This is a genomic window from Kushneria indalinina DSM 14324, from assembly GCF_003385845.1.
Taxonomy (GTDB): domain Bacteria; phylum Pseudomonadota; class Gammaproteobacteria; order Pseudomonadales; family Halomonadaceae; genus Kushneria; species Kushneria indalinina.
Genome location: NZ_QRDJ01000010.1, coordinates 1 through 56,289 on the forward strand (window position 1 = coordinate 1; position 56,289 = coordinate 56,289).

Below are 56,289 nucleotides of genomic sequence, written 5' to 3' on the forward strand. Positions count from 1 at the left end.
CATTGACGATATTGTCGCCGGCGATGGTGTCGAGCTGGATAACCAGTTCCGGCGAAGTGATATCTACGCCGTAGTCACGACTGGTCTCGGCACTGTCGGTATTACCCGCGGCATCGGTATGGGTCACGGATGCCGACACGCTATTGGCACCGGCAGCAGCGAGAATCGAGCCCGGCACCGCCACGCTGAACGCGCCGTTCTGCTCCACAACCGTTGAATAGTTCTGCCCACCGATCGAGACGGTAACGGTATCACCGGGTGCGGCGTCGCCACCGGCACGACCGGTGATGGTCACAGCCTGCGCGGCTTCCGCGGCGTTGATGACGTCATCACCCGCAATGGTATCCAGCGAGATCGTGACAACAGGCAGATCGGTGCTGACCGAATAATTGACGGCGGTATTGGCCGAGCCGGTATTGCCCGCCGCGTCGGTATGACTAACGTCGACACGAATTGAATCACTCTGTGCCAGCTGGCTGCCCGGCACGTTAATCGAGAAGGTGCCGTCACCGTTTACCGCGCCGGTGTACGTCTGCTCGCCGACCGTCAGGGTGACGATGTCGCCTGCGGCAAACTCGCCGCTGACCGAACCCGTCACCGGAATGGTCTGACCGGCCTCATTGGCGTTGACGATGTTGTCGCCAGCAATGGTATAGAGCTGGATGGTGAGTTCCGGCGGCGTGGTGTCGACGCCATAGTCGCGAGCGGTATCGGCGCTGCCGGTATTACCGGCCGCATCCGTGTGACTGACCGACGCCGAGACGCTGTTGGCACCGGCAGCAGCGAGAATCGAGCCTGGCACGGCGACGCTGAACGCGCCGTTCTGACCCACAACCGTGGTGTAGTTCTGACCACCGGCCGAGACGGTGACGGCATCACCGGGTGCGGCATCGCCACCGGCGCGACCGGTGATGGTCACATCCTGCGCGGTTTCCGCCGCATTGATCACATCGTCACCCGCGATCGACTCCAGCGAGATCGACACCACGGGCAGATCAGTGCTGACCGAATAGCTGACTGCGGTATTGGCCGAGCCGGTATTGCCCGCCGCGTCGGTATGGCTGACGGCGGCACGAATTGAATCACCCGAGGCCAGCTGGCTGCCAGGCACGTTGATCGAGAAGGTGCCGTCACCGTTTACCGAACCGGTGTACGTCTGCTCGCCGACCGTCAGGGTGACGATGTCACCCGCGGCGAACTCGCCGCTGACCGAACCGGTGACCGGAATGGTCTGACCGGTCTCATTGGCGTTGACGATGTTGTCGCCGGCAATGGTATCGAGCTGGATGGTGAGTTCCGGCGGCGTGGTATCGACCGCATAGTCACGACTGGTCTCGGCGCTGCCGATGTTGCCGGCGGCGTCGGTATGGGTCACGGATGCCGACACGCCATTGGCGCCAGCCTCAGTCAGTACCGAGCCCGGCACGGCCACGCTGAACGCGCCGTTCTGGCCGACGGTCGTTGAGTAGCTCTGCCCACCGATTGAGACGTTAACGGTATCACCGGGCGCGGCGTCACCACCGGCACGACCGGTGATGATTACATCCTGCGCGGCTTCCGCAGCGTTGATGACGTCATTGCCCGCAATGGTATCCAGCGAGATCGTGACGACGGGAATGGTTGTATCAACTGAATAGCTGACTGCAGTGTTGGCCGAGCCCGTATTGCCCGCGGCATCGGTGTGGCTGACGTCGGCACGAATCGCGCCACTCTGCGCCAGCTGACTGCCGGGCACGTTGATCGAGAAGGTGCCATCAGCATTCACCGCACCGGTATAGCTCTGATCACCGACCGTCAGCGTAACGATATCGCCGGCCGCAAACTCGCCGCCGACCGAACCGGTCACCGGAATATCGCGACCCGCTTCCTCGGCGTTAACGATATTGTCGCCGGCAATGGTGTCGAGCTGGATGGCCAGTTCCGGCGGCACGGTATCGACCGCGTAGTCACGGCTGCTGGTGGCACTGCCAACGTTACCTGCATCATCGCGATGGGAGACAGCCGCCGTCACCGCACCTGACTGCGACAGCACTGACCCGGGTACGGTAATCGAAAAGGTGCCGTCCGTGCCGACTGCTGTTGTGTAGCTCTGCGATCCGATCGAAATCGTTACGGGGTCGCCGGCAAGGACGTCCCCGCCTGCGCGACCGGTAATATCCACATCGCGTGCAGTTTCGGCTGCATTGATGACGTCGTCACCCGCGATGGTATCCAGCGAAATTGAAACGAGCGGTGCTTCAAGACGCGTCGTATAAGCATGGGTCGTTGTTGCCGTGCTGACCCCGTTGGCATGGGCATGACTGATGGTGGCAATAATTGTGTCACTGCCGACCAGAATGCCTCCCGGTACAGCAATGCCAAAGGACAGGGCGTCATCCACAAGCGTCATGTAGGCATGATCACCGAGGGTGATGGTCACCATGTCACCTGCAGCCGCGTCACCGCCGGCAATACCACCGATGATAATGCTGCTGCGCATCTCATCGGCGTTGATGATGTCGTCTTCTGCAACGGTATTCAGGGTAATCGTGACGAGAGGCGTGGCCGTGCTGACATTATCGACCGGAACTACCGGCGCAGCGGTGATGTCTTCGTTATCTGAATCAGCTGGTACGGTCGTGCCATCGCCTGCATTCGGATTGGTCGGCGTGGTGGTACCGGGACTGCTCGGTATGGTCGTACTGCCGCCGTCGGTCGGATCAGCCGGGGGGGGCGTGCCGCCACCGCTGGGTGGCGTCGTCGGTGTGGCTATGCTGCCGCCGGTGTTTGGATCGGTCGGTGCAGTCGTGCCGTTACCGGTGTTCGGATCGATCGGCGCCAACGCGTCGGTATTGTCCGCAAAGCCTGAAAATGTGGAGGTGGTCAGCGTGTCAGGATTCGAGAACCCGGCGCTATAGCGATATTCGGTCTGTTGCTCTCGACCACTGCGATTGACATCAAAGGGCTGAGAAAAACCACCATCCCCGGCAGGACTACCGCCACCGGCATCCTGCCCGGCACCGGCTGCCGGTGCCTGCTGTATCTCTGTAGGGTCCTGCCCTGCAGCAATGGCGGCCTGTAACGCAGCGATATCGGGATCAACGTCTGCCGGCGGCTGGACGACCACAAGTTCCGGAACGTCATCCGTATTGATAAAGGTGACCGGCTGGCCGGCACTCAGGCTTAAAACGGTGCCATCAGCCAGAATGATACGGCCGCCGTCGGCTGCCATCAGCACTGCATTTTCCGGTAATGCCATCCCCTGAACTACCGGTTTACGTGGATCCAGCAGCAGCACAACACCATCAACACGCGCAACCGTATAAGCAGCCATAACGTCCGTCCCCTATCCCGCCGTAATGCTGAAATGGTTCAGCCCAAGCGAATATACAGTGCCTGCCACTTGCTTCTAATCATCTAGGAGTAATCATTTTTTATGTCAATTCTGGCAATTAACTAAACCTTGCTCATCCAAAGCAGCTTGAAATTAACACTGGTTAGTTTTCATCAAAGAAAACCGCTTTTCAGCCTGACCATGGCCAGAATTGTTTTACAAAAAAAGGCAGCCCGAGAGGGCTGCCTTTTAAGCAAGACACTTTTAAGCGAAAAAAGAAGAGCAATCAGTCGCTCGCTTCCATGCCATCGATAAAGCGATTGGAGCGTTCGATGGAAGCCTGCATTTCGCGCCTGAGCGTGGCAATCTGCGTTTCAAGCTGGCTGACTTCGCCCTTGAGCGCACCGATCGCTCGCGCGTTGAGGTTATGTTTGAGAAACAATACGTTGTCATGCATGGCCGTCAGCACCGGTGGCATGGTGTCTTCGGCGCGGTGCATGGCATCGAGCATCTCGCTGTAGCGCTGACGCGTCTGCTCAAGCTCGCGCTCGCTCTGACGCCGGTAGGACTCGTTCTGATATTGATCCAGCTCGCCTTCCCATTCCCGGAAAAGCGCCTGTGCCACACTTTCGATGGCATCGATGCGCTGACTAACCCGTTCGGCAGCCGCCTGGCTGCGTGAATAGTCGGACTCAAGCGCCGCATGGGCACGGGACAGCTCGCTTTCAGGCACCGTCACCACGCTTTGATAGCGCTCGAGCGCCGAGGAGAACTGCTCATCGGCGTCCTGCTGGGCATCACGCGCGGCAATGACGCGGTCCGACAGGATATCGCGCTTGTGGACGCCCGCCTGCTCCATGACGTCATAGTAGGCACTCTGGCAGCCAGACAGCATCAGCGATGCCAGCAGCACGGCGCCGGGCGCCCATGCCGTACAACGTAGGTGTCGCAATCGCGCCATGATGGTCCTCAGAGCTGTACCACGTCGAAATCGACCTTCGGGTTCACATCGGCGTCATAGTCGACATCGTCTCGGTCAAAGCCGAACAGTTTGAGAAACTCGTGCTTGTAGCCGGCATAGTCGGTCAGCTCAAAGACGTTATCGCTGGTCACCTGCGGCCACAGTGCCTTGCACTCATCCTGCACGTCATCGCGCAATTCACGATCGTCCAGACGCATGCGACCAGCGTCGTCCAGTGCCGGCGGCTGGCTGACCGTCAGATGTTCGTGGAACAGACGGTTGAGCTGATCGATCGTGCCCTCATGCAGGTTTTTCTCCTTCATGATGCGATAGGCCATCGAGATATACAGAGGCATGACCGGAATGGCGGCACTGGCCTGGGTGACCACGGACTTGAGCACGGCCACGTTGGCATGTCCGCCCTTCTCGCTCAGACGCGTGTCGAGTGCCTGGGCGGCGCGGTCCAGATCTTCCTTGGCCTTGCCCAGCGAGCCGTGCCAGTAGATCGGCCAGGTAATCTCGGTGCCGATGTAGCTGAATGCCACCGTGCTGGCGCCTTCGCCCAGCACGCCGGCCTGATCGAGCGCCTCGATCCAGAGTTCCCAGTCTTCACCGCCCATGACGCGAATGGTGTTGTCGATCTCTTCCTGGGAGGCAGGCTCGACCGAAGCTTCGATGATCTGGTCCTTGTTGGTATCCAGCGCCGTGGCCCGGTAGGTCTCACCGATCGGCTTGAGGGCCGATTTAACCACGTCGCCGCTGTCGGGCAGCTTGCGTACCGGCGAGGCCAGCGAGTACACGACCAGATCGATCTGTCCGCCCATCTCGTTTTTGATCATGTCGATGGCCTGATCGCGCGTTGCATGCGCGAAGGCGTCACCGTTGATCGACCGGCTGTAGAGGCCCTCAGCGCTTGCCAGCTTGTCGAAGGCAGCTGCGTTGTACCAGCCTGCCGAGCCCGGACGGGTTTCGGTCCCCGGCTTTTCATAAAACACGCCCAGCGTATCGGCCCCACACCCAAAGGCAGCAGTGATCCGCGCCGACAGGCCATAACCAGTGGAAGCGCCAATGACCAGTACCCTTTTGGGGCCATTGTCGATGGTGCCACGCGAGCGCGTGATGTCGATCTGTTCGCGCACGTTCTGCTCGCAGCCGACCGGGTGGGTTGTCGTACAGATAAAACCACGGACCTTGGGATGGATAACCACACTCACCTCTCTTGCCAGAAATATAAACGGATGGCAGTTCAACCGATGAAATGCCACCTGGAAAACGCTGCGCCAATGATGGCCGGCTGTCGGATGCCCGGCGATACTCAAAATTGAGTCATGGCGGCCTGGCGCGTATTTTACCGGGTACGGGCGCAGGTGTCCGCACAAGCCGGGGGCAATGTCTCTCAACCGCTTCAATATTGCAGGGTGAAAACGGTGTCATCTTCTCATGACAACATGAATGACCCCCAACGTCTGCTCGATCATCGTCGTGATCTCTGGATGGCGCTGGCCCCGCTGTGGCTGGATCGCGAACCCGGCGAGCGTGACTACGCGCACATGGCGGATGTCATCGAACAATATGATTTCACCACGGCCGAGCTCGAGCGCATCTACCGTGTCGAGATGTCGCCGGTGCTGGCGCGCCATCAGGTTTCGCTGGCCGGTGAGTGGCGAGCGTTTGATGAAGATCGCCTGCTTCGCCAGCTGACCTTTCATGTCTGGAAACTGACCCGGTGGCGGCGCGGATTCTGGATGCTGTTCTCCGGGCTGACCACCATGATGACCCGCCACCGCTACAACATGCTCATGGATGTCGTTCTCACCCGACGCAGCACGCCCCCCGACAAGTAATCTGCGCCTATAAGGATCGACACTCATAAAAAAGGGGCATCCACTGGATGCCCCTTTCATTGATGGCAATGACGACAGGTTAACGATCCACGTCGTTGCCGCCGTCGCCTTCGTCGTTATCCTCATCGGGCAGCTTTTCGTTCTCCTGCAGGCGATTGCGCTCTGCCTGCCCGGTCGACATGGCCTTGGCCCCGGCGCCCTTTGTGGGCGTCTGACCTGCGGCACCGGCCTGACCTTCCTCCACCACATACTCGTCGAGGACATGAACGTTGGCCGGTGGTGCCCCGCCGTTCTTGTCCTGACCGAAGTAGAGCGTGGTATGCGGATACGGGATCTCGATACCGGCCGCATCGAAGTGCTTTTTGACCAGACGATTGAACTCACGCCCGATGCCCCACTGCGTACCGGGCTTGGTCTTGATCATGATGCGGATATTGACCGAACTGTCGCCCAGCGACACCACGCCCGGCACGGCCATGTCATCGATGATGTTAATCGCCTGATCCGGGTTATCGCGCAGCTCGGCAAAGGCCTGATGGAGGTGATGGATGGCATCGTCCACATTTTCGCGATAGGCGATACCGTACTCACCCACGTGGTAGGCAAAGTCACGCATGTAGTTGGAGACCGTATCCACCGAGGAGAAGGGAATCACATGGTAGGTCCCATCCAGTGCCCGCAACCCTACCGAGCGAATGGTGATTTTCTCGGCCGTACCGGTCAGACCGGCCACGCCCACGACATCGCCGGTATTCATGGCATTTTCAAGCTGAATGAACACGCCGGTAATGATGTCCTGCACCAGCTTCTGGGCACCAAAACCGATGGCCAGACCGAGGACACCGGCACCGGCAATCAACGGCCCGATATTGATACCGATCTGTGACAGCACGATCAGTAGCGTCATGGTCACGATCAGGATCAGGATCGCATTGCGAAACAGCGACAGCAGCGTCTGCTCGCGGGGGCTTGGCGCGGATGCTGCACTCAGACGATGCTCAATGAAGCTGGCGACCACCGTCCAGATCAGCGTCGCGATAAAGAGAATGATGGCGACATGCACAATCATGCCGATGGTTTCAGCGCCGCTTTCAGACGCCAACCAGCCCGGCAGATCAAAGGCGTGCCAGGCATCCAGCACCGTCAGCACCACAAAGATGCCCAGCAGAATGCGCAGGCCTCTCAGCGCCTTGGGCACGTAGGAATTGACGCGCTCTTCCAGCATCGGCAGACGTTCGCGCAGGCCATCGGAGAGATGAATGCGGCGTGCCAGGGCAATGGTGAGCAGCGAGGAAAGCAGAATACCGACACCAACAGCCAGCAGGGTCTGCACGGTGGCGCGCGCCATGAACGGCAACGCCTGGGCCGGCTGCAGCTGACTTACCACCAGCAGCACGGTGAAATAGGCCAGCGCAAACAGGTGCCAGGTGCGCCCCAGAATGCGCAGCAGCGTGCTGAAAAACGCAAAGCTGGTTTCTTCTGCCCGCCCATTAAGATTGTCACGCAGTATCGTGCGATTTTTCAGCACGACCCGTACGGCATAGATATAGACGCCGATCATGATGATCAGGCTGACCATCTGCCCGGCGGCCGGCGACAGCATGACGTTGATCATGGGGACTGCCACCATCAGTCCGTAGCCGGTAATGCCGACCACACGCGCCAGCCAGCGATTCCAGTACGAGGCGGTCTCGCTGGACATCGCAAAAAGACGCAGCGAATCGTAGCGCGTGGAAAAGACCATCCGGATCAGTGCCTTGACGATCTCGACGATGACAAAGGCGTTGATGAACAGCGATTCGGCGCGGCCGACTTCCCCGGTTTCACCGGCAAAGAAGAGGCTGACCACGTAGCCCACGGCACCGGCGAGCAGAATCACGACGACATCAATCAAAAGCGCCCCGAGAACAGCACTCCAGCGTCTGAGCAGGGCGCCTGCGGCCTGCTTTTGTTCCCTTTCGTCGAGCGCCTGCTGAACGTCTTCGCCTTCACTGACCTCTATCGGCGGCGCCGAGGAAGGTGCCGGCTGACTGGCGACCCAGGTATCGATGCGGCGGTAAACGCGTGCCACCAGCGCCCGGAAGGCATAAAAGGCAACCACCGTCGAAACAACGGCAATACCAAAGGCCAGCAGAATACCGCCCCAGAGCGACCAGGGCAGTCCAAGCCCTTCACCATCCCCGGCACTGCGGAAGGCCGCGATGGCATCGGTCACGTCCTCGGCAACGCCCTGAGCGAAATTTTGCGTCATTTCTGCAATGCGCCCACCCAGGGACTGCTCCTGAACCGGCGTACCGGCCGCTGTTCCTACGCCCTCGGACGCTTCGGACGCGGCCAGATCGCCCTGCGCAATACCGCGCAGCTGCGAGATCATTTCGTTACGCGTCTGCTCGTTCTCAAGCAGATCTGCCAGCGCCGCATAAGAGGTTTGCTCGGAAGATTGCGAAGATTCCGCCCCACTCTGGGGCTCTGCAATTGCGGCTACCGATATCGTGCTTAGCAAGAGCACCATCAGGGGTAGCCGAAGCCAGTAAAACAGCCTCTGTGAAGCCACGTGTATTCTCCATGGTCAGATCAGATAGGTACCGTCGGGCTCGAAAACCCCTTCGCGGCGCACAAGCTTTCATAACCTGGTACAAAAGGCCAGTGCTTTCAAAACGCTGACGAGAGTCTATCGTCCTGACATGTCGGCGACCAGTACTGCCTGGCGTCTTCCCGACAGGGGCATTCTCCTGGCCCGGTAGACCGGCGGCGTAATGCACGAGCGCCTGACAGCGGGCATCATGGACGACTCCGTTGCCACCATGGCCTCATCATGAAACTGCGCCACATCGAAGTCTTTCATGCGCTGATCCGCTGCGGCAGCGTCAGCGCGGCTGCCCGCCGGCTCAACGTCTCCCAGCCCAATGTGACGCGAACGCTCGCCCATGCCGAGACGACGCTGGGCGTTCGCTTGTTCGAACGTCATCCGCGCGGACTGACCCCGACGCCGGAAGCGCTCAGGCTGTGGCCGGCCATCGAGGCGGCCGTCAAACAGCTTGATGTCCTGGACCAACTGGGCCGCCAGCTGCGTCATGGCGTCGACCAGCATCTGCGTCTGGGGGCATCCCACGCGCCCGGGCATCTGGTCATGCCGGGGGCATTGATCGCCCTTCAGCAAATGCTGCCGGCGCTGGAGATCGAGCTGGTCACCTCGCACTTTTCCACCCTGTGCGAGGAGCTTTTGGCCCACCGGCTGGATATGGCGCTGGCGTTTGAGCAGCCGGCACCCGAAGGCATCGAATGCGAGCACCTGATGCGCGCGCCCATGCAGGCACTGCTGCCGGCGCAAATGCCGGCACCCGCCTGTGTGACGCTTGAGTGGCTCAACGCCCACGGCCTGATCCTGATGCCGGAAGAGGACCCGCTGGGCGCCCTGCTGAATCAGGCGCTCGAGGCCGAAGGGCTGATGCCAACGGCGCGTCTGCGGGTCAAGACCTATAGCGTGATTGCCGAACTGGTCATCGCCGGCGGCGGAACAGGCATCGTCGACCCCTTTACCGCCGAGCGCTACCGAGACCGGCTACAGGTCCTGCCCCTTGCCCCGGCGCTTGACATGAACGTGGCGCTTTTGAAGGCGCGACACGTTCCTCAGCCCCACTGCGCGCATCAACTGCGCACCCTGCTGATCGAGCAGCTCGCCATCCATGCACGACGCTGGCAAAGTGCCTGAAAGGCTGTGACATACGTTTTTGTTATACCGAGGCGACAAAACAGCATTCGAAGCTATGGCGTTTTTCGTCGACACTGCATGAATGTCCAAGCATTCGTTCGGAGTCCCTGATGACGACCCAGCCTTACCGCCCTGCCGAGATCGTTTCACCCTATCTGCTGTTTCTGGGAGATATCGAAGACAGTGTCTCGGCCAAGATGGCCCGCGCAGTGGTCATCTGGCGCCCCGAAAAGGCCGTGGGCCAGCTGCGTATGACCGAAAGTACGGTCAGCGTCGGCATCGAGGATTTAAGCATTGAAGACGCGATGGCCCGCGGTGCGCGCACCCTGGTGATCGGCGTGGCCAATTCCGGCGGCAAGCTGCCGGCGCACTGGCGCGATGTCATCTGTCAGGCCATTGAACACGGCATGGATGTCGCCAGCGGCATGCATCAGCGCCTTGACGCCATCGAGGGGGTGGCCGAGCTGGCGCGCGAACACGGTGTCACGCTCCATGATATTCGCCACAGCCATCCGCCGCTGGAGGTAGGCTCGGGCGAACCCCGCAGCGGCAAGCGGGTATTGACCGTGGGCACGGACTGCTCGCTGGGCAAGATGTTCAGCTCACTGGCCCTGCAGCGCGGGCTTGAGGAAGCCGGATTCAAGACGCGCTTTCGCGCGACCGGACAGTGCGGGGTACTGGTGGCCGGTGAAGGTGTGGCCATCGATGCCGTCATTGCCGATTTCATCTCGGGTGCGGTGGAGTGGCTGAGCCCGGCCGGTGCAGACGATCAGTGGGATATCATTGAAGGCCAGGGCTCGCTGTTTCACCCCGCCTACGCCGGCGTCAGCCTTGGCCTTTTACATGGCGCCCAGCCGGACTATCTGGTGATGTGCCATGAACTGGGCCGACCGCACATGCGCCATCTGCCCAACCGACCAATGCCGGAGATGGCAGCCTGCATCGAGGCCAATCTGGCGGCGGCCCGCATTACCAATCCCGATGTGCAGCTGGCCGGGTTTTCCGTCAATACTTCCCGGGTCGATGAAGCGACCGCCCGACGTGACCTCGAGGCCCTGAGTCAGCAGTTCGGTGTGCCCGCCACCGACCCCATCCGCTTCGGCATCGAACCGCTGGTTGAAGCCTTCAAGAAAGGAGCCGCATGATGCGTACCCTCAAGCGCTATGCCCAGACCTGGCCGCTGAATCGTCCCTTCGTGATCGCCCGCGGCGCCAGCACCTCGATCGACGTTATCCGTGTCGAGCTCCATCAGGAGGGGCACGTCGGTACGGGAGAAAGCAAGCCCACGCCGCGTTACGGGCATAGCGTGGAGTCGGTACTGGCCGATATCGACGAAGTGTCGCTGGAGATCGAACAGGGCATCGACCGCAAGGCGCTGCTCGAGCGACTGCCGGCCGGTCCGGCACGCAACGCGCTGGACTGCGCCCTGTGGTCTCTGGAATGCGCGCTGGAAGGCACCACACCGACAGCGCGCCTGGGGCCACCGGTGGGACGCGAAATTATCACAGCACATACCATTTCGATTGCAACGCCCGAAGAGATGGCCAAAGCGGCCCGCCAGGAACTGGCTCAGGGTGCACGTCTTTTGAAGATCAAGCTCAACGATGAACAGGTCGTCGAGCGGGTTCGCGCCGTAAGGGAGGCAGCCCCGAACGTGCGCATTATCATTGATGCCAATGAAGCCTGGGCACCACAGAACGTGGAAGATTACTGCCGGGAACTGGCGGCGCTTGATGTCGAGATGATCGAACAGCCCCTGCCTGCCGGAGAGGACGCCGTGCTGGCCGAATTTGACCACCCGCTGCCGCTTTGTGCCGATGAAAGCTGCCATACCCGCAAGGATGTCGCCCTGCTGAGCGACCGCTATGACATGATCAACATCAAGCTCGACAAGAGCGGCGGATTGACGGAGGCCCTGGCGATGGCGGATGCCGCACATGAGCAGGGCATGGCCATCATGGTGGGTTGTATGCTGGGCACCTCCGTGGCCATGCGCGCTGCGCTGCCGGTCGCCGCACGGGCGTCCATTGTCGATCTGGACGGACCAATCTGGCTGTCAGAGGATGATGTCCCGGCACTGGACTACCGCGATGGCTGGGTCAGGGAGACGCACGACAGCTGAAGATCTGAAGGGCCTGCCTTCGCGCAGGTCTTTCTATACAAATCCGCGGGCCACCAGAGTCTTTAATGCCTGATGCGAGTCGGGAGTGGCATCCTCAATGGCAAGCGCCTCCTCCAGCGTCAGCCACTCGATATCCGCCACTTCACTGGTCTGAAGCCTGATGGGCTCGTTACGATAGCGCGCCAGAAACACGCTGCCGAAGGCATTCATGCCCTCTTTAAAATGAAGGGTCAGACAGGGCATTAACGTCAGGGACAGCCCCAGTTCCTCCTGCAGCTCCCGACGTGCAGCGCGTGCCATGGTTTCACCGGCATCCACCACCCCGCCGGCACAGAGATCACGATAGCCCGGAAAGATGTCCTTCCAGAGCGTGCGACGCTGCACACAAATCCTGTCGTGCTGGTCGAGTACAAAAATGTAGACAGCGCGATGCCACATCTGCAGGCGGCGCATATCACATCGACGTGCACTTCCTACGGGCCGATTAAAGGTATCCACGATCTGAACACGTACGTGTGAGGATCCCATGGCGGCGTTCTCCAAAAAGAAAGCGAACAATCTTACGCCTGCCCGCCGCTCATTCGAAGTCCGGCATTCAGTAGAGGCAAAAATCGCGCATAAAAAAAGCTTCGATCAACGAAGCCCGCCGGAGTAGCCATCATGGAAAAGTGATATCACGACAGGAAAAAATGAGGGTTAGCGGGAAATGGCATCGTTGGCAGATCCCTCTTCACAGCATCAGGCGCCATCCATGGCGACTTGGACCACTTTCCTTCCTGGAAAATCCTGCTACCTGACCGTCTGAAAGCTTCCTGCCTTCTGATCTGCATCCCTGCAGCGTAAGGATGGTAACACCGGTAGAACTGTTGTCCATATTTTTTTGGATAAAAATGCTTTTTTTATTTTTAAAACCCATAAAACACTAAAAAAACCCATTTTATTTTGCAGTTATTGTACAAGGAATGACAGTCAGATTTCACTAACATGAAGCCCAGGTTAAGTGTTTTGATCTGAACTACGCTTGGGTACAGTGTCCAATCAGGTAGCGCAGGTTATGGGAATCGCCCACTGGCGCTGCATGAACCGGGCAGACACCACCGTTTTCAGACACATATACCGAGCAGGTTCTGTTTGGTATCGACCTGAAACAAGCCTGACCACGTCAATGGAGGACATCAGATGGGCATTTTTTCATCCAGTGAAAGTCGTACGCGTCGTCGTATCAAGGACTACGAAAAGGAACTGAACAAGCGAGGCGCACGCGCACTGGCGCGTTATGAAGACGAGCTTGATTCAGCAGGTGACAAGGTACGTAACCGTCTCAAGGGTGCCGGCGACCAGCTTGGTCAGCGCTGGCATCAGGCTCGTGATCGGGTAGAAGATGAAGGACATCGTGCCTGGGAACTGACTGAAGAAGGCGCACGTGACCTTGATCGACATGTGCATGAAAACGCCTGGAGCTACATTGGCGCAGGCGCTGCCATCGGCGTGGTCGCCGGTCTTTTGCTGGGCCGTCGCTTCTGATCCAGCGCGTTCCCTGTACGCCCGTATCCTTTTGGTGCGGGCGTTTTAGTATCTGCCCTTCTCATCCCTGCACCCGCTTGTGATCAGGCAATGGGCATGAGGGCAGCCACCCGCTGACAGTCGCAACTTCAGTTTTATACTTGCGAGGTTCATGATTGCAGCGACATGCCACAGACAACAGGAGGCCACTAATGTATCGCACAATTCTCGTACCACTGGATGGATCCGGGAATGCCAACAAGGCACTTGATATCGCCGCCCACCTGGCGCGTGCCAACAAGGCCAGACTCTATCTACTGCATGTTCCGGCCATCGATGAAGAAAACGGCGCCTCTCCTGAGACCACAACGGTTTCACGCGATGACGCTGCCATGCAGCTTGTCCAGACAGCGCTTGAGACCATCGACCCATCGGATCTTGATACCAGCATTATCGTTCGTGAGGGGCAGCCTGCCGAAATGATCGAGCGTGAAGCACACCGTCTGGATGCCGATGCGATCGTCATGGGATACAGGGGGCTTGGCAGGACATCGGACATCGCGGGTGGCAGCGTCTCCCGTACGGTCAATCAACACGCTGCCTGCCGTGTCATCACGGTCAGATAGTGAATCATCGCCTGCATGCGCCGTTGCGTCGTGCCGGATAACATGAGTACTGCGGCGCCCATCAGTGCCGAGAGCGTTTTTCCTCACACCAGCGTCGCAGTATCTTCCAGAGCACCATGACCAGTAGCGGGAAGAAGACAAGCGTCAGGATCGTGCCTGTCGTAATGAAAAAAAAGTGCAGTACGCCCTCACTCATGAGTGCTCCCCTTCAGGCCCCCGACAAGACATGACCGCAACACCTGTCCGGCCACATGAATGCCGATATTCTAGGGGCTTTCATGGTTCGTTGCACTTGCCTGCGAAGACCGACCTTTCTTTTTAAATCAAAACGCACATGGCCGACTCGAAAGTCGGCCATGTTGATGGGCAAATCACACTACCGTTATTTACTCGCGGGCACGCCAGCATTGCCGATCCGTTCCTCGGGCCGGGCAGGCGCCCTGCGACCGATCAACACATTGGCTGTAAACAACAGCGATACCAGCTTGCTGCGGTTATTCATCACGGCTGCCAGCGAACTGACGGCCAGAACAGCAAGAAAATAGATCGGGAAGACCATATCCGGATCGCCATGGACCACTCGAGTGAGAATAACGGGAACCACCCAGGTCACCGGAAAGTGCACAAGGAAAAGCACCAGAGAGTTGCGGCCAAACCACTCAAAGGGACGCAATACCGGAGCTGCCCATTTAAAGGTGACAACACGCAGCAGCACCAGGGTCATCGCCAGTGCCAGCACCATGGAAATGGGCTGATAGGCACCGCCGGTGGCAGCCATGCCGTGATAGGCCATGACATACCAGCCCACAAGCCCTGCCAGTGCCAGAGCAGCAAGCCAGCTGGTGCGCTCAATGAAGTGTTTGAAGGCTTCCAGATGATAACCCAGCACGCCCCCCAGAATAAAAAACGGCAGGTGGAACATGAAGCGATCGAATTCGGTGTCCTTCAGGACCAGATAGAGCGCCAGCGAACCCAGAAGAGACACACTCCAGTGCAACCTGAGTACAAAAAAGGCAATGACATAATAAAAGAAGATGTAATAGATAAACCACAAATAGGCCATGGGCTCAAAAAACAGCGAATGCCAGAATTCGACGACAGGCTTGCCGTTAAAATGAGCTCTATAAATAAACAGGCCATAGCAGATGATTGACCAGATCACATAGGGATAAAGAATGCCCGATAGTTTGCCCCTGAAATATTTTGCAGCCCCCTTGCGCATGGAACCCGCGACAAGAAGCCCTGAAAGCAGCATCAGTGCCGGCATTCTAAAGGGAGAAAAATAACCATTGATCTGGGTAAAGATGGGATCAAGGTCTTCAAACTTGAGCGACATCGAGTCGGCACTATGCAGATAAACCACCATGGTAATGGCAAGCCCCCTGAGGGCATCCATCCACCTTATACGACCCCTTGCAGAAGCCTTTGAAACATTTCCGCTGGCCATTACCTGATCCTCTGACAGATGACACTGGCAGAGGAATCTAATGTAATAATGGAATATAAATTATGCTGATTTGACAGTTTCAGCGAGTGTTAACGCTTGAGTATTAAAAATAAAACAATAGTGAGAGCCGGCACTACTTTTAAATACTGATATTTCTTTATTTTAGCACCAAATATCATGACAAAAACTAGACCCCGGTGCGCCGGCATGGGTTAATTTTTTAACACTCCGATAATTCATCACCTCTCTCTGCCCGCTCCTTCATGCTTCGCGGATGGCGCCGTGGTGTTTCAGGCACCAGTGCCTTTTGCCCGCATTCGAAGATAGCCTTCCCGAAAGTCAGCAAATGCCTTCAGTTTATCGACATCCGGAATGGTGATCTGGTGGCGATCACGATAAACCAGCGACTGGCTACGCAATGAGGAAAAAACCCGGCTGACATGAACCGGCGTCAACCCCATTAAATCCGCCAGCATCTGCTGTGACAGTGGCAGTCTGAATTCATCAAGAGCACCGGCATTGGTCTTGGCAAGACGACTTCGCATTTCACACAGAAAATGGGCCAGTTTGCTTTGTGCATTCCGGCGCCCCAGATTGACCATGCGCTCTACCAGCATGGACTGCTGAACGGCAGAAATGGCAAAAAAGGTGTTGGTCAACCGACTGGATTCCCTGAAGACATGATCCAGGTGGCAGTGCGGGAAACGGCAAAACGTGCAATCGGTGATGGCTTCAACGGTAGACTGGTGTGTCTCGGTGGCATATTCACGAAGACCAATGACATCACCTGGCATGTAGACATCCAGAATCATTCTGCTGCCATCTTCCAGCACGTAGCTGCTATAGGCCCAGCCCTGGCTTAGCACCGCCATCTCTTCGGCATGCTCGCCCTCACGCCATAGAAAACTGCCGTTTTCCATCTGCTCGGGAGATTTTTCAAGCGTACACAACAGCTCGATTTCCGAATCGGAGAGATCGGTAAAATACTGAAAATGTCGAACCATGCAGCTTTGATGGGACACCCGGCTCGCTCCTGTGATGAGTGTTTAAAACGGATGTAATAGACAAGGATACACGCCCTGCCGGGACAGGTTGCAAGGAAAGAGACAAAAGAAAGGATGGCGGCAGAAGGGACAGCAGAAAAGATGGTACCGGTGGTCGGACTCGAACCGACACGGAGGATTAGTCCGGCGGATTTTGAATCCGCTGCGTCTACCAATTTCGCCACACCGGCAGTGTTGCGCGATGCGTATTATACGAGTCGTGGCCAACACGTCAATGACGCAGGCCCGTAGCATCCGCTATCATGCCAGCCCTTTTCAACACCGACCCAGATAACCGATGCAGCGTGCCGACTTTCATTTTGACCTGCCCGATGAGCTGATTGCCCGTTACCCCAGCGACCAGCGCAGCGACTGCCGACTGCTGTGCGTCGATGGTGACAGCGGCCATCTTGAACATACCCGTTTCCCTGCGCTTCTGGAGCATCTGGCGCCGGGCGATCTGGTGGTATTCAACGACACTCGCGTTATCCCTGCTCGGCTATTCGGCCAGAAGGAGAGCGGCGGACGCGTGGAGATGCTGCTGGAACGCCCGCTGGATGCCCATCGCGGGCTGGCCCACCTGCGCGCCAGCAAGGCCCCCAGAATCGGTACACGCATCGAGTTTGAAGGCGATATCCATGCGGTGGTAGAAGGCCGTCGCGATGCCCTGTTCGAGCTGCACTTTGAAGGCGACACGCCGCTGGTCGCCCTTCTGGAAGCGCATGGCCACATGCCGCTGCCGCCCTATATCGAACGCGAGGACGAACATACCGATCGCGAGCGTTATCAGACCGTTTATGCCCGTCACGATGGCGCGGTCGCCGCCCCTACCGCCGGCCTCCACTTCGATGAGGCACTGCTTGAGGCGATGGAAAACCGGGGCATCGAGAAGGCATTCGTCACGCTGCACGTGGGTGCCGGAACCTTTCAGCCCGTTCGGGTCGACAATATCCTCGAACATCACATGCACAGTGAATGGATCGAGGTCAGCGATGCCACCGCACAGCAGGTGCGCGCGGCACAGGATCGCGGCAATCGCGTCATTGCGGTTGGTACCACCAGCGTGCGCTGCCTGGAAAGTGCCTGCCAGCACAGCACCAGCGGCCGAATTGAAGCCTTCAGTGGCGACACGGATATTTTCATCTATCCCGGCTATCAGTGGCAGTGCGTGGACAGCCTGGTCACTAACTTCCACCTGCCGGAATCGACGCTTTTGATGCTGGTGGCTTCTTTTGCAGGCCATGACCATGTCATGCAGGCCTATCAGGCAGCGGTCGATGAACGCTACGCCTTTTTCAGCTACGGCGACGCCATGTATCTCACCCGGCAGCGCGGCTGAACACACGCTACGCGTCACCTTGTATTGATGACTTTCAAGTACCGACAGGATCTTTCATGAGACAAGACTGCTTCATGCGCTTTGAGCGCATGGCAACCGATGGCCGCGCCCGCCGTGGGCGTCTGACCTTCCCGCGCGGCAGCGTTGAAACCCCCGCCTTCATGCCGGTAGGCACCTATGGCACGGTCAAGGGCATGACACCCAGGGATGTCGAGGCCACCGGCGCCGACATCATTCTGGGCAACACCTTTCACCTCTGGCTGCGGCCGGGCACCGAGGTGATCGAGGTCCACGGCGATCTGCACGACTTTGCCCAGTGGCACAAGCCGATTCTGACCGATTCGGGCGGCTTTCAGGTCTTTTCGCTAGGTGACATGAGAAAGATCACCGAAGCCGGCGTTCACTTCCGCTCACCGGTCGATGGCGCCAAAATCTTCATGGGGCCCGAAGAGTCGATGGCAGTACAGCGCTCGCTGGGCTCCGACATTGTCATGATCTTTGACGAGTGCACGCCCTACCCGGCCACGTTCGAAGAAGCCAAAACTTCGATGGAGCTGTCGCTTCGCTGGGCGCAGCGATCGCTGGATGCCCACGGTGACTCCCCTTCCGCCCTGTTTGGCATCATCCAGGGCGGCATGTATCGCGAGCTGCGCGAACGCTCGCTGGAAGGGCTCGAGCAGATCGGCTTTGACGGTCTGGCCATCGGCGGGCTATCGGTCGGTGAGCCCAAGGAAGAGATGATCAAGGTACTCGATTATCTGCCGGGTCTGATGCCGGACGACAAGCCGCGCTATCTAATGGGCGTGGGCCGGCCGGAGGATCTGGTCGAGGGCGTGCGCCGCGGCGTCGACATGTTCGACTGCGTCATGCCGACCCGTAACGCCCGCAACGGCCACCTTTTTACCTTTGACGGCGTCATCCGCATTCGCAACGCCACCCATCGCCATGACACGCGGCCGCTTGAAGAAGGCTGTGACTGCTACACCTGTCAGAACTTTTCACGCAGCTACCTTCATCACCTGGACCGCTGCGGCGAAATGCTGGGCGCACAGCTCAATACCATCCACAATCTGCGACATTATCAGCAGCTGATGAGTGGTTTGCGCGGGGCTATCGAAGCGGGTACATTGGCGGACTTCGTGGCAGCGTTCTATGCGCGCCGGGGCCTTGAGGTCCCGCCACTTGAGGCGTAAACGGCTTATAACAGAGCACCACTGAACAAGATCATTCCTAGAGGAAACCTCATGCTCGAGTACCTGATTCCGGCAGCCATGGCAGAAGGGGGCGCCGGCAGTGCCGGTGGCGCGGGTGCCATTGGTCAGATCGTCATGCTGGTCGGCTTTGTCCTGATTTTCTATTTCCTGCTCTGGCGCCCGCAGTCCAAGCGCGCCAAGGCACACAAGAAACTGATGTCAGAGCTTTCCAAAGGCGACGAAGTCACCATTAGCGGCGGCCTGATGGGGCGCCTGACCAAGGTCGGTGACGAATTCATCTCCCTGGAAATCGCTGAAGGTACTGAAGTCAACGTTCAGAAAAGCTCGGTTATCAGCGTACTGCCCAAGGGCACACTGAAATCGATCTGAACCCAGTGACGGCAGGCGACCGCCGCTGCCATCCCGGCGCGGTTGTTGCCTGCCTGCGATGTGCTGGCAGACAGCACGTCGTCTTTTGCCCGGGGCTCGTTCAGTGGTGATTGAACCATTGGCCGGGCCCTGTGGTCATTGGTACGACCCCAAAAGCGCTCTTTGAGCCACCAGCCAATCAGGACAGGGCCACGATGCTCAATCGTTATCCCCTCTGGAAGTATCTGCTGATACTCCTCGTGTTTATTGTGGGCGTTCTCTACGCACTGCCCAATCTGTACCCCAAGGACCCGGCCATCCAGATCAGCGCGGCCAGCAGCGGCACCACCGTCGACAGCAGCCAGATGGACCGTGTCGATCAGACACTCGAGCAGGCCGGCATCGCCGTCAAATCACGAGAGCTCGCCGACGGTACCGCACTGATACGACTGGAGAACGGCTCGCAGCAGTCCGCGGCTCGCGACATGGTCAGCCAGTCGCTGGGACAGGGCTATACCGTGGCGCTCAACCTGGCCGATTCGACGCCGCAGTGGCTGCAGGCCATTGGCGCCAAGCCCATGAATCTGGGGCTTGATCTACGCGGCGGCGTTCACTTCCTGCTGGAAGTCGACATGGACGCTGCCATCGACCAGCGTCTGGACGTCAACGCCAGCGCCATGCGTGAGGCACTGCGCAGCGAAGGCATTCGCTATCGCAATAACACCACCGGTGATAACGAAATCCGCTTCACCTTTGCCAACGCCGAGGATCGCAGCCAGGCGCGCGCACTGCTCAATCGTCAGTACAACGAGTTCACCTTCGCCAACGACGACGACGCAGGCCCGAGGCTCGAGATGACGCTGACCGACCAGGCCGTCAACGACATCCAGGACTACGCCGTCAATCAGAACCTCACGACGCTTCGCAACCGTGTCAACGAGCTGGGCGTGTCCGAACCGCTCGTGCAGCGCCAGGGTCCCAACCGCATCGTGGTAGAGCTGCCGGGCGTGCAGGACACGGCCGAGGCCAAGCGCATCGTGGGCGCCACGGCCAATCTCGAGTTCCGTCTCGAAGCCAGCGACAGCACCAGCGCCGATCAGCAGCAGGCGTTCGATTTCCGCAACGACAGTGGTCGTCGAGCCGCACTGGAGCGTGATGTCATCATTACCGGTGATCGCGTCTCCAGCGCCAGCACCTCCTTTGATGACAGCGGCCGCCCCCAGGTCAACATCAATCTTGATGGCCCGGGCGGCAGCCGCATGAACCGCGCCACGCGTGCCAATATCGGCCGCAACATGGCCGTGCTCTTCATCGAGCACAAGACTCGTACGCGCACCGTCACCCGCGACGGTGAACAGGTCGAGGAGCGCATGCCCTATACCGAGCGCGGCATCATCAGCCTGGCCACCATCCAGAGCGCGCTGGGCAATCAGTTCCGCATCACCGGTCTGGATTCACCGACCGAGGCACGCGAACTGTCGCTGCTGTTGCGTTCGGGCTCGCTGGCCGCGCCCATTTACTTCGCACAGGAGCGCACGATCGGGCCAAGCCTGGGGCAGCAGAACATCGATCGCGGCGTCATGTCGGTCATCGTGGGCCTGATTCTGGTGCTGGCGTTCATGATCGTGCGCTACAAGGGCTTCGGCCTGATCGCCAATCTGGCCCTGACGGTCAACCTGACGCTTCTGATCGCGGCCATGTCGGTACTGGGGGCCACCCTGACCCTGCCGGGCATTGCCGGTATCGTGTTGACACTGGGCATGGCGGTGGACGCCAACGTGCTGGTGTTTGAGCGCATACGCGAGGAGATGCGCAGTCGATCGATACAGCAGGCCATTCATACCGGCTATGAGCGCGCCTTTACCGCCATTCTGGATGCCAACATCACCACCCTGCTGGTGGCGGTCATCCTGTTCTCGATCGGTACCGGTCCCGTGAAGGGCTTTGCAGTGACGCTCTCGCTGGGCATTCTGACCTCGGTCTTTACCGCTGTCATGGTGAGCCGTGCCCTTACCAACCTTGTCGTAGGCGGCAAGTCGCTCAAGAAGCTGTGGATCTGAGGAGGCCGGCAAATGACGCAAATTGATTTCATGGGCAAGCGCAAGGCTGCCTACATCATCTCCATCCTGTTAACGGTCATCGCCCTCGGGGCGCTGGCCGTCAAGGGCCTGAGTCTGGGTCTTGATTTCACCGGCGGCACCCAGGTCGAGGTGAGCTACGCGCAGGCCCCCTCTCTGGACGAGGTTCGTGACGAACTCGGCGAGGCAGGCTTTGGCAATTACTCGGTGCAGACCTTTGGCGCCGATACCGACGTACTGGTGCGTCTGCAGCAGACCTTCGATGAAGGTATCGGCCAGCAGGTTCTCGGTGCCCTGCAGGCCCAGGGCGAGCAGGTCGAGCTGGTACGCGCCGAATATGTCGGCGCCCAGGTCGGCGATCAGCTTCGTGATCAGAGCGGACTGGGCATGCTGATTGCTCTGGGTGTGGTAGCGCTTTATGTGGCCTTTCGCTTCCAGTACAAGTTTGCCCTTGGCGCCCTGATCTCGCTGGGTCACGACGTGGTGATCCTGCTGGGCTTTTTTGCCCTGTTCGGCCTCGACTTCGACCTGACGGTACTGGCCGCGGTACTGGCGGTGATCGGTTATTCGCTCAACGACACCATCATCGTCTATGACCGCATCCGCGAAAACATACGACGTTCCCAGTCCAATGATCTGGTCAGGATCTTCAACGACGCCATCAACCAGACCCTGTCGCGTACGCTATCGACATCGGGCACCACCCTTCTGGTACTGCTGGCGCTGTTTTTCCTGGGTGGCGACATGATTCACAACTTCTCGCTGGCCCTGATCGTGGGCGTGGTACTGGGAACGTTCTCCTCCATCTATGTGGCGGCGGCCATGCTGCTGCTGGTCAGGCTGGAGCGAGAGGATCTGATCCCGGCCAAGCGTGAAAATGCTGCCGATGACGGCATGCCCTGAGGCCTGCCCCCTTCCGGCCAGCAAAAAGGCCCGCCTCCATGAGGCGGGCCTTTTTTACAGGTTTACAGGTCAACAACGATCAGGGCCCGGGGCTCAAAGCTCCGGCAGGTTGGCGTTACCCATCGTCTGCACCAGCTGCTTGAACAGGCGTGGCGAGGCCGCCATGAGCGCGCCTTCCACCTTGATCTGCGGATTGCCCCGTGGCGTGCCGGACAGCGCCCCACACTCCTTGAGTACCAGGCTGATGATGTGCATGTCCTGCTCATCCAGTCCCAGGATAAAGGCGGCATCCACATGGCCGGCACACAGCGCCAGCATGTCCAGCAGCGGACAGCCGGAGGCGCGCAGCATGTCCACGCGGCCACCCAGCTGGGTGCTCAGGATCTGCCAGGTCGAGAAGTAGCGCTCGCGCATCCAGCTCTCGGGAAGTCCCAGCGAGATACGGCTGCCATCAATGCTGGTGCGCGTCGGCACACGCATGCGACGGCCGTTGTAGTGGCCCCCTCGTCCGCGGCTGACCAGATACTCTTCATCGGTGAAGGGAGAAATGATGACGGCATGCTCGGGACGCCCCTTGTAAAGGCATACCATTGACAGCGCGCAGCCCGAGGTACCGGAGGCCAGATTGGCGTAGCCATGGAAGATCTCGATCTTCCAGTGATAATCACGTCCTTCACCCCGGCCTTCGTTCCAGCCGATGTAACGTCCCGACATGCCGTGTTCCGGGTACCCCTTGCCAAACTGCGAGGCAATCAGGGTTTCGGCGCGCTGGGCCGTCTCGCTGAGCAGCGTATCGAGCGTGTTGTCCTCACGGGCAATATCAAGTCGGTCGCGAACGCGAACGAACTGTTCCTGGGCGCCACGCAGCGCGCGCAGGGCAAACTGGACCATTGGATGCATGATCAATCCTCGAACCGAGTGCTGTTAAAGAGCGAAGGCGGGTCAGTAGCTGACAGAGTCAAACGCCGCCGGGGCGACATGCCATCAGGCGGTCACACCGGCGACGCGATAAATGAGTAATCTGAAAAAGCGGACTGCCCGGAAAAGTGGCCGACGATGCTAGCAGAGACGCCAGGAACTCGCCAGCGCTCAATCAGGACAGGAAGTGGCCGCACCATGTTAGAATCATACCTTCTACTGCCCAACGGCCCACGTTTTCTGTATCACGGCGATTTTCATGCTAGAGCGCATTCGTATTGTTCTGATTGGCACCAGCCATCCCGGTAATATCGGCGCCGCCGCGCGCGCCATGAAAACCATGGGGCTTGAGCAGCTCGCGCTGGTCGCGCCGCGCTGCGACGGCATCACCCCCGAGGCCATTGCCAGGGCCTCGGGCGCCGATGACATCCTCGAGCGTGCCACGCTGCATGACACGCTTGAGCCGGCGCTGACAGACTGCCGCTGGGTAGTGGGCGCCAGCGCACGCTCGCGACACCTGCCCTGGCCGCTGTGCTCACCGCGTGAGTTCTCCACCCGCCTGCCGGGAGAGATGCAGGGCCACGAAGGCACGGTCGCGCTGGTCTTTGGTCGCGAGGACAAGGGGCTGACCAACGAAGAGCTCCAGCGCTGCCATACGCATGTGCATATTCCGACATCGGCCGACTATAGTTCGCTCAATCTGGCGGCGGCCGTACAGGTACTGGCCTATGAATGCCGTCAGTCCTTTCTTTCTACCCAGGCCAGTACGTCCGACACCCTGCCCGGCTCGGCCTACACGTTCGGGGTGGAATGGGACAATCCGCTGGCCAGTCACGCCGACACCGAGCGCTTTTTTGAGCATCTTGAGCGCACCCTGATCGATATCGGCTTTCATGACCCCGGCAATCCGCGCCAGCTGATGGCCCGTCTGCGGCGGCTTTACATGAGAAGCCGGCTGGACGTCATGGAACTCAACATGCTGCGCGGCATCCTGACGCATGTGAATCGCCTGCAAAACGCCCCCGGCAAGCCCGCGGAGCGCGACGACACATCACAATGACAGCGCCGGATTTTCGAGCCTCTGCCCGTAATTGTTGACCAAATCTCTCGGGATTATCATAATCGGCAATTACTGTCATGCTGCGGAATCTGGATCATGCGTCTGACGACCAAGGGCCGCTACGCCGTTACAGCCATTCTCGATCTGGCCCTGCACGGTGACGGCTCGCCCATCAGCCTGGCCGATATTTCTACGCGTCAGGACATCTCGCTCTCCTATCTCGAGCAGCTTTTTGCCCGGCTGCGTCGTCAGGGCCTCGTGACCAGCGTTCGTGGTCCGGGCGGCGGCTATCTGCTGGCCAGAGCGCCCGGCGATATTTCTGTGGCCAGCATCATCGACGCGGTCAACGAATCCATTGATGCCACCCGCTGCCAGGGCACGGGCGACTGTCAGCAGGGCACGACCTGTCTGACCCACCATCTCTGGAGCGATCTGTCCGATGCCATACACGATTTTCTCGAGCGTATTACGCTTGAGGAGCTGATCCATCGTCACGAGGTTCAGCGCATCGCCAGTCAGCAACACGACAGCGCCAATCAGATTGCCGTGCTGCCGGTTGCCCATACGTCATAATGTCATTGTGCGTCGTGTTGATGGTCATGACGTTGGATAAAGGAAAACATCATGAGCACCATGCCTCTCTACCTTGACTACGCGGCCACGACCCCGGTCGACCCGCGTGTTGCCGAGGTCATGGCACGTCATCTCACGCTGGAAGGCACCTTTGCCAATCCGGCCTCACGCAGTCACATGTCGGGCTGGCTGGCCGAGCAGGCCGTCGAGACCGGCCGGCGTCAGGTCAGCGACCTGATCGGCGCCGACCCGCGCGAGATTGTCTGGACCTCGGGGGCAACCGAGGCCGACAACCTGGCGCTGATCGGCTACATGCGCGCCCATCGTGACCGCGGTCGTCATCTGATTACCTCCGCCATTGAACACAAGGCCGTGCTCGACAGCGCCGCCGCTCTTGAGCAGGAAGGCTTCGAGGTCACCCGCCTGATGCCGCACGCCGATGGCACGGTATCGCCCGAGGACCTGAAGGCCGCACTGCGCCCGGACACCGTTCTGGTCTCATTGATGGCGGTCAACAACGAGCTGGGCAGTATCAATGACCTGCAGGCGCTGGGCAGTATCGCGGCCGAGCATGGCGCGGCCTTCCATGTGGATGCCGCTCAGGCCGCCGGCCGGATCGAGCTGGACATGAGCGCCCTGCCCATCGACATGCTGTCGCTGTCTGCACACAAGGCCTACGGCCCCAAGGGTATCGGGGCCCTCTTTGTACGACGCGGCATCCGCATCGAGGCGCTGATTCACGGCGGCGGCCACGAGCGCGGCATGCGCTCCGGCACGTTGCCGACGCATCAGATTGCCGGCATGGGAAAGGCCTTTGCTCTGGCGCAAGACGAGCAGGCCAGCGACAACGCCCATCTTGAACAGCTTGGTCAACAGTTTCGACAGGGGCTTCGCCGGCTCGAGGGCACCTGGATCAATGCCGGGGGCGGCGAGCACGTGACCAATATCATCAATGTCGGCTTTGAAGGGGTCGACGGCGAGGCGCTGATCATGGCGCTACGCGGGCTGGCGGTGTCTACCGGCTCGGCCTGCAACTCGGCAAGCGTCGACCCCTCCTATGTCCTGACCGGCATTGGTTTGACACGCGAACAGGCGCTGGCCTCGATCCGCTTCAGTTTTGGCCGTTTCAGCCGGGTCGAAGAGATCGATCAGGCCCTTGAATCACTCTCGAACGCTCTGGGAAGCCTGCGTACCCGCCAGAGCGCCTGAGTATCGTTTATCATTTCGCGCGTTTGATGCGCATCACCGGGGAGGACAACATCATGGCCCGGATCTCGATTTCCGAAGCCGCCGCCCACCAGATCCGCCACGTGCTCGATGAGCGCGGCAGTGGCGAGGGACTGCGTGTGGCGGTCAAGCCAAGCGGCTGCTCGGGCTACAGCTATGTGCTCGACTTTGCCGACCACGTTGAGGCCGATGATCAGGTGTTCGAGGATCATGGCGTCAGGGTCATCGTGGATAGTGACGCCCTCTCTGTCCTTGACGGTACCGAGGTGGATTACGTCAGTGAAGGCCTTAACCGCTTCTTTCGCTTCAACAATCCCAATGTGCGCGATGAGTGCGGGTGCGGAGAAAGCTTCAGCGTCTGACCCGACGGTGACCACTGCGGATGCATGTTGCGCCGGCTATGGCTATAATGGCGCGATTTTTGCCGGAGCCGGCAGCTGTTAAAGCGGCTGCCGGCTCTGCGCTATCCTGAATCACGAATATCTTGAACTCATCACCCTGTCAGGAGCCCTTTAACATGGCCCAGGAACGTACTCTCTCCATCATCAAGCCGGACGCCGTTGCCAAGAACGCCGTTGGCGACATCATCTCTCGTTTCGAGAAAGCCGGTCTGCAGGTTGTGGCCTGCAAGATGGTCAGCCTGTCCCAGGAAAAGGCCGAGGGCTTTTACGCCGAGCACCGCGAGCGTCCCTTCTTCAACGATCTGGTCTCGTTCATGACTTCCGGTCCGGTCGTTGTTCAGGTCCTCGAAGGTGACAACGCCATCGCCAAGAACCGTGAGCTGATGGGCGCCACCGACCCGAAGAAGGCCGAAGCCGGCACCATTCGCGCCGATTTCGCCACTTCCATCGACGCCAACGCCGTTCACGGTTCCGATGCACCGGAATCCGCTCAGCGCGAAGTTTCCTATTTCTTCTCCGATGAAGAGATCTGCCCGCGCGGCTGATTGCCCGCTGCGCCCGGCCGTCATCTGCCCCCGGGGGCAGGTGGCGGCCTTCTTTCTCCCATGACACCAGCGAGCTCACTGCCATGACACAGACTGCCACGACGACGCCCGTCAATCTTCTGGGTCTTTCACGCAGCCAGATGGAACAGTTTTTCATTGATCAGGGCGAGAAGAAATTTCGCGCCGCCCAGGTCATGAAGTGGATCCATCATGAGGGTGTCGATGATTTCTCGCAGATGACCAATATTTCCAAGGCCCTGCGTGACAAGCTCTCACGCGTGGCCGAAATTCGTGGGCCGAAGGTGGTCTATGAAGGCCAGTCCAGCGATGGTACCCAGAAATGGGTGCTGGAAGTGGAAGATGGCAGCTTTGTGGAAACCGTCCTGATTCCATCCGAAAACGGCAGTCGACGCACGCTGTGCGTCTCCTCCCAGGTGGGCTGTTCACTGGACTGCAGTTTCTGTTCGACCGGCAAGCAGGGGTTTCAGCGCAACCTGACTGCCGCTGAAGTCATTGGCCAGCTCTGGGTGGCCCAGGCCAGCGCCGGTGGGCGCATGGGGCATGATGACGGCCGCCGCGCCGTGACCAACGTGGTCATGATGGGCATGGGCGAGCCGCTTTTGAACTACGACAATGTCGTGCCGGCCATGCACCTGATGCTCGATGACAACGGCTATGGCCTCTCCAAGCGCCGCGTCACCCTGTCGACCTCGGGCGTGGTCCCCATGATCGAAAAACTCGGCGATGAAATCGACGTGGCCCTGGCCATTTCGCTGCACGCCGCCAACGACGAGCTTCGCAACACCCTGGTGCCGCTCAACCGCAAGTACAACATTGCAACGCTGCTGGATTCTTGCCGGCGCTATCTGACCAAAAGCGATGGCACCCGCCATATCACCATCGAATACACCCTGATCAAGGACGTCAACGATCAGCGGGAACATGCCGAGCAGCTGGCCGAAGTGCTGGGGGATCTGCCCTGCAAGATCAATCTGATTCCCTTCAACCCTTTCCCGCATGCCGGCTATGAAAAGCCGTCACGCAATCAGGTAATGCGCTTTCAGACATGGCTTTACGAGCTGGGCCACAACGCCCCGGTACGCACGACGCGCGGTGACGACATCGATGCGGCCTGCGGACAGCTGGTGGGACGCGTCAAGGACCGCACCAAACGTGCCGAACGCTATATCAAGGCCGTCCAGCTCGACGCGTCATGATCGCTCTGCCAGGGACTGTCCGTCATCGGCTTGACTTGACGGAGTACCGGCGCTTTGATGGGCAACGCTATTGTTAATATTTGACAGATTCGGGCATGTTCATCACGTCAGGAAGTCGATGATTCACTTGCGCTGCACCCTCAGGATATCGCTGGTCATGATGACCCTGTTGCTCATGGTTGCAGCGCTTTCAGGCTGCGCCAGCCATGGCAGCAATGTAGCGTCTTCCGAGGAATCGCCGACCACGGCCTACACTCAGCTGGGTATGGCCTATCTGCAGCGCGATGATCTGGACCGCGCCCAGCAGGCCTTCGGGCGAGCCATCGACCTTTCTGCCAACGACCCCGAGGCCCTGCAGGGGCTTGCCCTGATCTACCAGCGCCAGGGCGAAACGGCCAGCGCCGATCAATATTTCCAGCGTGCCCTGAGCGCACGTCCCTCGTTTACCCAGGCACGCAACAATTACGCGGCGTTTCTGTTCAGCCAGAACCGTATCCCGCAGGCCTGTGAACAGCTTGAACAGGCCACCACGGATCTACGCTATGAACGCCGCGCCCAGCTTTTCACCAATCTGGGCCAGTGTCGCGAGCGTCAGGGCGACCATGGTGACGCGGCGGCGTCCTATCAGCGCGCCCTGCAGCTTGACGATCGCCAGCCCCGTGCATGGCTGGGGCTGGCCCGGGCCCAGTATCAACAGCAACAATCTGATGCCGCCCGCGCGTCTCTCGATCACTATATCCGGCTGGCCGGTCCCGATGACGAGAGTACACAGCTGTCTCAAAAGCTTTATGGCGGGGCGTCGCATGATGGGTAAGACTGCCTTACGTCAAACGCCGAAAAAGGAACACTTCGTGCCACGACCGAACAAGGAACATTTTGCATGAGCGAACAGCATGCCTCTTCCGCCGGGGAGCCGGGCGCCGGTGAAATGCTGCGCGAGGAACGCGAACGCCAGCGCCTGCATCTGGAAGATGCTGCCGAGCAGCTGAACCTGCGTCCGTCTCTGGTCGCGGACATGGAGCGTGACAACTTTGAGCAGATCCCGATACCGACGTATCGTCGGGGCTATCTGCGCGCTTACGCTCGCCTGCTGGGGATTGATGATCGAGCGGTCGTGGCCGCCTATGACCGTGTTCATGGCCGAAGTGATCTTGATGAGCGTCGCGTTGCCCCCATCAGCACCATCAAACCGCCCTCGCGCATGGGCGCTATCGCCTTTCGGGTGGCAACAGTGGTCGTGGTGGTCTTTCTGGCCGTCATGACACTGCTATGGTGGGAGGGCCGTGAAAGCTCGCCGGGTTATGGTGATGACAGCGCGATGACCGAGCCGAACACCACCCAGCAGGACAGCGCAGATGATCGCGATCTGCCGCCGGCGCCTGAAACACAACCCGCAGTTGATAACACATCCGCCGACAGCTCGGGTAACATGGCCGGCAGCGCGCCGGTCAATACCGCGCTCGCCGCTCGAGTCGCCGAAGGCGGCGACGGCATCGATGTCGAACCCGGCACCCTTCAGGTCGATACCCCTGAAGGGCGCAATGGTGCGACCGGGGGGCTGGTGGACACTGGCGGTGACGAGGCTTCGGAAACCGACCCGGCCAGCAGCGGTCGCAGTATGCAGATGAGCTTTGGCAGTGAGTCGTGGGTGGATGTTCGTGATGCCAACGGCACCACCGTATTGCGCGGCCTGCAGCAGAGTGGCACCACTGCCACGATCGAAGGCGTGCCGCCCTTTCGCCTGACAGTAGGCAATGCCAATCAGGTCACCATTGATTACAGAGGCGAACGCGTAGACATGTCCCAACACGCCGGCAGCAGCAACGTTGCCCGTTTTACCCTGGGGGAGTGATTTATCATGATTAGCCAGTCCCCGATCGTACGGCGCAAATCGCGCCAGATTCACGTCGGTAATGTACCCGTGGGTGGCGATGCCCCCATTTCCGTACAGAGCATGACCAATACCAATACGCTGGATGTCGATGCCACCGTCGAGCAGATCGAGCGTATTGCCGCCGCCGGTGGCGACATCGTGCGCGTGTCGGTGCCGGACATGGACTGCGCCGAGGCCTTCGGCAAGATCAAGCAGCGCACCTCGGTGCCGCTGGTGACCGACATCCATTTCGATTACCGCATCGCCCTGCGCGTGGCCGAGCTGGGTGCCGACTGCCTGCGCATCAACCCGGGCAACATCGGCAGGGAAGACCGCGTGCATGCCGTGGTTCAGTCCGCACGCGACAACGGCATCCCGATTCGCATCGGCGTTAATGCCGGCTCGCTGGAAAAGGATCTGCAGAAAAAGTACGGCGAGCCCACACCGGCCGCGCTGGTCGAATCGGCCATGCGCCACATCGACTATCTCGACCGCCTGGACTTCCAGGAGTACAAGATTTCGCTCAAGGCCAGCGATGTCTTCATGGCCGTTGACGCCTATCGACAGATTGCCGGTCAGATCGATCAGCCCCTGCACCTGGGCATCACTGAAGCCGGCGGCCTTCGCGGCGGCACGGTCAAGTCCTCGATCGGTCTGGGGGCGCTGTTGATGGATGGCATCGGCGATACCCTGCGAATCTCGCTGGCCGCGGACCCGGTCGAAGAGATCAAGGTCGGTTATGACATCCTCAAGAGCCTGAAGCTGCGCTCGCGGGGCATCAACTTTATCGCCTGCCCGAGCTGTTCGCGCCAGAACTTCGATGTCATCGGCACCATGAATCAGCTGGAAGAGCGTCTTGAAGACGTCATGACGCCGCTGAACGTGTCGGTCATCGGCTGTGTGGTCAACGGACCGGGCGAAGCGAAGGAAACCGATGTCGGCCTGACCGGCGGCAGCCCTGCCAACCTGATCTACATCGATGGCAAACCGGCCCAGAAGCTGCGCAATGACCATCTTGTCGACGATCTCGAAAAACTGATTCGGGAACGCGTGGCGCGCAAGGAAGCCGAAGAGCAGGATGTCATCACCCGCGCCTGAGGCCCGGGCGCCCTTTTTTGAAATGCAGCGATAAACGATCAATGTCCAGTAAATTACAGGCCATCCGAGGCATGAATGACCTGCTGCCCGAGCGCTCGCCGCTCTGGCAGTATTTCGAGCAGCACGTGCGCCAGCTCATGGCACAGTACGGCTATCTGGAAATGCGCACGCCGGTGCTCGAGCAGACGGCGCTGTTCAAGCGCTCCATCGGTGAGGTCACCGATATCGTCGAAAAGGAGATGTATACCTTTGACGATCGCAACGGTGACAGCCTCTCCCTGCGCCCGGAAGGTACGGCCTCCGTGGTGCGCGCCGCGATCGAAAACGGGCTGCTGCACAACCAGACCCAGCGGCTCTGGTATGCCGGCCCCATGTTTCGCCATGAGCGCCCCCAGAAGGGTCGCTATCGTCAGTTCCATCAGGTGGGCGTGGAGGTCTTCGGTCTTGAAGGGCCGGACATCGATACCGAGGTCATCGCCCTTTCTGCCCGCCTCTGGCAGGCGCTGGGCCTGATCGATCATGTGCAGCTCGAGATCAACTCGCTGGGCTCGCTCGAGGCACGTCATGCCTATCGCGCCACGCTGGTCGACTATTTCAACGCGCATCTGGAGCAGCTCGACGAGGATGCCCGCCGACGTCTGGACAGCAATCCGCTGCGCATTCTCGACAGCAAAAATCCCGATATGCAGGCCCTGATAGAGGCTGCACCGAAACTCATCGATCACCTTGACGAGGCTTCCGTTGCCCACTTCGAAGGTCTGAAGCAGCGTCTTGATGCGTTGGGTATCGAGTATGTGATCAACACGCGGCTGGTGCGCGGGCTGGACTACTACAGCCGTACGGTCTTTGAGTGGACCACCACGGCGCTGGGCAGCCAGGGTACCGTCTGTGCCGGCGGACGCTATGATGGTCTGGTCGAGCAGCTGGGCGGCAAGCCAACGCCGGCCGTCGGCTTTGCCATGGGCGTTGAGCGCCTGATCCTGCTGCTGGAAACCCTGGAACTGGTACCCGAAGCCGCCGAAGACATCCTCGACGTCTATCTGACGGGTCAGGGCGAAGGTGTCGACACGCAGCTGCTGGTACTGGGTGAAACCCTGCGCAGTCGCCTGCCCGGGCTTCGTGTCCAGGTACACTGCGGCGGTGGCAGCTTCAAGAGCCAGCTTAAAAAGGCCGACAGGAGTCGCGCCCGCTTTGCCGTCATGCTGGGTGAAGACGAGCTGGCAGCCGGCACGGCCGCCCTCAAGGATCTGCGCGGTGAAGAGCCCCAGCAGCAGCTGGATACCGCCTCGCTGGTCGATCGCCTGGCACGCTGGATGGATGAACGTCCGGCAGACAGTGGCCTTTCAACCCGACTTTAGCATTTTCTCGATTACCGGGCAGGGACCGTCATGAGACCGAACCTACAGGAGTGCCGCACGTGGCGGATCAGTTGAATATTCACGAAGAAGACGATCAGCTGGCGGCTGCCAAACGCTTCTGGCACAACTACGCCAAGCCGATTCTGGGCGGGATCATCATCGCGGGCGCCGGTCTGTTTGCCTGGCACTGGTGGCAGGACCATCAACAGGCGCAGTCCGAGGCTGCCTCGCTCCAGTACCAGCAGCTGATCCAGCTGACCTCCCGGGACAGCCTTGATGACAGCGGCCGCCAGGCCGCACAGAGCATCATTGATGCCATTCGTGATCAGCACGGCGGCACCCTGTATGCCGATCTGGCCGGCATGATCCAGGCCCGTCTGGCCGTGGAGGGCAATGACCTGCAGGCGGCCGAGCAGGCGCTGGACGATGTCCGCCAGAGCAGCGATCGCGACGAGATCCGGGCGCTGGCCGGCCTGGAACTGGCCCGCGTGCAGCTGGGTCAGGATAACGCCGACGGCGCACTTGAAACGCTAAACGGCCTGCAGCTGCCCGAGGCCATGGCCGCCCGCGGCGCCGACATTCGGGGTGACATCCAGCTGGCGCTGGGCAATACCGCCGAGGCGCGCAGCGCCTGGCAGGACGCGGTCAACCTGGCTCGTGAGCACGATCAGGAGCTCTCCGGGATACAACTCAAACTCGATGATCTGGCGCCTCAGGAGGCCTCATGAGCACGCTTGAAAACGGCTCTTCTTCACACACGGGCATCAAGCGACTCGCGCTGATGGCAAAACCGCTGGGCGCACTGCTGTGTGCGACCTCGCTTGTGGTACTGGCCGGCTGTTCGGGCAATGTCCAGACCGGCACCCAGCCCCGCGAGCTGACCAGCATCGATCAAAGCGTCAACGTCGAAGGACTCTGGTCGCGGGGCATCGGCTCGCTGACACGCGCCCGCTACCCGATCTCCCCGGCCATTTCGGGCGATACGATCTATGCCAGTGACGCCGAAGGCAACGTCAAGGCCATTAACCGTGGCAACGGTCAGATCGAGTGGGAAAAGCATCTGGACACACCCATCTCCAGCGGCCTGACCGCGGACAGCGGCCAGCTGTTTGCCGGCACCCGCAACGGTGAGGTCATTGTCTTCAGCGAAGACAACGGTGACATCGTCTGGCGCTCGCGCGTGTCCAGCGAAGTAATCGCGCCGCCGCAGCTCAACAGCGGCCAGCTCGTGGTGCAGAGCGTGGATGGTACCCTCACCGCACTGGATCGCTTTACCGGCGAGCAGCAGTGGCTGTATGCCTCCTCCCAGCCGGCCCTGACCCTGCGTGGCACCGGTGCCCCACGCACCATTGACCCGGTCTCCTTTGCCGGTTTTGCCAACGGCCGTCTGGCCGCCTTTGACAATCGCAGCGGTCAGCAGCTGTGGGATCTGCGCGTCGCCGTACCGCAGGGGCGTACCGAAGTCGAGCAGCTGGTGGATCTCGACGGCCAGCCGGTGCTGACCCAGGACGGCCGCCTGTTCGTGACCAGCTACAACGGCCGCGTCATGGCACTCGATGCCCGCAACGGTCAGCCGCTGTGGGACCGTGAGCAGTCCAGCTATCACACCCCGGTGCTGATTGGCGACTACCTCTTCACGGTCACGGCCGACAGCCACATCATGGCGATCGATGCCAACAACGGCCGCGTCATCTGGAACCAGGACGAACTGGAGGGCCGCTCGCTGAGCGCGCCGGTATTTGTCGATAACAAGCTGGTGGTCGGCGACTATCAGGGCTATCTGCACGTCATCGACGCCCAGAGCGGCGAGCAGGAAGGTCGCACCCGTCCGGGCGGTGACGGCATCAGCATCACACCGTTGACCGATGGGGAGCATGTCTTCGTGCTGACCAATGACGGTGAGCTGATCGCCTACTCCCTCGAGGAGATGGGCAACCGGTAAGCGGCTGTAACCACGCCGTCGTTACGGGCCTTTCGGTATTGAACCGGAAGGCCCGTTCGTTTATCGCCCGACCCGGCAGGGCGTACCACACATTTCGAATACCGACGTCTTTCGGGTTAGAATACCCATCATCATCAGGACGGACGGTATCAGCGCTGTCCTCTATCAAGCCGACAGCCCGCTCCCTCTATCGTGCAGGACCCTCATGAATCCCGTTATCGCACTCGTCGGCCGACCCAATGTCGGCAAATCCACGCTATTCAATCGTCTGACCCGCTCGCGTGATGCCATCGTTGCAGACTTTCCCGGACTGACCCGCGATCGCCACTACGGCAACGGTCAGGTGGGCGACAAGCCCTATACGGTCATCGATACCGGCGGTATCAGTGGCGATGAGATGGGGATTGATGCGGCCATGGCCGAACAGTCGCTGCTGGCCATCGACGAAGCCGACATCGTCTTTTTCATGGTGGATGCGCGCGCCGGCATCATGCCGGCCGATGAAGCCATCGCCAATCACCTGCGCGTCAATCAGAAAAAGACCTGGCTTGTGGTCAACAAGAGTGACGGCCTGCAGGAAGAGATCGCCACCGCCGATTTCTGGGCGCTGGGACTGGGCGACCCGCACGCCATTGCCGCCGCTCACGGGCGCAATGTCACTACCCTGATCGAGCATGTTCTTGAGCCCTTCCCCGAGGTCAGTGAAGAGACCCACCCGGATCTGGTCGCCAACGGCGTTCGCATCGGCGTGGTCGGGCGCCCCAACGTGGGCAAGTCCACGCTGGTCAACCGGCTGCTGGGCGAGGAGCGCGTGGTGGTCTTTGATGAGGCCGGCACCACCCGCGATGCCATCGAGATCCCCTTTGAGCGCCGCGGCAAGCCCTATGTCCTGATCGATACCGCCGGGGTGCGCCGCCGCAAGAACATAAGCCTTGCGGCAGAGAAGTTTTCGATCATCAAGACGCTGGACGCCATCAAGGAGTGCAACGTTGCCATCGTGGTCCTCGATGCCCGTACCGGGCTGGTCGAGCAGGACCTGCATCTGCTGGATTACGTGCTGACCACCGGGCGCGCGCTGGTGCTGGCGGTCAACAAGTGGGACGGCCTCGAGCAGGAAGCCCGCGAGAAGATGCGCTCTGACATCAAAAGGCGCCTCGGGTTTGCCGACTACGCCGACCTGCACTTCATCTCGGCGCTGCACGGCACCGCCGTGGGAGACCTTTACCCCTCCATCGAGCGCGCCTTCGCCTCGGCCACGGCACGCTGGTCCACCAACCGATTGACGACGCTGTTGCAGGACGCGGTCAGCGAGCATCAGCCGCCGCTGGTCAACGGCCGTCGCATCAAGCTGCGCATGGCGCATCAGGGCGGCGCCAATCCGCCCTTGATCGTGGTACACGGCAATCAGACCAATGCCCTGCCCGACGCCTACAAGCGCTTTTTGATCAATACCTTTCGCAAGGTGCTCAAGGTCAAGGGCACGCCGATTCGCTTTGAATTCCGCTCAGGCGACAACCCCTACGACAAGAACAGCGGCGACACCGACCGCGAAAAGGCCAAGGCCCGCCAGCTCTCGCGTACGAAGGAAGCGCGCAAGAACCGTCGCTGACCCGACAGCAATAAACGCCGGCCACCCATCAACCCGATTTTGTATGTCTCTCGATCAGGCGCCATACTCCGACATCAAAAGCATGTCATCCAACGTATGAGCAGGTTGAGAACAACAGGGAATCGGGATGGACAAGGTTTCACGCCGGGTCCGGCGGATGTGGGTGCTGCCGGTTATGGCGGTTCTGGTCAGCTGTGTGGCGCTACCCCAGGCCAGCTTCATGCTGGGACGGCTGGCGCTGCAGTCGATGGGCGTGGAAAACGTGCGTATCGGTCGCTGGGCAGTACCGGTGGACGCGCTGACGCTGGAACCCACGGCGATGGCCCGGGCCGGGCTTGATATGGCCGGCATGCCGGTCAGCCTCGATCTGCCGCTGTCTCTGACCCCACCGGACGCCGCGCCCGATGTGACACTGGCAGGCTACGCCTGGCGACTTGTGGTGCCGGGCGCCGAGCCGGTCACTGGCGACGTGAACGAGCCCGTGGCACTGCGCGGCGGCGAGCCGGCTACCCTGCATCTGCCGATCGAGCTGTTCCCCGACACGCCTGAACGCGAAGGCCCTGACTACGACCAACAACTGCTGGCACTGGCACAGCGTCTGGCCGGTCGTCAGCAGCTGCCGGCGGGCAGTACGCTTTCCCTGACACCCCGTCTGGATGGCCAGATGGCGCAGCTGATTCCGGCCCCGACCATTACGCTGGACATCGGCGATGGCGGCACACAGGACAGCGCCGCCACGCTTCCCACACCGCCGGAACGCGCCACACCTGCAGCCGACACAGCGCCGGCATCACCCGCCCCGACCGCCAGAGACCGTGACACCCTGCAGCCATGAAAAAACCGGCGCCAGAGCGCCGGTTTCCATGTTACCCAGAGATGTTATTCGATCTACCCAAAGATGTTATTCGATCGCGCTCAGGGTGCCCTCTCCCACCACCTCACCATCGGAAAGCCACTCGATGCGGTTGTCCCCTGTCATGCGGACCTGATAACAGGTGGTCTCGCCGCTGCCGTAGTCAAGACACATTCGATCATTTTCGATCGTGGATTGACCGGTATAGTCCTCGCCTTCGATGGTGCCATCGACGCGGTAGGCTTCACTGTATTGACTGCCGTCGGCCATGGCTCCGGTCACACGATGGCCCAGAATGTTGTCGCGAATGGCACTGCCAGAGAGACGTTCGCCCTGCTCGCTGCTCCGGGATTGCTGCTCGCTGTGGCTGTCGGAGGCGCCGGCCAGCACCGGCCCCGCCGCCATGCCGGTCAGCAGCAACATTCCCATAAACGCTTTTGTCATTGTTCTCATCGAATCACGCTCCATTGATCAAAGCATTCAGTGTGGCATCAACGAACGAACATGCTGACTCGGGACACGGCACTTTCAGCCCTGCTTTAGTCGACCCCGGCGTCCCCGAGGGTATTGTCGCGCCCGGTCCAGGCGATGGCGAACTGCCAGGCCGCGCGGCCACTGCGCACGCCCCGTGCCAGCGCAAAACGACGCGCCTCGGCGTCTGCCGCCTCATCGAACGTGCCCCCCAGATGCGTGACCCAGTGGGCGCAGGTCTCAAGATAGGTATCCTGATCGAAGGGATAGAACGACAGCCACAGCCCGAACCGGTCGGAGAGTGAAATCTTCTCCTCGACGGCGTCACCATGGTGAATTTCGCCGCCCACGACCTGCGTATTATTGTTGTCGGCCATGCTCTCCGGCAGCAGATGGCGCCGGTTGGAGGTGGCATAGAGCAACACATTGTCCGGCGGTCCAGTCAGGGTGCCATCCAGCACGCTCTTGAGTGCCTTGTAGGCGTCATCGCTGCCTTCAAAAGAGAGATCGTCACAGTAGACGACAAAGCGATAGTCGCTGCCCCTGAGCGCTTGCACCAGGGTGGGCAGCCCCACCAGATCGTGGCGGTCGACCTGAATCAGGCGCAGGCCCTCACCGGCCAGATCGTTGATCAGCGCCCGGATCAGCGAGGACTTGCCGGTCCCGCGGGCGCCCCACAGCAGCGCATGGTTGGCCGGTCGCCCGCGCAGGAAGGTACGGGTGTTCTCGACCAGCGCCGTTTTCTGGCTCTCGATGCCGATCAGCTCACTCACGCTGACGCTATCGCGCGGTGCCACCGGCGTCAGCCGTCCGCCCAGCGCATGGCGCTGCCAGAGCGCGGCCACATCGCGCGACCAGTCGATGGGGGCCTGCTCGGGCGGTAACAGCGGTTCCAGCCTGTCCAGCAGGTTCAGAAGGCGTGTGCTCAACTGCTCATTCATTCAGGGCTCCGCATCGGGTTATGCTGTCATGTGACAATGATCCCGCTATCCTGCCGTGCCCTTCTGGCACGCGTCCAGTCGGGTCCATCGACCATTTACAGGAGTGTTGCCGTTCATGATGCGCAAGTCCATGCTGAGCGCACTGGCTCTGAGCCTTGGCCTGAGTGCCTGCACCACCTCGCCGCTGGGACGCTCTCAGCTGTCGCTGTTTGACAGCAGCGAGATCGACCAGCAGGGCCAGCAGGCCTTCGAGGAGTATCGCCAGAATCACAAACAGGCCACCGGCCGTGATGGCCGCTATGTCACCTGCATTGCCGATGCCATCATCGACACGCTGCCCGAGGGCCAGGGACCGTCGAAATGGACCGTTGGGGTCTATCAGGATGAGGAACCCAACGCCTTTGCCCTGCCCGGCGGCTACGTCGTGATTAATACGGGCCTGATGAAGGTGGCAAAGGATCAGGACCAGATCGCCACGGTCGTCGGTCACGAGATGGCCCACGTGCTGGCCAATCATGCCAACGAGCGCACCTCGACCCAGTCCTTGACCAGTACCGGCGTGGGTGTGGTGCAGTCCGTGACGGGCAACAACGCACTGGCCCAGCTTCTGGGCGCCGGCGCCCAGTATGGCGTGCTGCTGCCCTACTCACGCCGCCAGGAGAGCGAAGCCGATCTACTGGGCCTGGATCTGATGGCACGGGCAGGTTTCGATCCGAAGGCCAGTATTGCGCTGTGGCAGAACATGGCCAGCGCCGGCGGCGGTCAGCCCCCGGAGTGGGTCTCGACCCACCCCAACAGCGGCGAGCGCAGCGAGGCGCTCAAGGGTCGCATGCAAAGCGCGGTTCAGCTCTCTGAGCAGGCACGCGCGACCGGCCACACCCCCAGCTGCGGCAACATCAGCTCCTGACCCTGCCGGGCCGATCAGCGAAGATCGGCCCGCAGTGCTTCCAGCACCGGCGCGGTATCGGGCCGCGTGCCGCGCCACTGATACCAGGACTCGGCCGCCTGGCCGACCAGCATGCCCAGCCCGTCCACACAGCGCACACCGAATGTTTGCGCCCACTCGAGAAAGACGGTGGGGGCAGCGCCATACATCATGTCGTAGGCCAGCGCGTCCTCGTTGAACAGCGGCTCCGGCAGCGGCGGCAGCGCACCGGCAAGGCTGGCGCTGGTGGCATTGATGACCAGATCGAAGGTGCCGTCGATCTCCTCAAAACCGCAGCCGCGTACCCTGCCTCGAGCATTAAACAGCTCGGTTAATGCCGTGGCCTTTTCCACCGTTCGATTGGCAATGACCAGCTCGGCCGGCCCGGTTTCAAGCAGCGGCTCGATGACCCCGCGCACCGCCCCGCCGGCCCCCAGCACCAGAATGCGCGCGCCCGCAAGCGGTGCCCCGAGCCGCTCAAGATCCAGCAGCAGCCCGGCGCCGTCGGTATTGTCCCCGACGACTGTATTATCCTCGGTCACGATCAGGGTATTGACGGCGCCGGCGAGTCTGGCGCGCTCGCTCAGCCGGTCGGCCAGCGCAGCGGCTTCCTGCTTGAAGGGCACGGTGACGTTGGCGCCCAGACCGCCCTCGGTCAGAAAGGTACGCCAGTGGCCTTCAAGGTCATCGACCGGTGCCAGGCGCGCCTCATAGCGCACGTCCTCTTCCAGTTGCTCGGCGAAGGCGGCATGAATCTGCGGCGACTTCGAATGCGCGATGGGATTGCCGAACACGGCGTAAAGGGGAGCCTCATTCATGCCTGGCCGGCCTCCTCGAGCCATTCACGCGGATGCAGATAGTGTGTATACAGCTCGGCCTCGGGAGAGCCCTCCTCGGGCTGATACTGATAGGCCCAGTGGGCCACCGGGGGCATCGACATCAGAATCGACTCGGTACGCCCGCCGCTTTGCAGCCCGAACAGCGTGCCGCGGTCATAGACCAGATTGAACTCGACATAGCGGCCGCGCCGGTAGTTCTGGAAGTTGCGTTCCCGCTCGCCGTAAGGGGTTTCGCGACGCTTGTCGACGATCGGCACATAGGCAGGCACGAAGGATTCGGCCACCGCCTGCTGAAAGGCAAAGCTCTGCTCAAAGCCCTCTTCGTTAACGTCATCGAAGAACAGACCGCCCACGCCGCGGGTTTCATCGCGGTGCTTGAGATAGAAATACTCGTCGCACCAGCGCTTGTAGCGGGCGTAGACGTCATCGCCGAAGGGGGCGCAGGCGTCATGAACGGTGCGATGCCAGTGCACCACGTCCTCAAACACCGGATAGTAGGGCGTCAGATCAATACCACCGCCGAACCACCAGACCGGATCTTCCCCTTCCTTTTCAGCGATAAAGAAGCGGACATTGCCATGGGTGGTCGGCAGGTGCGGGTTATGCGGATGCAGTACCCAGGAGACGCCGACGGCATGGAAGCTGCGCCCGGCCAGCTCCGGGCGCGCGGCGGAGGCCGACGGCGGCAGGTTCTCACCAAAAACGTGGGAGAAATTGACGCCGCCCTTTTCAAACACGGCGCCATCGGTGATCACCCGCGAGCGACCGCCGCCGCCATCTTCGCGCGTCCAGGCATCTTCCACGAAATCAGCGTGGCCATCGGCGCGGGCCAGCGTCTGACAGAGCCGATCCTGAAAGTCCAGCAGATAGTGTTTCACCCTTTCGAGATAGGCATGTGACACGGTGTCTCTCCAGCAGGGTCATGACGATCGTTTCAAGCCATGACGGACAGTGTATGGCGGGGACAGGGCTAGTCGCGCAGCACATCATCGGTGAGCAGATCGCGGATCTCGCTGGGTCGCGTCCGACCGCCCAGCGGGCCGTCCACGATCAGGACACGGGCCCCGAAGACGCTTTTGATCTCCGAGGCAGAACGACACGACGCCTCGGTGGCCCGGTTGGCCGAGCTCGATACCAGCGGCCCGCCGAAGGCGTCACACAGCGCCCCGACCAGCGGATGATCGCTGACCCGCAGGGCGACACTTGTATGCTCACCGCGCACCAGCGGGTGCGCACGGCCGTTATCCGGCACCAGCCAGCTCACCGGACCGGGCCAGCTGGCCTCGAGGCGCGCCAGATGCGCGTCGTCAAGACCGGCAAGCCAGGGCTCGAACTGCTCGATACGGGAGGCAATCAGGATCAGCCCCTTGGCCGGATCACGTGTCTTGAGAGTAAGCAGACGCTCGAGGGCGGTGGTGTTATCGGGATCACAGCCCAGCCCCCAGACGGCCTCCGTCGGGTACGCGACGACGCCACCGTCATGCAGATGCACGGCGGCGTCCTTCAAAAGCTGAGGTTGAACAGGAGAAGTGTTGACGTGTGAAGACATGCTGCGTGAATACCATTGCCCCAATCAGGTGGGCAGTGTATCTCATGCCAGCCTGCGTACCCAGCCACCGGCCACCTGCGCGGCCCAGCCGTCCAGCTCCAGCATGAGCAGACGCGACTGCAGCGCAGCAATCGAGTCACCGGTGCGCTCGACGAGCTCGTCGACCGGGACGGGGGTGTCCGCCAGCCATTCCCAGAGCGGGTCCTCGGGGCGTTGATCAGACGGCACGGGTGACGCAGCAATGGATGGAACAGCAACGGATGACGAAGGGTCAGGTGTGTCGGACGCCAGAGACGCCCGCACGGGCTCGAGCACCGCACGCCCCCACTGTCGCTCGGGCAGCTCCTGCACGATCTCCTCCAGACAGGTGACCAGCCGGGCACCTTCGCGAATCAGCCACAGACAGCCGCGCGCCTGCGGGTTGTGAAGCGACCCGGGCAGCGCGAAAACCTCCCGATTCTGCTCCATGGCAAGCCTGGCGCTGACCAGTGAGCCGCTCGCCATGGCCGCCTCGACCACCAGCACGCCCAGCGACAGACCGGTAATGATGCGATTGCGCCGCGGAAAGTGCTGCGGGTGGGCCCTTGTTCCGGGCGGATGTTCGGACAGCAGCAGCCCGCCACCCGCCAGCAGCTGCTGACGCAGGCGAGCATGCGTGCGTGGGTAGAGCACATCGACGCCACAGCCCAATACGGCGATAGTCGCGCCGCGGGCTTCCAGCGCCCCGTGATGGGCGCAGCCATCCACGCCCAGCGCCAGGCCGCTGACGACGCAGTAGCCGGCACCGGCCATGTCACGCGCCAGTCGCCAGGCGTTATCCTGCCCCTCACGGGTGGGCCGGCGCGTGCCCACGACCGCCAGCGCCGGAGGTGACAACGCCTTGAGCGCACCCCAGGCCCACAGTACCGGCGGCGGATCCGGCAGCTCATCGAGCATGGCAGGCCAGGCCGGATGATCCGGCGTCAGCAGGTGATGCTGCGCGTCGTGCTCAAGCCACGCCATGGCTGTCTTGACCCGGTCGTGCAACGCGCCCTGTTCGGGCATTTGAAGATAGTAACGCAGCATCTGTGCGGCCTCTTCGGGCAGCCGGGCAAGCCAACCCTCGGGCCAGACGGGGGCGGCCTGTCTGAGCACCATGAGACGGCGCGCCCCCACCCGTGGCAGCATCGACAGCGCCAGCCACTCACGAGGCGTGTCGGGTTGCGTGGTCTCAGTCATCACCGGTTGCCTCCACGCGGTTTCCCGTGGCCATGGGCAGCCCGGCGCGCGTTACCAGCGCCAGGCTTGCCTGCTCGAACGTGCGAACGACCAGCAGCTCTCCGAGCACGCCACCGTCAAGCGCCAGCGATTCATGGGTCACCGGGTCGGTCACGCTTTCGGCCTCGCCCTGTACGCGAAGGCGCATGCCGGGTGTGACCCGTTGGCGCCCCAGATCGATCACCACGATATCGCGCAGTCCCACCATCTGCCCGGCGCCGGGGCGGTCAATAATCCGGCCCAGCGTGCCTTCTGGCGCAGCTTTCGGTATCAGTTGCGCCGGGGGCACCCAGCCATCGAGCGCCATGAGATGCGCCCCGGCACTCACCTCCCGCGGACTTTTTTCAACGGTGAGCGTCGACAGCGGCGACCCCAGGCGCTCAAGACGCACCACCCCCTGACGGATCATGACCTGTCCCAGCGCCCGGCCCTGGTCATCTTCAAGCATTGCCCCCGGGGTATAGAGGCCAAACCGCTGCCCTGGACGCCCCTGAACGTGGCGCGCCAGCACCTGATCGCCAGCGCCGCTGAGCAGGCGCCCCTCGCTGCCGCTGACCACATAGGCGCTCGGCGCCTCCGTGCCGGCCTCGATGATGCGATAGTTCATCAGTGCCTGCGCACGAGCCGAAATGTCCACGGGCGATTGCTGCTGCTCCAGCGGGAGAAAGCGCAGTCTGGGCGACAGGGTCACGACGCTGTCCTGCGCGCCTGTGGGCTCTGCCTTCACTGCACCTGCCCAGGGCGCAACGGCGGTCACCATGATCGCCACCAGCGCCATATACCTTGTGGCCTGGCTGGCGCGGGTACCCCTGGCGTCCATCTTTTGCCTTCTCATGTCATCTTCGCTCTGCTGTCGGTTCCGTTGCCAACGCCTGCGCACTACAATGGGCGCCATACGGAGTGAATCCATTCATGCATTTACGGCCGTCACCCCGGCTTTCTTGACCCGTAGTAATCCTCGGGACGCACGAGTGACGACCCCACGACAGATACGAACATGGCTCTACTGACGATTCTTGAATATCCCGATGAACGCCTGCGAACCCGTGCCGAGCCCGTGACCGAGGTCGATGACGAGGTGCGTCGCCTGATTGATGACATGTTTGAAACCATGTATGACGCCCCGGGCATCGGCCTTGCCGCCACACAGGTCGACGTGCATCGCCGCGTGATCGTGATGGATGTCAGCGAAGAGAAAAACCAGCCGCTGGCGCTGGTCAATCCGGAAGTGACCCTGCTGGGCGAGGAACGCGAACCGCTGCAGGAAGGCTGTCTGTCGATTCCGGAATACTACGCCGAAGTGCCCCGCGCCCTGCGGGTGCATCTCAAGGCGCAGGACCGCAACGGCAAGTCCTATGAGCTGGAGGCCGATGGCCTGCTGGCCCACTGCATACAGCATGAAGCAGACCATCTGGAAGGCGTGCTGTTTGTCGACTATCTCTCCCCGCTCAAGCGCGACCGGGTCAAAAAGAAGATGCTCAAGCGCCAGAAAACGACCTCCTGAGCCCCTTTGCCGCTCGTCACTGACGGCCCGTTCCCTTTATCAGCGCCCCCTGCAGGGGCGCTGACGTCTTTCAGGACCACGCCATGCCCAGCCCCCTTCGCATTGCCTTTGCCGGCACGCCGGAGTTTGCCGCCGAACATCTTCGTGCCCTGCTCGAAAGCCATCACGAGATCTGCTGTGTCTACACCCAGCCCGACCGCCCGGCCGGGCGCGGCCGTCGCCTGACGCCCTCCCCGGTCAAGGCACTGGCGCTGGAACACGGCCTGGCCGTGCATCAGCCCGAAAAATTGAAAACGCCGGATACCCACGCGCCGTTGATCGAGGCCGACATCGACGTACTGGTCGTGGTCGCCTATGGCCTGATTCTGCCGCGCGCCGTGCTGGATATCCCGCGACGCGGCGCCATCAACGTTCACGCCTCCCTGCTGCCGCGCTGGCGCGGGGCGGCGCCTATCCAGCGCGCCATCGAAGCCGGCGATCGCGACAGCGGCGTGACCCTCATGGCCATGGATGAGGGTCTTGATACCGGCGACATGCTGCTGACGGTCCACACGCCCATCGATGACACTACCACGGCTGCCACGCTGCATGACCGCCTCGCCGGCATCGGCGCCACGGCCCTGATCGAGGCGCTTGATCGCATGAGCGACGATCAGCTGCCGGCCACGCCCCAGCCCGAAGACGGCGTGACGTATGCCGCCAAGCTGAGCAAGGCCGAGGCCCGGCTCGACTTCAGCCAGAGCGCCACCGCCCTTTCGCAGCGCGTTCGGGCGTTCAACCCCTTCCCGGTCGCCTGGACCACCCTCCATGGCGAGACGCTGCGACTCTGGCATGCCCAGGCGCGTGACGCGCGGGAGGGCGAATCCGATGCCATGGCCGGTCAGCTGCTGGACGCCGAGGCAGATGCCCTGTGTGTGGCCTGCGGCGAGGGGGTGTTGCGCATCACCCACGCCCAATTGCCGGGCGGCAAGATGCTGCCGGCCCATGAACTGCTCAATAGCCGGCGCGACCAGTTTGCCGCCGGTACACTGCTGGGAACCGATCAATGAGTCGTCAACGTACTCAAAAGCCAAAACATCCCATGGGCGTGCGGGCCCATGCCGCGCAGAACCTGGCCCCCGTCCTGAGCCAGCAGGGGTCGCTGTCCGGCGAGATCCCCGAGGGTATTGCCGCACGGGATCAGGGTCTCTACCGGGCGCTGTGCTTTGGTGTGTGTCGCGCCCTGCCCCAGCTTGAAGCCGTCGCGGCGACGCTTTTGAAATCGCCCTTCAAGCAGCGCGATCAGGACATTCATGCCCTGCTGCTGGTCGGGCTGTATCAGCTCTTTCACATGCGCATCCCCACTCACGCTGCCGTGGGCGAAACCGCCGGCGGTGCGCGCGAGCTCAACAAGGAGTGGGCCACCCGGGTCATCAACGGCTGCCTGCGCCGCGCCGATCGCGAACGTGACACGCTGCTGGCAGAGGTCGAAAAAACGCCTGCTGCCGCCCACTGGCATCCGCAGTGGCTGCTGACCCGGCTGGAGAAAGCCTGGCCCGATCAGTGGCGCGAGATTACGGCCGCCAATAACGTGGCCGGCCCCATGACGCTGCGCGTCAATCGAGCCCATCAGGCGCGTGCAGACTGGCTTGAGCGACTGGAAGGGGCCGGTCTGGCCGCACGCGCGTGTGCGTTCAGTGATGACGGTCTGACGCTTGAGACGCCCTGTGATGTCGAACAGCTGCCGGGGTTTCAGGACGGTGATGTCAGCGTTCAGGACGAGGCGGCCCAGCTGGCCGCTGCGCTGCTGCTGAAGGATCTTGACGGGCGTGCAACACCACTGCGCCTGCTTGATGCCTGCAGCGCGCCGGGCGGCAAGAGCGCCCACCTGCTGGAGTGCGCCCCTGAAAGCGCTCTGACCGCGCTGGACAGCAATGCTCACCGCCTTGAGCGCGTGCGCGAGACGCTGGCTCGCCTGAAGCTTTCGGCCACTCTTGAAGCCGCGGATGCCACCACGGATGACTGGTGGGACGGAACACCCTTTGATGGCATTTTGCTGGACGCCCCCTGTTCCGGCACCGGCGTCATTCGCCGTCATCCCGACATCAAGGCGCTGCGCCGGGACGAGGACATTGCCGAACTGGCCGCGCTGCAGGCGCGCCTGCTGGAGGCCCAGTGGCAGCGTCTGGCGCCCGGCGGGCGGCTGCTTTATGCCACCTGCTCGGTGCTGCCGGAGGAAAACGCCGAGCAGATTGCCGCGTTTCTGGCCCGCACGCCGGATGCACGCGCACTGCCGATCACGGCCGACTGGGGTCAGAGCGCCGGCGAGGGCCGTCAGCTAATGCCGACCCCCGACGGTCATGACGGCTTTTTCTACGCACTGCTGGAGAAGGCCGCCGACTGACGAGCGGTACAGACAAAAACCAACAACAAGCTTTCACTCACCGGCGCTTGTCAGATGAACAGGCGCCTTCGATACTAGAAGCCATCCTGACTGCCGGACACATGACACCCCATGGCCTACTCACATCGTGATACCGACATGCCCGAGGCAAGACCGCCACGGGATCAGTGCGCGCTGATCGTGGTGGACATGCAGGTCGATTTCATGCCCGGCGGCGCCCTGCCCTGTACCCGTGGCAACGAGATCGTGACCGGCATACAAAACGCCATGAGCAGCGGCGAGTACGGCCATATCGTGGCCACCCAGGACTGGCATCCGGCCGGCCATATCTCCTTTGCCAGCAGCCACGGCCACCATCAGCCCTTTGACACGATCGAGCTTTATGGCGAAGAGCAGACGCTCTGGCCGGATCACTGCGTACGCGCCAGCCGCGGTGCCGTACTGGATACGCGGCTGGACTGGTCACTGGCGGATGTCATCATTCGCAAGGGCAGCGACCCGCGCGTGGACAGCTACAGCGCCTTTCGGGACAATCTGGGGCCAAAGGGCACCCGTCCGTCCACCGGCCTTGCCGGCTGGCTGCATGAAAGAGGCGTGACCGAGGTGGCCGTCTGCGGACTGGCGCGTGAGGTCTGTGTGCTCTGGACCGCCGAGGATGCCCAGAGCGCAGGATTCAACACCCGATTTCTCTGGCCGCTGACGCGCCCGGTGTCCTTTGACTCCGACACCGCGACGTATCAAAGGCTGGAACACTGTGGTATCGCGATCGTCGATACCGACTCCATGGACCCCCCTGACGCCTGAAGTGCACAGGGGCCACGTTAAAGGAAAGACACCATGAGCGATCATGTCTACAAGTCCGTCGAACTGACCGGCTCTTCCGAGACCAGCATCGAGGAAGCCGTGCAAAATGCCCTGACCAAGGCCAGCCAGTCCATCGAGAACATGCAGTGGTTCCAGGTCACCGAGACCCGCGGCAACATCGAAAACGGCACCGTGGCCCACTGGCAGGTCAGCATCAAGGTCGGCTTCACCCTCGAGTGATGCCCGCGCGGCAGCCAGCTTCTGGCTGCCGCTTTTACGTTCCCGCCAACCCCTTCCCCGCTCTTCCCCTGGTCGCCGTTTGGTGCCAACATTCCCCGCCATTGATCTTGCCTCATCACCTTTCGGACCCTCGTCATGAAAATCATCATTCTGGGCGCCGGCCAGGTAGGCGGTACGCTGGCCGAGCATCTGGCGCATGAAGACAACGACATCACCGTGGTGGATGTCGACAGCGTTCGCCTGCGTGATCTGAGCACGCGTCTGGATCTAAGGACCGTGCAGGGCGTGTGCTCCTACCCGATCACCCTGAAAGAGGCCGGGGCCGAGGACGCCGACATGCTGATTGCGGTGACCAACTCCGATGAAGTCAACATGATGGCCTGTCAGGTGGCCCATACGCTTTTTAGCACGCCGACCAAGATTGCCCGGGTGCGCGCGACCCAGTATCTGACCAGCAAGGGGCTGTTTTCTCAGGACGCCATTCCGATCGATGTACTGATCAGCCCCGAGCAGGTGGTGACCAACCACATCCGTCGTCTGATCGAATATCCCGGTGCCCTGCAAGTGCTGGATTTCGCCAACGGTCTGGCGCAGCTGGTGGCGGTCAAGGCCTACTATGGTGGCCCGCTGGTGGGGCAGGAGCTGGCGTTTCTGCGCCGCCACATGCCCAACGTCGATACCCGAGTAGCGGCCATCTATCGGCGCAACCGGCCGATCATGCCGCGCGGCAATACCGTGATCGAGGCTGATGACGAGGTGTTTTTCATCGCCGCGCGCAAGGACATTCGCACCGTCATGGGCGAGCTCCGGCGCGTCGACCGCGGCTTTCGTCGGGTCATGATCGGCGGTGGCGGCAACATCGGTGAGCGACTGGCCGAAACGCTCGAGCAGGACTATCAGGTCAAGATTCTCGAGCAGAATCTGGAGCGCTGCACCCAGCTCTCGGAGAATTTAAAGCGCACTGTGGTGCTGCACGGTAGCGCCACCAGCAAACGGCTGCTGCTCGAAGAAAACATCGAGGAGTGCGACATCTTCTGCGCGCTGACCAACGATGACGAGGTCAACGTCATGTCCTCGATGCTGGCCAAGCGTCTGGGCGCCAAAAAGGTGCTGACCCTGATCAACAATCCAGCCTATGTGGACCTGGTGCAGGGCGGCGAGATCGATATCGCCATCTCGCCGCAGCAGGCGACCATCGGCGGGCTATTGACCCACGTGCGCCGCGGCGACATCGTCAACGTCCACTCCCTGCGCCGCGGGGCGGCCGAGGCGATCGAGGCGATTGCCCACGGCGATTCGCGCTCATCGCGCGTGGTCGGGCGCACCATTGGCGAGGTCAAGCTGCCCGAAGGCGTCAGCATCGGCGCCATCGTACGCGGGCGGGACGTCATGATTGCCCATCGCGACATCACCATTCAGACCGATGACCACGTCATCCTCTTTGTGGTCGACAAGCGCCGGCTCAAGGAGGTCGAGCGCCTCTTCCAGGTGGGGCTGAGCTTTTTCTAGCCGACATCTGCCGGGGCTATCGCCAGGCCTTTCGCCGCTGCCACCATCGGCGGGCCAGCCACACATAGGGCGGCAGGTTGATCAAAAGCGCCCCCAGGCCCAGCCACAGCTGGATTGTTGGCGTCAGGCCGGCCGGGTAGATCACCCCCAATAGATAGTGCTCGATGAAGCCGCCTTCAAACCCCGCCTGGCCGGCGTACCGACGCAGCAGGTTCTCCAGCGGGGTCAGCGGACAGCGCCAGCCGTTGAGCTCCAGCGCCACGGCCCAGGCCAGCGCCGGTAGATGCAGCCAGGCAAGTTTCGGGCGCCACAGCACCATCAGCGACCCGAGTATCACCCAGAGGATAAAGGCCAGATGCAGGATCAACACCCCATCGGCCGCCAGTCGATACGCCATGGCCCGGCTCCCGTCGTGAAATCGTCATCCATTTGGCAGGGCCTGACGGCCCCGGCCATTCAGTGTCGCTTTTTGTTCCTTGCATGCGCTTCGGCGATAATGCAGCCTCCCGCATCGGCACCGCCAGGTGTCGCCCCTTATTGATGCCAGCCTGTGAGCCACCATGCCCAACCAAGGACAGGGTCCGCGCGACACCCTCGATCTCGGTGATCATCACCTGACCCTCGTGGGCACCGCCCACGTCTCCCGTGACAGTGCCGACGAGGTACGCGAGCTGATTCAATCCGGCGAGTTCGACGCTGTGGCCATCGAGCTGTGCGCGTCGCGTCATCAGAGCCTGGTCGACCCCGATGCCATCGCCCGACTTGATCTCTTTCAGGTGCTGCGCCAGGGCAAGGCCGGCATGGTCGCGGCCAGCCTCGCCCTGAGTGCCTTCCAGCAGCGCGTGGCCGAACAGTCCGGAATCGAACCGGGGGCCGACATGAAGGCCGCCGTCGAGGAAGCACAACACGCTGATCTGCCGCTTTATCTGATCGACCGAGAGATCGGCGTGACCCTCAAGCGCGTCTATCGCAATGTGCCGTGGTATCGGCGCATGACGCTTATTTCAGGCATTGTCGGCAGTGTGCTGTCACGGCAGAAGGTCTCCAGCGAGGAGATCGAACGGCTCAAGGAAGGTGACGTGCTGGAGTCCACCTTCACCGAATTCGCGCAGCAGTCCAGACACCTTTATACGCCGCTGATCGAGGAGCGCGACCGGTACATGGCGCTGAAGCTCCTCGAGACGCTCCCCGACGGCGACACCCGACGCGTGCTGGTGGTGATCGGTGCCGGCCATCTCAAGGGCATGAGCACGCACCTGCGCCAGCTGAACACCGAGACACCGACGCCGAGTGCCGTCACTGACGAGCGTCAGACCCTGGATACCCTCGCGCCCTCGGGCCGGCTTTTGAAGCTGCTGCCGTGGCTGGTCGTGGCGCTGGTGGTGGCAGGCTTTGCCATGGGCTTCAGCCGCGACACGGGGCTTGGCTGGTCGCTGGTCGGCGAATGGGTACTGATCAACTCGACGCTTTCCGCGCTGGGGGCACTGATTGCGCTGGGCCATCCCCTGACCATTCTGGCAGCGTTTGTGGCCGCGCCGCTGACCTCGCTCAATCCGACCATCGGCGTGGGTTTTGTCACGGCTGGTGTCGAGCTCTACATGCGAAAGCCCACGGTGGGCGATTTCTCCACCCTGCGCCACGACGTGAGCCACTGGCGCGGCTGGTGGCGCAATCGAGTGGCCCGCACGCTGCTCGTCTTTCTGCTGTCCACGGCAGGCTCTGCCGCGGCTACCTGGATTGCCGGGCTGCGCATTGCCGGCCAGCTCTTTGGCTGATTCAGGACGACATGATAAAAAAAGCGCCGTGACGGTGTCACGGCGCTCGACGGCCTGATCAAACGTTTCAGATCTCAGGTCAGCACATCGTACTCGCGCACTTCCATCTGCTCGATGGCGTTTTCAAGCGTCTGCGCCATGTGCTTGTAGTGCTCGGTGGCAATATGGGCATCAAGCGCGGCGCGATCACGCCACTGTTCGACCATGATAAAGCGCGACGGCTGCTGGCTGTCGCGCGTCAGGGTATAGAGCAGGCAGCCGTCGTCGGCTCTGGACGGCTCGACAATTTTGGTCAGCTCGGTCTCGACGAGGGCTTCCTCACCCGATTTGGCATCAATGGTGGCCAGAATTCCCAGTGTCATATCGCCTCTCCTGTCATGAACATGCGCTCCAAGGATAGTCGGCTCAGCTCGCGTGTGCGCGCCGCTTTTCCAGCAGCCGCTGTGCAGCACCGGACTCATGAGGGGTACCCGCATCACGCCGGGCCGCGGCGTACTGCTCGTTGAACACCGTAAAGTAGTCATCCAGCACCTGCGCGCCCTCCTCGTCGCCGGCCTGATGCAGCAGTTCAGCGGCCACCTCGGCCGTGCACAGATGCTCGGGGCTGGCCGCCTTTCTTAACCGGTAGCGGGTCAGGCGCTCGGTGCGCAGGGCCACGATCGGCAGCTCGGCGAGATAGTCGCTGCGTCGAAACATGCGACGCGCCTGACGCCAAGTACCATCGAGCAGAATAAAGACCGGAATGCGCGAGGTGTCGCAGGCTCGCGTCACGTCGACCACCCGGTGGCGGTAGTCCTCCTGATCATCGGGAAAGACCAGACAGGGGGCAAAGCGCGGGTCCGCCAGCGCTGCCAGAAGCGTCGGGTCCGGCTCGGTGCGCGACCATTCGAACACCCGGGTATCCATGATGCAGTCACCGATCAACCGACCGGTGTTGGTCGGCTTGTAGTGCTCGATACGATGGGTGATCAGCCAGAACTGCGCCCGCGTTGCCACCTGCAGACGATAGGCACAGATGCAGTGCAGCCCCGGCATGCGGCACTGCTCGCAGCGTTTGACCAAGCTGCCGCGCGCATTGAACGGTTTGCGCGGCGCCTGCGGGTCATGGCCCTGACTCATGAGGCGTTCTGCGCCTCATCCGTGGCAGCCGTTGGACGTCTTTTCCAGTAGCCGGCCAGAATCGAGCCGGAGATGTTGTGCCATACCGAAAAGAGCGCCCCGGGCAGCGCCGCGGCGGCCGGGAAGAAGTTGGTCGCCAGCGACACGGCAAGCCCCGAGTTCTGCATGCCGACCTCGATGGCCACGGCCCGACAGTCGCGCGCGTTCAACCCCGCCAGACGCGACAGCCAGAACCCGCCGATCAGCCCACAGGCGTTATGCAACACAACGGCCAGTGCAATCACCGGACCCAGGCTTGCCAGGCGCCCGGCGTTAAGCGCCACCACGATGGCGATGATCATCACGATGGCCGCCATGGCCACGGTCGCCAGCGCCGGCTCGATACGCCGGATCGTGCCGGCCAAGAAATGGTTGACCAGACTGCCCAGCGCGATCGGCGCGATCACAAGCTTTGCGATGCTCCAGAGCATGCCGCCCACCGGGACATCAATGCTGGCGCCCATCCAGATCCAGACCAGCAGCGGCGTCATGACAATCGACAACAGTGTGGAGATCAGCGTCATGCTGATTGAAAGTGCCACGTTGCCCCCGGCAAGCCAGGTCATGACGTTGGAGGCCGTGCCGCCCGAGGTGGCGCCAACCAGCATCATGCCCACGGCAAGCTCCGGCGAAAGCCCCAGTAGACGCGAGATGCCAAAGGCGGCTGCCGGCATCAGAAGGTATTGCAGGGCAATCCCGATCATCACGGCGCGCGGGGCGCGTGCCACGCGGGCGAAGTCATGGCGCGACAGCGTCAGCCCCATGGTGAACATGATCAGCGCCAGTAGCGGCGGCACCCAGTCCTTCAACGAGACCAGGGAATCGGGGAACAGGGCGGCCAGCAGGGCCGCGCCCAGCGCCCACAGCGGGAAGAATCGATTGATCTGCTCAAACATGGAAGTATCTATTTAATGGCGATGACAGGATGCGCCTGCCCGGTGACGGGAGGCGCTCGGAATAAACCGGCGTGTCATGAAACTCGATCAGAGCCTCAAGAACCCAGCAGCGTGTCCGGGTCAGGCTTGAGCAGACGGCCATGTTGTGACCAGAAATCGCGCAGGCGGGAGACCCCTTCGGTGGCACTGGTGGCCAGCGGCACCACGCCTCGTACGGCCAGCTCGCGCGCGCCGGGATCAACCAGTACGCGCGGGGCCTCGATCGGCGCCTCATCCATCAGCATCGAGGCCGGGGTGACCGCCAGCGATGTGCCCACGATCAGCAACAGATCGGCCTCTGCCACAATATCGCAGGCGGTGGCATACAGCGGGACATTTTCCCCAAACCAGACCACGTGCGGGCGCAGCTGGGCACCGTCATCACAGCAGTCGCCCATCTCGATGGTCTCGCCCTCACCGAGGCGATAAACCAGTCTGGGGTTGCGGCTGGAGCGCGCCTTTAAAAGCTCGCCGTGCAGATGCAGCACATCGCGGGAGCCGGCACGCTCGTGGAGATTGTCGATGTTCTGGGTAATGATGCTGACCCGGAAGTGCTTCTCGAGCTCGGCCAGCGCCAGATGAGCCTCATTGGGCCGGGCCGCGCGCACCTGGGCGCGGCGCTCGTTGTAAAAGCGCAGCACGGTGTGCGGATCACGCGCCCAGCCCTCCGGGGTGGCCACATCCTCGACGTGATGGTTTTCCCAGAGGCCGTCGCCATCGCGAAAGGTCTTGATACCACTTTCAGCGCTGATGCCGGCACCGGTGAGAACAACCAGGTGAGCCATGTGTTTCCCCTCATGAAGATATGCTCCGGGCGACGCCATCGACCCGACCGCAGGCGGGTGCTGCCGATGGCGCAGGGATTTTAACAGAGTCCTTTCATCACGCCATCCTGGCCCTGTACATCGGGACATGCAATTGCCGACAATAGCGCCTGATGCCCGACCACGACGTTGCCATGACCACGCCCATCCCCGTTATTTACCAGGACGATCACCTGGTGGTCGTCCACAAGCCCTCCGGCGCCCTGGTCCACCGCAGCGCGCTGGACCGGCACGCGCCGGTGGTCATGCTGCAGGCCCTGCGCAACCAGCTGGGCCAGCACGTCTACCCGGTTCACCGGCTGGACCGCCCCACCTCGGGCGCCCTGCTCTTTGCCCTGACCCCGGAGATGGCGACCGCCCTGGGCCATCAGTTTCAGGCCCAGCAGGTACAAAAGCGCTATCTTGCCGTCGTGCGGGGCATCGGCCCCGAAGCGGCCACCTATGACTGGGCGCTGCGCGAGGAGGACGGCAAGCGCCCCAAGGCCGAAATGCCGGCCATGGACGCGCTGACCCATGTCAGGCGTCTGGACAGCGTGGAGCTGCCGGTGGCCATTGATCGTTACCCGACCAGCCGCTACTCCCTGATGTCGGTAACCCCCACCACCGGGCGGCGCCATCAGATCCGCCGTCATTTAAGTCGCGGCGGCTACCCCATCATTGGCGATGCCCGACATGGCAAGGGCATTCACAACCGCTTCTTTCGCGACAACTTCGACGCCGGCCGCCTGCTGCTGGCCGCCGTCATGCTCGAGTTTTACCATCCCGCCCGCGAGCAGCGCCTTGAGATAGGGGCCGCCGTGGAAGCGGACATGGCTGCGCTGATGCTCCGATTCGGCTGGGGCGGACACTGTCCGGTCAACCGGGTGCAGTGGCATGACACCGAACCATCTGACAGGAGAGAACCCGCATCATGAGCGATTCAGCCAGCGCCGAGCGCCTGGATGCCGCCCGGCACGAGGCAGATTTCGCCGCCCGCTTTGACGGCATGCGCCGTCTTTATGGCCATACGGGCATCGAGCGCCTGCGCCGTGCCCACGTGGTGGTCATCGGAATCGGCGGCGTGGGCAGCTGGAGCGTCGAGGCGCTGGCGCGCTCGGGGTTTGAGCGCATCAGCCTGATCGACCTTGACGATGTCTGCACGACCAACGTCAACCGCCAGCTCCACGCCCTTGATGGCACCATCGGCCGCCCGAAGGTCGAGGTCATGGCCGAGCGCTGCCGACTGATCAACCCATGGGTACAGGTCGAGCCCATTTCGGGCTTTATCACCCCGGACAACATTGAGCGCATGCTGCCCCACGATACCGATCACGTGATCGATGCCATCGACCACGTGGGCGCCAAGTGTGCCCTGATCCATTACTGCAAACGCCATAAAATCGGGTTGACCGTGACCGGCGCCGCCGGTGGCCTGACCGACCCGACACGGATCATGACCGCCGATCTCACCCGCACCGAACATGATCCGCTGCTCTCGAAGGTGCGCAGCCGGCTGCGACGCGACTACGGCTTCAGCCGCAATCCCAAACGCCGGTTTTCAATCACCTGCGTCTACTCGCCCGAGCAGCGGCGCTACCCGGACGGCGCCGGCGAGGTGTGCAATACGAAACCGGGCGATGGCGAGACCCTGAAGCTGGGCTGCAGCGCCGGTTATGGCTCTGCCACCTTCGTCACCGGCGCCTTCGGCTTTGCCGCCGTGGGCCACGTCATCGAGCGTGTGATTCGAACCGGCATCGACACCGACAGCATCGACGACGATGCCGAACCTGCCACTCAGGAGCCTGCATGAAACGAGAAAACGAACACGCCGTGACGCCCGGCGTCTATCGACACTACAAGGGCAGTGACTACGAGGTGCTGGGCGTGGCGCATCACAGCGAGACCGAAGAGCCCCTGGTGGTCTATCGGGCGCTTTACGGCGAGTTCGGCCTCTGGGTCCGGCCGCTGGCCATGTTTCGCGAAAATGTCGAGATTGACGGGGAACCGGTAGCCCGCTTTTCGCTGATCCGACGCTTCTAGCGAGCGTCCGGCAGGATATCCATTCTGCC

Annotated in this window: 57 protein-coding genes and 1 tRNA gene; 36 read left to right on the plus strand and 22 right to left on the minus strand. The window is 61.5% G+C overall.

Features of this window, described 5'->3' with window-relative positions; translation table 11 throughout:
* The 3 genes from C8D72_RS15885 to fabV form a co-directional block, all read right to left on the minus strand.
* The coding region (locus C8D72_RS15885) for a retention module-containing protein (RefSeq protein ID WP_147301556.1) at positions 1 to 3,313 on the minus strand (3,313 nt) is incomplete at its 3' end.
* 286 nt (positions 3,314 to 3,599) lie between these two features.
* The gene (locus C8D72_RS15890; protein ID WP_115855448.1) at positions 3,600 to 4,274 is read right to left on the minus strand and encodes a DUF2959 domain-containing protein; all 675 of its coding nucleotides are present in this window, start codon (positions 4,272 to 4,274) and stop codon (positions 3,600 to 3,602) included.
* An 8-nt stretch (positions 4,275 to 4,282) separates the two neighbouring features.
* On the minus strand, positions 4,283 to 5,482 hold the full coding sequence (fabV, locus tag C8D72_RS15895) for an enoyl-ACP reductase FabV (protein WP_115855449.1): 1,200 nt from the start codon (positions 5,480 to 5,482) through the stop codon (positions 4,283 to 4,285).
* Between the two features lie 240 nt (positions 5,483 to 5,722).
* Here fabV and C8D72_RS15900 point away from each other — a divergent pair, with 240 nt between their 5' ends.
* Positions 5,723 to 6,118, plus strand: a complete 396-nt coding sequence (locus tag C8D72_RS15900; RefSeq protein WP_115855450.1) for a DUF7079 family protein — start codon at positions 5,723 to 5,725, stop codon at positions 6,116 to 6,118.
* 79 nt (positions 6,119 to 6,197) lie between these two features.
* On the opposite strand, the gene C8D72_RS15905 is transcribed toward C8D72_RS15900, so the two are convergent.
* A complete protein-coding gene (locus C8D72_RS15905; RefSeq protein WP_245955303.1) occupies positions 6,198 to 8,672 on the minus strand; it encodes a mechanosensitive ion channel domain-containing protein in 2,475 nt (824 codons plus the stop codon).
* Positions 8,673 to 8,933: 261 nt separating this feature from the next.
* On the opposite strand from C8D72_RS15905, the gene C8D72_RS15910 reads away from it, so the two are divergent.
* The 3 genes from C8D72_RS15910 (at position 8,934) to dgcA (ending at position 11,952) form a co-directional block, all read left to right on the plus strand.
* The gene (locus C8D72_RS15910) at positions 8,934 to 9,830 is read left to right on the plus strand and encodes a LysR family transcriptional regulator (protein ID WP_115855451.1); all 897 of its coding nucleotides are present in this window, start codon (positions 8,934 to 8,936) and stop codon (positions 9,828 to 9,830) included.
* Between the two features lie 110 nt (positions 9,831 to 9,940).
* On the plus strand, positions 9,941 to 10,975 hold the full coding sequence (gene dgcN, locus C8D72_RS15915) for an N-acetyltransferase DgcN (RefSeq protein ID WP_115855452.1): 1,035 nt from the start codon (positions 9,941 to 9,943) through the stop codon (positions 10,973 to 10,975).
* Entirely contained in the window at positions 10,972 to 11,952 is a 981-nt protein-coding gene (gene dgcA / locus C8D72_RS15920; protein WP_245955304.1) for an N-acetyl-D-Glu racemase DgcA, read from the plus strand. The genes dgcN and dgcA overlap by 4 nt, the downstream gene beginning before the upstream one ends.
* 33 nt (positions 11,953 to 11,985) lie before the next feature.
* Here dgcA and C8D72_RS15925 read toward each other — a convergent pair whose 3' ends face one another.
* Positions 11,986 to 12,480: an NUDIX hydrolase gene (locus tag C8D72_RS15925; RefSeq protein WP_115855516.1), complete on the minus strand. Its 495-nt coding sequence runs from the start codon at positions 12,478 to 12,480 to the stop codon at positions 11,986 to 11,988.
* Between the two features lie 651 nt (positions 12,481 to 13,131).
* Between C8D72_RS15925 and C8D72_RS15930 the strand changes: the two genes are divergently transcribed.
* Both C8D72_RS15930 and C8D72_RS15935 read left to right on the plus strand, forming a co-directional pair.
* The gene (locus C8D72_RS15930) at positions 13,132 to 13,476 is read left to right on the plus strand and encodes an ElaB/YgaM/YqjD family protein (protein WP_115855454.1); all 345 of its coding nucleotides are present in this window, start codon (positions 13,132 to 13,134) and stop codon (positions 13,474 to 13,476) included.
* A gap of 191 nt (positions 13,477 to 13,667) precedes the next feature.
* Positions 13,668 to 14,081, plus strand: a complete 414-nt coding sequence (locus C8D72_RS15935) for a universal stress protein (RefSeq protein ID WP_115855455.1) — start codon at positions 13,668 to 13,670, stop codon at positions 14,079 to 14,081.
* Between the two features lie 61 nt (positions 14,082 to 14,142).
* Here C8D72_RS15935 and C8D72_RS17785 read toward each other — a convergent pair whose 3' ends face one another.
* The 4 genes from C8D72_RS17785 to C8D72_RS15950 form a co-directional block, all read right to left on the minus strand.
* Positions 14,143 to 14,277, minus strand: a complete 135-nt coding sequence (locus C8D72_RS17785; RefSeq protein WP_281271632.1) for a hypothetical protein — start codon at positions 14,275 to 14,277, stop codon at positions 14,143 to 14,145.
* A gap of 186 nt (positions 14,278 to 14,463) precedes the next feature.
* Complete coding sequence (locus C8D72_RS15940) at positions 14,464 to 15,477, minus strand: acyltransferase family protein (protein ID WP_170140632.1); 1,014 nt, start codon at positions 15,475 to 15,477, stop codon at positions 14,464 to 14,466.
* A 341-nt stretch (positions 15,478 to 15,818) separates the two neighbouring features.
* Complete coding sequence (locus C8D72_RS15945; RefSeq protein ID WP_245955305.1) at positions 15,819 to 16,550, minus strand: Crp/Fnr family transcriptional regulator; 732 nt, start codon at positions 16,548 to 16,550, stop codon at positions 15,819 to 15,821.
* A gap of 124 nt (positions 16,551 to 16,674) precedes the next feature.
* Positions 16,675 to 16,762: transfer RNA gene (locus tag C8D72_RS15950), tRNA-Leu, on the minus strand.
* 107 nt (positions 16,763 to 16,869) lie between these two features.
* Between C8D72_RS15950 and queA the strand changes: the two genes are divergently transcribed.
* From queA to secF, 5 genes are all read left to right on the plus strand, one after another.
* Positions 16,870 to 17,910 carry a tRNA preQ1(34) S-adenosylmethionine ribosyltransferase-isomerase QueA gene (queA, locus tag C8D72_RS15955; RefSeq protein WP_115855458.1) on the plus strand — a complete coding sequence of 347 codons (1,041 nt, stop codon included), beginning with the start codon at positions 16,870 to 16,872 and terminating at the stop codon, positions 17,908 to 17,910.
* A gap of 74 nt (positions 17,911 to 17,984) precedes the next feature.
* Positions 17,985 to 19,103 carry a tRNA guanosine(34) transglycosylase Tgt gene (gene tgt, locus C8D72_RS15960; protein ID WP_425453301.1) on the plus strand — a complete coding sequence of 373 codons (1,119 nt, stop codon included), beginning with the start codon at positions 17,985 to 17,987 and terminating at the stop codon, positions 19,101 to 19,103.
* A 51-nt stretch (positions 19,104 to 19,154) separates the two neighbouring features.
* Complete coding sequence (gene yajC, locus C8D72_RS15965; RefSeq protein WP_115855460.1) at positions 19,155 to 19,493, plus strand: preprotein translocase subunit YajC; 339 nt, start codon at positions 19,155 to 19,157, stop codon at positions 19,491 to 19,493.
* Between the two features lie 194 nt (positions 19,494 to 19,687).
* A complete protein-coding gene (gene secD / locus C8D72_RS15970; protein WP_115855461.1) occupies positions 19,688 to 21,532 on the plus strand; it encodes a protein translocase subunit SecD in 1,845 nt (614 codons plus the stop codon).
* A gap of 12 nt (positions 21,533 to 21,544) precedes the next feature.
* Entirely contained in the window at positions 21,545 to 22,453 is a 909-nt protein-coding gene (gene secF / locus C8D72_RS15975; RefSeq protein WP_115855462.1) for a protein translocase subunit SecF, read from the plus strand.
* Between the two features lie 93 nt (positions 22,454 to 22,546).
* Here the strand turns inward: secF and C8D72_RS15980 are convergent, their stop codons facing one another.
* Complete coding sequence (locus C8D72_RS15980) at positions 22,547 to 23,353, minus strand: inositol monophosphatase family protein (protein ID WP_115855463.1); 807 nt, start codon at positions 23,351 to 23,353, stop codon at positions 22,547 to 22,549.
* 277 nt (positions 23,354 to 23,630) lie between these two features.
* Between C8D72_RS15980 and C8D72_RS15985 the strand changes: the two genes are divergently transcribed.
* From C8D72_RS15985 to C8D72_RS16050, 14 genes are all read left to right on the plus strand, one after another.
* Positions 23,631 to 24,431 (plus strand): RNA methyltransferase, encoded by an 801-nt coding sequence (locus tag C8D72_RS15985; RefSeq protein WP_115855464.1) that lies wholly within the window; start codon positions 23,631 to 23,633, stop codon positions 24,429 to 24,431.
* A gap of 96 nt (positions 24,432 to 24,527) precedes the next feature.
* Positions 24,528 to 25,004, plus strand: coding sequence for a Fe-S cluster assembly transcriptional regulator IscR (gene iscR, locus C8D72_RS15990; RefSeq protein ID WP_115855465.1), 477 nt, complete (start codon positions 24,528 to 24,530; stop codon positions 25,002 to 25,004).
* A 51-nt stretch (positions 25,005 to 25,055) separates the two neighbouring features.
* Positions 25,056 to 26,213, plus strand: coding sequence for an aminotransferase class V-fold PLP-dependent enzyme (locus C8D72_RS15995; RefSeq protein ID WP_115855466.1), 1,158 nt, complete (start codon positions 25,056 to 25,058; stop codon positions 26,211 to 26,213).
* A 53-nt stretch (positions 26,214 to 26,266) separates the two neighbouring features.
* Positions 26,267 to 26,593 carry a HesB/IscA family protein gene (locus tag C8D72_RS16000; RefSeq protein WP_115855517.1) on the plus strand — a complete coding sequence of 109 codons (327 nt, stop codon included), beginning with the start codon at positions 26,267 to 26,269 and terminating at the stop codon, positions 26,591 to 26,593.
* Positions 26,594 to 26,748: 155 nt separating this feature from the next.
* Positions 26,749 to 27,177, plus strand: coding sequence for a nucleoside-diphosphate kinase (ndk, locus tag C8D72_RS16005; protein WP_115855467.1), 429 nt, complete (start codon positions 26,749 to 26,751; stop codon positions 27,175 to 27,177).
* An 83-nt stretch (positions 27,178 to 27,260) separates the two neighbouring features.
* Positions 27,261 to 28,394 (plus strand): dual-specificity RNA methyltransferase RlmN, encoded by a 1,134-nt coding sequence (rlmN, locus tag C8D72_RS16010; RefSeq protein WP_115855468.1) that lies wholly within the window; start codon positions 27,261 to 27,263, stop codon positions 28,392 to 28,394.
* A 157-nt stretch (positions 28,395 to 28,551) separates the two neighbouring features.
* Positions 28,552 to 29,208, plus strand: a complete 657-nt coding sequence (pilW, locus tag C8D72_RS16015) for a type IV pilus biogenesis/stability protein PilW (protein WP_245955306.1) — start codon at positions 28,552 to 28,554, stop codon at positions 29,206 to 29,208.
* Positions 29,209 to 29,274: 66 nt separating this feature from the next.
* Complete coding sequence (locus C8D72_RS16020; RefSeq protein WP_115855470.1) at positions 29,275 to 30,246, plus strand: RodZ domain-containing protein; 972 nt, start codon at positions 29,275 to 29,277, stop codon at positions 30,244 to 30,246.
* A gap of 6 nt (positions 30,247 to 30,252) precedes the next feature.
* Positions 30,253 to 31,365: a flavodoxin-dependent (E)-4-hydroxy-3-methylbut-2-enyl-diphosphate synthase gene (gene ispG, locus C8D72_RS16025; protein WP_115855471.1), complete on the plus strand. Its 1,113-nt coding sequence runs from the start codon at positions 30,253 to 30,255 to the stop codon at positions 31,363 to 31,365.
* Between the two features lie 41 nt (positions 31,366 to 31,406).
* The gene (gene hisS, locus C8D72_RS16030; RefSeq protein ID WP_115855472.1) at positions 31,407 to 32,723 is read left to right on the plus strand and encodes a histidine--tRNA ligase; all 1,317 of its coding nucleotides are present in this window, start codon (positions 31,407 to 31,409) and stop codon (positions 32,721 to 32,723) included.
* A gap of 59 nt (positions 32,724 to 32,782) precedes the next feature.
* A complete protein-coding gene (locus tag C8D72_RS16035; protein ID WP_170140633.1) occupies positions 32,783 to 33,451 on the plus strand; it encodes a YfgM family protein in 669 nt (222 codons plus the stop codon).
* Complete coding sequence (gene bamB / locus C8D72_RS16040) at positions 33,448 to 34,665, plus strand: outer membrane protein assembly factor BamB (protein WP_245955307.1); 1,218 nt, start codon at positions 33,448 to 33,450, stop codon at positions 34,663 to 34,665. Before C8D72_RS16035 ends, bamB begins: the two co-directional genes overlap by 4 nt.
* A 205-nt stretch (positions 34,666 to 34,870) precedes the next feature.
* A complete protein-coding gene (gene der / locus C8D72_RS16045; protein ID WP_115855474.1) occupies positions 34,871 to 36,274 on the plus strand; it encodes a ribosome biogenesis GTPase Der in 1,404 nt (467 codons plus the stop codon).
* A 127-nt stretch (positions 36,275 to 36,401) separates the two neighbouring features.
* Positions 36,402 to 37,109 carry a hypothetical protein gene (locus tag C8D72_RS16050; RefSeq protein ID WP_115855475.1) on the plus strand — a complete coding sequence of 236 codons (708 nt, stop codon included), beginning with the start codon at positions 36,402 to 36,404 and terminating at the stop codon, positions 37,107 to 37,109.
* A gap of 66 nt (positions 37,110 to 37,175) precedes the next feature.
* On the opposite strand, the gene C8D72_RS16055 is transcribed toward C8D72_RS16050, so the two are convergent.
* Positions 37,176 to 37,580 (minus strand): hypothetical protein, encoded by a 405-nt coding sequence (locus tag C8D72_RS16055; RefSeq protein WP_147301557.1) that lies wholly within the window; start codon positions 37,578 to 37,580, stop codon positions 37,176 to 37,178.
* A gap of 86 nt (positions 37,581 to 37,666) precedes the next feature.
* A complete protein-coding gene (locus tag C8D72_RS16060) occupies positions 37,667 to 38,539 on the minus strand; it encodes an ATP-binding protein (RefSeq protein ID WP_115855477.1) in 873 nt (290 codons plus the stop codon).
* Between the two features lie 115 nt (positions 38,540 to 38,654).
* Here C8D72_RS16060 and C8D72_RS16065 point away from each other — a divergent pair, with 115 nt between their 5' ends.
* Complete coding sequence (locus tag C8D72_RS16065) at positions 38,655 to 39,446, plus strand: M48 family metallopeptidase (RefSeq protein ID WP_115855478.1); 792 nt, start codon at positions 38,655 to 38,657, stop codon at positions 39,444 to 39,446.
* A 14-nt stretch (positions 39,447 to 39,460) separates the two neighbouring features.
* Here C8D72_RS16065 and aroE read toward each other — a convergent pair whose 3' ends face one another.
* The 5 genes from aroE to C8D72_RS16090 form a co-directional block, all read right to left on the minus strand.
* Positions 39,461 to 40,282 (minus strand): shikimate dehydrogenase, encoded by an 822-nt coding sequence (gene aroE, locus C8D72_RS16070; RefSeq protein WP_115855479.1) that lies wholly within the window; start codon positions 40,280 to 40,282, stop codon positions 39,461 to 39,463.
* Positions 40,279 to 41,205 (minus strand): oxygen-dependent coproporphyrinogen oxidase, encoded by a 927-nt coding sequence (gene hemF, locus C8D72_RS16075; RefSeq protein ID WP_115855480.1) that lies wholly within the window; start codon positions 41,203 to 41,205, stop codon positions 40,279 to 40,281. Before hemF ends, aroE begins: the two co-directional genes overlap by 4 nt.
* Positions 41,206 to 41,273: 68 nt before the next feature.
* On the minus strand, positions 41,274 to 41,852 hold the full coding sequence (tsaC, locus tag C8D72_RS16080) for an L-threonylcarbamoyladenylate synthase type 1 TsaC (protein WP_115855481.1): 579 nt from the start codon (positions 41,850 to 41,852) through the stop codon (positions 41,274 to 41,276).
* Between the two features lie 42 nt (positions 41,853 to 41,894).
* Entirely contained in the window at positions 41,895 to 43,070 is a 1,176-nt protein-coding gene (gene dprA, locus C8D72_RS16085) for a DNA-processing protein DprA (RefSeq protein ID WP_115855482.1), read from the minus strand.
* Positions 43,063 to 43,944 (minus strand): hypothetical protein, encoded by an 882-nt coding sequence (locus tag C8D72_RS16090; RefSeq protein ID WP_147301558.1) that lies wholly within the window; start codon positions 43,942 to 43,944, stop codon positions 43,063 to 43,065. The genes dprA and C8D72_RS16090 overlap by 8 nt, the downstream gene beginning before the upstream one ends.
* A gap of 162 nt (positions 43,945 to 44,106) precedes the next feature.
* Between C8D72_RS16090 and def the strand changes: the two genes are divergently transcribed.
* From def to trkA, 6 genes are all read left to right on the plus strand, one after another.
* Complete coding sequence (def, locus tag C8D72_RS16095; RefSeq protein ID WP_115855484.1) at positions 44,107 to 44,613, plus strand: peptide deformylase; 507 nt, start codon at positions 44,107 to 44,109, stop codon at positions 44,611 to 44,613.
* A gap of 83 nt (positions 44,614 to 44,696) precedes the next feature.
* Positions 44,697 to 45,662 (plus strand): methionyl-tRNA formyltransferase, encoded by a 966-nt coding sequence (gene fmt, locus C8D72_RS16100; RefSeq protein ID WP_115855485.1) that lies wholly within the window; start codon positions 44,697 to 44,699, stop codon positions 45,660 to 45,662.
* A complete protein-coding gene (rsmB, locus tag C8D72_RS16105; protein WP_115855486.1) occupies positions 45,659 to 46,996 on the plus strand; it encodes a 16S rRNA (cytosine(967)-C(5))-methyltransferase RsmB in 1,338 nt (445 codons plus the stop codon). Before fmt ends, rsmB begins: the two co-directional genes overlap by 4 nt.
* A gap of 111 nt (positions 46,997 to 47,107) precedes the next feature.
* Positions 47,108 to 47,800, plus strand: coding sequence for a nicotinamidase (locus tag C8D72_RS16110; protein ID WP_245955308.1), 693 nt, complete (start codon positions 47,108 to 47,110; stop codon positions 47,798 to 47,800).
* Between the two features lie 33 nt (positions 47,801 to 47,833).
* Positions 47,834 to 48,040, plus strand: coding sequence for a dodecin (locus C8D72_RS16115; protein WP_115855487.1), 207 nt, complete (start codon positions 47,834 to 47,836; stop codon positions 48,038 to 48,040).
* Positions 48,041 to 48,175: 135 nt separating this feature from the next.
* The gene (trkA, locus tag C8D72_RS16120) at positions 48,176 to 49,549 is read left to right on the plus strand and encodes a Trk system potassium transporter TrkA (RefSeq protein WP_115855488.1); all 1,374 of its coding nucleotides are present in this window, start codon (positions 48,176 to 48,178) and stop codon (positions 49,547 to 49,549) included.
* 16 nt (positions 49,550 to 49,565) lie between these two features.
* Here trkA and C8D72_RS16125 read toward each other — a convergent pair whose 3' ends face one another.
* Complete coding sequence (locus C8D72_RS16125; RefSeq protein ID WP_115855489.1) at positions 49,566 to 49,946, minus strand: DUF2784 domain-containing protein; 381 nt, start codon at positions 49,944 to 49,946, stop codon at positions 49,566 to 49,568.
* A gap of 163 nt (positions 49,947 to 50,109) precedes the next feature.
* On the opposite strand from C8D72_RS16125, the gene C8D72_RS16130 reads away from it, so the two are divergent.
* On the plus strand, positions 50,110 to 51,324 hold the full coding sequence (locus C8D72_RS16130; RefSeq protein WP_115855490.1) for a TraB/GumN family protein: 1,215 nt from the start codon (positions 50,110 to 50,112) through the stop codon (positions 51,322 to 51,324).
* 74 nt (positions 51,325 to 51,398) lie between these two features.
* Here the strand turns inward: C8D72_RS16130 and C8D72_RS17555 are convergent, their stop codons facing one another.
* From C8D72_RS17555 to C8D72_RS16150, 4 genes are all read right to left on the minus strand, one after another.
* Positions 51,399 to 51,686 carry a putative quinol monooxygenase gene (locus C8D72_RS17555; protein WP_170140634.1) on the minus strand — a complete coding sequence of 96 codons (288 nt, stop codon included), beginning with the start codon at positions 51,684 to 51,686 and terminating at the stop codon, positions 51,399 to 51,401.
* Between the two features lie 43 nt (positions 51,687 to 51,729).
* A complete protein-coding gene (locus tag C8D72_RS16140; protein ID WP_115855492.1) occupies positions 51,730 to 52,443 on the minus strand; it encodes a tRNA-uridine aminocarboxypropyltransferase in 714 nt (237 codons plus the stop codon).
* On the minus strand, positions 52,440 to 53,378 hold the full coding sequence (locus C8D72_RS16145) for a bile acid:sodium symporter family protein (RefSeq protein WP_115855493.1): 939 nt from the start codon (positions 53,376 to 53,378) through the stop codon (positions 52,440 to 52,442). The genes C8D72_RS16140 and C8D72_RS16145 overlap by 4 nt, the downstream gene beginning before the upstream one ends.
* Positions 53,379 to 53,473: 95 nt before the next feature.
* Positions 53,474 to 54,202 carry an SIR2 family NAD-dependent protein deacylase gene (locus C8D72_RS16150; protein WP_115855494.1) on the minus strand — a complete coding sequence of 243 codons (729 nt, stop codon included), beginning with the start codon at positions 54,200 to 54,202 and terminating at the stop codon, positions 53,474 to 53,476.
* Between the two features lie 173 nt (positions 54,203 to 54,375).
* Between C8D72_RS16150 and C8D72_RS16155 the strand changes: the two genes are divergently transcribed.
* From C8D72_RS16155 to C8D72_RS16165, 3 genes are read left to right on the plus strand one after another with little or no spacing between them, the layout of a single operon-like run.
* On the plus strand, positions 54,376 to 55,155 hold the full coding sequence (locus tag C8D72_RS16155) for a pseudouridine synthase (protein ID WP_115855520.1): 780 nt from the start codon (positions 54,376 to 54,378) through the stop codon (positions 55,153 to 55,155).
* Positions 55,152 to 56,030: a tRNA threonylcarbamoyladenosine dehydratase gene (locus C8D72_RS16160; RefSeq protein ID WP_115855495.1), complete on the plus strand. Its 879-nt coding sequence runs from the start codon at positions 55,152 to 55,154 to the stop codon at positions 56,028 to 56,030. Before C8D72_RS16155 ends, C8D72_RS16160 begins: the two co-directional genes overlap by 4 nt.
* Positions 56,027 to 56,260 carry a DUF1653 domain-containing protein gene (locus tag C8D72_RS16165; protein WP_115855496.1) on the plus strand — a complete coding sequence of 78 codons (234 nt, stop codon included), beginning with the start codon at positions 56,027 to 56,029 and terminating at the stop codon, positions 56,258 to 56,260. Before C8D72_RS16160 ends, C8D72_RS16165 begins: the two co-directional genes overlap by 4 nt.
* Positions 56,261 to 56,289: the final 29 nt, after the last annotated feature.

Bases quoted from the DNA above. Each gene is read 5' to 3' on its own strand.
- C8D72_RS15890 (WP_115855448.1), bottom strand. From the start codon at position 4,274: ATGGCGCGATTGCGACACCTACGTTGTACGGCATGGGCGCCCGGCGCC.
- C8D72_RS15900 (WP_115855450.1), top strand. From the start codon at position 5,723: ATGAATGACCCCCAACGTCTGCTCGATCATCGTCGTGATCTCTGGATG.
- C8D72_RS15910 (WP_115855451.1), top strand. From the start codon at position 8,934: ATGAAACTGCGCCACATCGAAGTCTTTCATGCGCTGATCCGCTGCGGC.
- dgcN (WP_115855452.1), top strand. From the start codon at position 9,941: ATGACGACCCAGCCTTACCGCCCTGCCGAGATCGTTTCACCCTATCTG.
- dgcA (WP_245955304.1), top strand. From the start codon at position 10,972: ATGATGCGTACCCTCAAGCGCTATGCCCAGACCTGGCCGCTGAATCGT.
- C8D72_RS15925 (WP_115855516.1), bottom strand. From the start codon at position 12,480: ATGGGATCCTCACACGTACGTGTTCAGATCGTGGATACCTTTAATCGG.
- C8D72_RS15930 (WP_115855454.1), top strand. From the start codon at position 13,132: ATGGGCATTTTTTCATCCAGTGAAAGTCGTACGCGTCGTCGTATCAAG.
- C8D72_RS15935 (WP_115855455.1), top strand. From the start codon at position 13,668: ATGTATCGCACAATTCTCGTACCACTGGATGGATCCGGGAATGCCAAC.
- C8D72_RS17785 (WP_281271632.1), bottom strand. From the start codon at position 14,277: ATGAGTGAGGGCGTACTGCACTTTTTTTTCATTACGACAGGCACGATC.
- C8D72_RS15940 (WP_170140632.1), bottom strand. From the start codon at position 15,477: ATGGATGCCCTCAGGGGGCTTGCCATTACCATGGTGGTTTATCTGCAT.
- queA (WP_115855458.1), top strand. From the start codon at position 16,870: ATGCAGCGTGCCGACTTTCATTTTGACCTGCCCGATGAGCTGATTGCC.
- tgt (WP_425453301.1), top strand. From the start codon at position 17,985: ATGCGCTTTGAGCGCATGGCAACCGATGGCCGCGCCCGCCGTGGGCGT.
- yajC (WP_115855460.1), top strand. From the start codon at position 19,155: ATGCTCGAGTACCTGATTCCGGCAGCCATGGCAGAAGGGGGCGCCGGC.
- secD (WP_115855461.1), top strand. From the start codon at position 19,688: ATGCTCAATCGTTATCCCCTCTGGAAGTATCTGCTGATACTCCTCGTG.
- secF (WP_115855462.1), top strand. From the start codon at position 21,545: ATGACGCAAATTGATTTCATGGGCAAGCGCAAGGCTGCCTACATCATC.
- C8D72_RS15980 (WP_115855463.1), bottom strand. From the start codon at position 23,353: ATGCATCCAATGGTCCAGTTTGCCCTGCGCGCGCTGCGTGGCGCCCAG.
- C8D72_RS15985 (WP_115855464.1), top strand. From the start codon at position 23,631: ATGCTAGAGCGCATTCGTATTGTTCTGATTGGCACCAGCCATCCCGGT.
- iscR (WP_115855465.1), top strand. From the start codon at position 24,528: ATGCGTCTGACGACCAAGGGCCGCTACGCCGTTACAGCCATTCTCGAT.
- C8D72_RS15995 (WP_115855466.1), top strand. From the start codon at position 25,056: ATGAGCACCATGCCTCTCTACCTTGACTACGCGGCCACGACCCCGGTC.
- C8D72_RS16000 (WP_115855517.1), top strand. From the start codon at position 26,267: ATGGCCCGGATCTCGATTTCCGAAGCCGCCGCCCACCAGATCCGCCAC.
- ndk (WP_115855467.1), top strand. From the start codon at position 26,749: ATGGCCCAGGAACGTACTCTCTCCATCATCAAGCCGGACGCCGTTGCC.
- rlmN (WP_115855468.1), top strand. From the start codon at position 27,261: ATGACACAGACTGCCACGACGACGCCCGTCAATCTTCTGGGTCTTTCA.
- pilW (WP_245955306.1), top strand. From the start codon at position 28,552: ATGATGACCCTGTTGCTCATGGTTGCAGCGCTTTCAGGCTGCGCCAGC.
- C8D72_RS16020 (WP_115855470.1), top strand. From the start codon at position 29,275: ATGAGCGAACAGCATGCCTCTTCCGCCGGGGAGCCGGGCGCCGGTGAA.
- ispG (WP_115855471.1), top strand. From the start codon at position 30,253: ATGATTAGCCAGTCCCCGATCGTACGGCGCAAATCGCGCCAGATTCAC.
- hisS (WP_115855472.1), top strand. From the start codon at position 31,407: ATGTCCAGTAAATTACAGGCCATCCGAGGCATGAATGACCTGCTGCCC.
- bamB (WP_245955307.1), top strand. From the start codon at position 33,448: ATGAGCACGCTTGAAAACGGCTCTTCTTCACACACGGGCATCAAGCGA.
- der (WP_115855474.1), top strand. From the start codon at position 34,871: ATGAATCCCGTTATCGCACTCGTCGGCCGACCCAATGTCGGCAAATCC.
- C8D72_RS16050 (WP_115855475.1), top strand. From the start codon at position 36,402: ATGGACAAGGTTTCACGCCGGGTCCGGCGGATGTGGGTGCTGCCGGTT.
- C8D72_RS16055 (WP_147301557.1), bottom strand. From the start codon at position 37,580: ATGAGAACAATGACAAAAGCGTTTATGGGAATGTTGCTGCTGACCGGC.
- C8D72_RS16060 (WP_115855477.1), bottom strand. From the start codon at position 38,539: ATGAATGAGCAGTTGAGCACACGCCTTCTGAACCTGCTGGACAGGCTG.
- C8D72_RS16065 (WP_115855478.1), top strand. From the start codon at position 38,655: ATGATGCGCAAGTCCATGCTGAGCGCACTGGCTCTGAGCCTTGGCCTG.
- aroE (WP_115855479.1), bottom strand. From the start codon at position 40,282: ATGAATGAGGCTCCCCTTTACGCCGTGTTCGGCAATCCCATCGCGCAT.
- tsaC (WP_115855481.1), bottom strand. From the start codon at position 41,852: ATGTCTTCACACGTCAACACTTCTCCTGTTCAACCTCAGCTTTTGAAG.
- dprA (WP_115855482.1), bottom strand. From the start codon at position 43,070: ATGACTGAGACCACGCAACCCGACACGCCTCGTGAGTGGCTGGCGCTG.
- C8D72_RS16090 (WP_147301558.1), bottom strand. From the start codon at position 43,944: ATGAGAAGGCAAAAGATGGACGCCAGGGGTACCCGCGCCAGCCAGGCC.
- def (WP_115855484.1), top strand. From the start codon at position 44,107: ATGGCTCTACTGACGATTCTTGAATATCCCGATGAACGCCTGCGAACC.
- fmt (WP_115855485.1), top strand. From the start codon at position 44,697: ATGCCCAGCCCCCTTCGCATTGCCTTTGCCGGCACGCCGGAGTTTGCC.
- rsmB (WP_115855486.1), top strand. From the start codon at position 45,659: ATGAGTCGTCAACGTACTCAAAAGCCAAAACATCCCATGGGCGTGCGG.
- C8D72_RS16110 (WP_245955308.1), top strand. From the start codon at position 47,108: ATGGCCTACTCACATCGTGATACCGACATGCCCGAGGCAAGACCGCCA.
- C8D72_RS16115 (WP_115855487.1), top strand. From the start codon at position 47,834: ATGAGCGATCATGTCTACAAGTCCGTCGAACTGACCGGCTCTTCCGAG.
- trkA (WP_115855488.1), top strand. From the start codon at position 48,176: ATGAAAATCATCATTCTGGGCGCCGGCCAGGTAGGCGGTACGCTGGCC.
- C8D72_RS16125 (WP_115855489.1), bottom strand. From the start codon at position 49,946: ATGGCGTATCGACTGGCGGCCGATGGGGTGTTGATCCTGCATCTGGCC.
- C8D72_RS16130 (WP_115855490.1), top strand. From the start codon at position 50,110: ATGCCCAACCAAGGACAGGGTCCGCGCGACACCCTCGATCTCGGTGAT.
- C8D72_RS17555 (WP_170140634.1), bottom strand. From the start codon at position 51,686: ATGACACTGGGAATTCTGGCCACCATTGATGCCAAATCGGGTGAGGAA.
- C8D72_RS16140 (WP_115855492.1), bottom strand. From the start codon at position 52,443: ATGAGTCAGGGCCATGACCCGCAGGCGCCGCGCAAACCGTTCAATGCG.
- C8D72_RS16145 (WP_115855493.1), bottom strand. From the start codon at position 53,378: ATGTTTGAGCAGATCAATCGATTCTTCCCGCTGTGGGCGCTGGGCGCG.
- C8D72_RS16150 (WP_115855494.1), bottom strand. From the start codon at position 54,202: ATGGCTCACCTGGTTGTTCTCACCGGTGCCGGCATCAGCGCTGAAAGT.
- C8D72_RS16155 (WP_115855520.1), top strand. From the start codon at position 54,376: ATGACCACGCCCATCCCCGTTATTTACCAGGACGATCACCTGGTGGTC.
- C8D72_RS16160 (WP_115855495.1), top strand. From the start codon at position 55,152: ATGAGCGATTCAGCCAGCGCCGAGCGCCTGGATGCCGCCCGGCACGAG.
- C8D72_RS16165 (WP_115855496.1), top strand. From the start codon at position 56,027: ATGAAACGAGAAAACGAACACGCCGTGACGCCCGGCGTCTATCGACAC.